Raw genomic sequence first — 57,671 nt, forward strand, 5'->3', positions numbered from 1 at the left:
GGGTAGCCCGGTCGCTATCCAGGATGGTGGTGGCCTCCGTTAACAGATCGGCGCTTGCTTTAAACTGATTCTTTGCATACAGGTTTTGCGCTTCGTATTTCCGGAGCAGGTACTGGTTGTAAGGAACGGCTTCGTCTTTAATAAGTTCTTTATACAAATTGATATAATGTGTGGCACTATCTGCGTTGTAGTGGGAGAGATAGAAGGCTACTTTCCATTCAGTAAGCGATGTATCGATACAATATTTTAGATAACCGGGGGTCCGCGGGTCTTCCCGGAGCGCTATCATATCCCGGAAACACGCTGCCTGCTTCGCCGCATTGTATTGCGCGGTTGCATATCGATAGGAAGCGCGGTTTTTCGAAAATACAATATTGGTCTTTACCACGTCGCTGAGGTCAGCCCGGCTATCTGCTATCCGTTCAATTTTATTGAGCAGGGTCAGGGCCTGGAAACCAGCCAGGATGTCCCTGAGCTCAAAAAGAGCCTGTGCCGATTTTTCCAGGACCATTGTTGCCTGAACAAGGTCGTTGCCTGGGAAGCTCTTTTGCATGGCCAGTTCCGGTACGCCTAACAGATAAGTTTTATTATGTTCATACAGTTCTTTTACCTTATTATAGGAAGCATGTGAAAGGTAGTAACCGGCAATAACTGTCAGGGCTGTAAGTGAGGGGCGCCCGTTCTCCTTTTGTTCCAGCTGGTTGATGCGTTCGGCATAATAAAGCATTTCGCCATATTTCCCATTCATCTGCGCCAGGGTACAAACAATACCATAAAAATTTCTTTTATGGGGTTCACTGGATGGAGTATCCCAGATGGCTGCTCTGTAAGGTCCCAATAGTTTTAATGCTTCATCACCGGTAAATGGAATGTTTGCAGACAGCGCCGAACGCATGACAGCAAATACGTTATCGAAATAACCAGGCCCGTTGAGTTTACCGGTTTTATAGGCATTGTTTAACTGCCGAACGACCTGTATGACAGAATCTTTAGTAGTATTGCTATAGCCGTTAGTGACGGTTAATAGCAGTATTACGATTAAAGCATAAAATATTTTTGATTGCCTATGTATCCGTTTGCTCCAATTCATGTTGTGTTTATTTGAATTTCGGTTATAATAACTAATACCGGAGCAGGGCCGTTCGCATCAGGTTAATAATGCTTGCCGGGTAAACGGTTTGTTCAGATGACTGGTTGTTGCCGAACGTTGATGGGTTTCTGAACATTTTTATATTTTAGAAGAAAGAGGCGGAACCATGGTCAGGAAAAACCCGGAAACGCGCTCTTACCCTTTAGTACTTTTTTAAATTTTATTCAGCTGTATCCGGCTGTACATAAACCTGGCGGAACCCTGCACCTCCTCGTTACCACCAACTGCTGTTCTTTCATCAACTATTTGTTTCCCGTGCGTTCACACTGCTATTGAAGTTGTAAAAGGTTTCTTTGTTTTTATGAAGAAGTCTGCTAATCCGACGGTTCTCCAACTAAAAGCAATGTTGTAAAAGAGCGGGTTGATCGTTAGACCGCCGTAGTGAAAAAGCTATCTGCCGGCCCGGTATATAACTGCTTTTATTTTTTTGCTTTTGTAAAAACGGAGTTAAGATTGCTGAATAGATTATTCAATAACAAAGCTAAACCCCGGCTATCTAAAGCGGGTAAAAAACCGTATTTACTCAATGGATTTATAGTAAAAACTCAATAATAAAAATATGAGGGCCTGAGGGGGGCGGCTGCTTGGAATAGTTTAAAGGTATATGCGAATGTTAACGAACGATTGTTTGTCGATTGTTTACAATGAACTTATGCCTGCGGCGCTGTAACAGACTTCAATAAACGAAGCGCAGAAGCCCGGCGCCTGAAACGTACAGGTTTTATATTCTTTGCCTTGTTAACCAGCTTTAATTATCGGGGCAGAAAAGGAAATGGATGCGGACGCAAAGTGTATAATGTGCTTTAAACAATGATCCGGGAGAAGCTAAGATCTTTGTCCCGGTTTTATATTTTAAAAATCGAATATTGATCAAGCTATATGTAAGAACTATTACCTGTATAAAATACAGGATGTATGGAATATACTTATAGCATCTCTCCAATGTTCCGAATATATAAACCACCAGGGAAATATCACGGCATTGAACGGGTTTTTATGGCAGGCATATGGAAGATCAGAATTGGAGTAGCAAAACCCGGTGGTGGATCCTGTTGCTTCAGGAGTGCTTTTTGAAATACTGGATCTCCCGTTCGTGGTTCTTTGCTGCTTCCAGGGAATCAAAAGTTCCCAGGTTCCTGCGCCGGTTCGTTTTCGGGTCTGGTTTTCTTGAGTAGATGCGGTATTTACCGGATTTAAGTTTGCGTATCATTGCTTGTTGTTTGATGAGCAGGGCCGAATTTAAACGCTTAATGTACCAGCTTGGAGTCCACAGGATTTTTGCCGTCACAGAATTTTTTCTAATTGCGCTACAAAAATAACGGGCTATAACGTCATGTTCTTTTCATGCCTGCCGGTGAGCGTAAGCCCGGGATGATATCTTTAGGACACCCATAAATTTAATGGTCATCCTTTATTGATCAAACTCCTGTAGCAGATCTGACCGCCCTTTTGAAGGCTGCCCAATACGGCCACGTTTTATTGTACAACAGCTGCAAGAAACGGGCCGTTTGCTTTCCTGAAACCGGCATTAACGGGCAGTGCTGTATGCGGCAGCATTTTTGTAGCTGCAATGGTAAATGACACAATCATGAAAAGAGAAACGGGCTCCCAGGAAATGAATACGATTAGCGAATGTATCCAAAATGCGGTTAAAACAGGCTATACCCTCGATTTCTTTATTACAGAAGAGGGGCTTTCCTATAATGGTGCCGGAAGGGTATACGGTCCCGGGGATATTACTATAAAAAACTTTTACCGGTTTGAAGGAGAAAGTGATCCGGCAGATAACGCCATCCTGTACCTGATGCGTACACGCGATGGTGCCAGGGGGACATTACTGGACGCTTATGGCGCGTATTCAGAAGCGCGTATTGCCCGGTTTGTAAAGGAAGTGGAGGATATTCAAAAACGGGCGCCGCATATGAAGATGAAGCTGGGCCGGTATTGGAAGATCGGACTGGGCGCCGTTGTAGCCGCTGGTGCATTGCTGGGACTCCTTTATAAAAAGCGTGCACACCGGGTGCCGGCTTTTATGGCCGGCTGATAAGAGAACGATGCGGATTATTTGATGCTTCATCATGAAAAACAAAACAGCCTTATGACACTCAAGCAATTTCTCCAGGTAAGCGAGGCAGAACAACTCCGCGTTTTATGGAATGCCCGTTTTATTTCTGAAAGATGGGAGGAAGAGGTACTTTGTACCCGCTACCAGGTTTTTGATTTCTACATTGAAGTATATGTAAAAGACAATGCCGTTACGGCGTTTAATTACTTTGATGCGGACCAAAATGCCGGCCAGGCGGCGCTTCAGAGCCGGAAATGTGTGTAGAAAAAAATACCCATATTGTGTATGGAAGTCCACATTTTCCGTTAACTCAGTAAAAAACGAGGCAGGTATTTTTGCAGGAAGTGAAGGGGACCGGGAAGATCGATTGTAACAGATAGGTGACCAGGTGCATAAGGGAGCAGCATTTGATTGTTAAATTAACAAAATACATACATGAAGGAACAACCTTTTGAATCACATGAACATGACCTGGTGGGCTATGCGGCGCTTGATCTTAAAAGCGGACCTGAAGCATTTTTGTCTGCGGTATTTCCCAATTATAACCCCGGACGCTTTGTTCCCGTGGCTATTAAAGTGGCTTTTGGGAAGGATCATTTAACCATTGCTTTATATGCCCACGCAGCCGGTGAAAAACCGGCGACCGGGCAGGAGTTACCAGTTAAGAAATTTAAGGGCGTACTGGATATGGATGTGTTTGCAACCTATGTAAAACATTTTTCTGTTTCTTTTTCAAATGATCAGTTTGATATGGAACAGATGCGTGTGACCAACCGGTAAAGGGTAAATAAAAGATTGCCTGATTGTTTTGAAATATGATGCCGCAATTTAACCCTGGTTCAGGTTTTTCAAATGATGCCGGACGGGGGGCTAACCCACCGTGGAGGACAGGAGGGCAACAGGTATAAGCGGTTTTGACACCGCTTTATCAGGAGCAAACCACTATTCAACCCAGCGGGGGAATCCGCCATTATCGGATACCCCCGCCTTGCAAAGGCCATTCAAATCGCAGCCCTTTCAGGTTACATTCTTATATTGAAAAGGAGGATCAATGAGGATGCGATCTGTACGGTTTGCCCGGAGCAAACTGTAAGAGTGACCGGCGGATAATTTTCGCTAACGATTACTGAGGTGGTTTTTCCTCATGAAGTGTTGCTATATTTTCCGGCCTGAAATAAAAACATCTCACAGAAGTATCCTGAAAGATTTAACAAAAAGATTTTAACGGAGCGGGCTTTCTTAATTCCGGTAGCCGGTGCATTGCTGAGGTCCGCGCCCGCTGTACATTTTACCCGTTCCGGGGCCGGTGACATCACCGGGAAGCAAACTGTATACAGGCATCTTTTCCGGGCTTGACAATAATGGACACGGTATTGGCGCATTGCTTGTTCCGTTTTGTAAAAGCGTTGAAATCTATTGTTAAACCTAAAAAAAATATTATGAAAGCAAAACAGGGAACACGGGGTTCTAAAACACATCACACAGATACCTCCGTTTTTGAAGAGATCTACAAATTAGGCTATAAGCACGGGTTTGAAGATGCAAATGATGAAGATGCGTATGATGACGATTTTTCGGATTATGAGGATGAGTATGATGATTACGAGGTGAGCAGTGAGCATGGAGGGCATGAAGGGCAAGAGGACGACGAAGAGGAAGAAGACAATGAAGACGGGGAAGAGGAAGCACCCGGACAAACCCGGCAACGGCGCAGTTCTCAATCAGGTGGAACTGCCACACGGAGCAGCAGCAGCAGTGCCTCCTCAGGCAACGGAAAAAGCCGTAGCTCCGGCGGAAGCAATGGTGCTTCTTCCGGGGGATCTTCAAAAAGAGGATTTGCCGCAATGAGCAAGCAACAGCGCACCCGTATTGCCAAAAAAGGTGGTCAGGCATCGCATGGTGGCAACAGCGGATCGGGAAGAAGATCCGGCAGCCATCGTTAAACGTCCCGTTCTTAAAAAGGGGCTCGAAGCCAGCTTAGAACATTATCCGGCAACGCGCTATGTGTATGTGATCATATCAGCAGCAGCTGGCGTATTGCGGCCTTTGAGCCCCTTTCTTTAACGGATATATAAAACAATACTATGGAAAAGAAAAAGGAAGAAACATTACGCCCGGAACAGGTACAGGCAAGGCCTGGAATTGAAAATGAAATGCTGCCCCGGCCGGAGAGTGAACCGAAGCAGCATGAAGGCGGAAGACTTGCAGGTAAAATAGCATTAATCACGGGTGGCGACAGTGGCATTGGCCGGGCGGTTGCCTTGTTATTTGCAAAAGAAGGGGCCCGGGTAGTAGTGGTGTACCTGAATGAAGATGAAGACGCCGTTTATACGCAAAATCATATAGTGGCTGCGGGAGGCGTATGCCGGCTTGTTAAAGCCGATCTCAGCCAGGAGGCGCAGTGCAGGTATGCTGTGGAGGAAACGGTGAACCTGTTCGGCGGACTGGATATCCTGGTCAACAATGCCGGAACGCAATGGGAACAGGCTTCTATTGAAGACATCAGCACAGAGCAGCTGCTGCAAACCTTTTATACGAACTTCTTTTCCTGTTTCTGGATGACGAAGTATGCGGTAGGTCATATGAAGCATGGTGCGGCCATTGTAAATACCACCTCTGTTACGGCTTACCGGGGCAGCCCTTCGTTAATGGATTATGCGGCTACCAAGGGTGCCATTGTAGGGTTTACCAGAAGCCTTGCCGGTAACCTGGTAAAAAAGGGCATCCGTGTAAATGCTGTTGCACCCGGGCCGGTATGGACCCCGCTTATTGTGTCTTCATTTGATAAAGAGAAGGTTGCTTCTTTTGGTAATGATGTGCCTATGGAACGGGCCGGCGAACCCAATGAAATAGCACCCTGTTACGTATTCCTGGCCAGTGATGATGCCAGTTTTATGACCGGCCAGGTACTGCATCCCAACGGCGGGGAGATCATCAACGGTTAAAAAAAAGCATATTTTCTAAATTCTATAAAAAGCCCAACATGAGAAAACAGCATTTTTTAAAAGCAGTGGAGATCCGCTCAGGCAATGTGGCCGCACAGGATGTACGCAATACACATAACCATACCGAAATGCCGGCAGATGCAAGGGCTTTAACCGGAAGCGCCCGGTTAAAGCGCATGACCGGACGAATTACGGGATGGTATCGTTCGCTGCTAAGGAGGCGGCCCGACCGGGGCGCCGGTGCGGAGTAGATGCATTCTTTAGGGTTTATAGCTGCGGGTAGGAATGCAGGGAGGGGTGCGCATTATAAAATGTATTAAAATAATTTTTTATGAAACAATATGGCTTTTCATTCCTGGCGGGAATGGTTATGATAACAGGTATGAGCCTGTTGTCCTGTAATACCGGCGCCGATAGTAAAAAAGCTGCCGAAGATTCGAATGCGGTTAAATTTAATAAAAGCGACACGGCCAATCCTTCTTCGGCCACACTTGAAAAAGATGCTGATTTTGCGGTAACGGCCGCAGATGGCGGACTGATGGAAGTAGCGTTGGGGCAATTGGCTCAGCGTAATGGTGCACATGCTGAAGTAAAAGACTTTGGTCTTATGATGGTAAAAGATCATAGTGCGGCCAATAACGAGCTAAAGGCGCTGGCCACGCAAAAAAATATTTCTTTGCCCGATTCGCTGAGTGAAGGACTAAAAAAGAAATATGACCGGCTGCGTAGTTTGAAGGGTGCCGCTTTTGATAAGGAATACATAAAGCTGATGGTGGAAGATCATAAGGAAGATGTAAATGCCTTCCGGAATTATACCAACAAAGGCGCTGATCAGAACCTGGTGCAATGGGCCGCCGGAAAATTGCCGGTACTGGAAGCGCACCTGCAGCATGCGCAGCAGGTCGATAGCCTGTTGGAATAGTTAATGGCGGTAGAGAGCCATTTGCCTTTGAAGGGATTTATGCGGATCAGCAAATACAGACAGTTATTGTATATGGATTGCCCGGCTATGTGGCCGCTGACGGGTTGATGTGGGTTGTATTCAGAGCCGGTTTATAGGGTGTTGTTCTCCGCAATCCTATCATTCCCGGGCCTTCGGTTTGCATTATAAGATCAATGCCGGGGGCATCCCGTTTTTTCATCATCCTGACCGCATCGGAAGAGGTCCCAACGGGAAGTCTGGTATTAGAGGGGGCTTCCCCTGCTATCCGCCGGCGGCAGCTACGCTCAGCACGATCGTATGATTGGCCTTCAATATTGAATATAATCTGTTATGAACAACAGGCAGCAACCTTTGATACAATTGCGAGGATAGAACTTAAGGTAACAGAACCTGCCGTGGTTGAAGATACTACAGCCGCACAGGTTTTCTTTATATGTTTTTTATGCAACGTTTAGCTGTATTTCTTTTAGCAGGCGCATTCCTGATGGCTGTTCCGGCATTTGGAATGCTGGTGGATCAAGACCTGGCAATCGTTTGCAAGGTGCTCTTTTTTGTATTGTTCTTTGGGGTTATCGTAGTATTGTTTATTCCGCCTCAAAAGAATCCCTGAGCATCATTGCAAACCATTCCCGGATTCATGCCGGTTACAGGTATTGACCCGGCGGATCCTGCAGGCGCCGGATGTTTCGTTGATTATCGATAAGTACCTGTTTTTGATGTAACAGGATCTGTCTTAGTTCATGATCGGGAGCAAGATCTGCCAGAACAATTTCATAGGCCCGGATAGTGGCGTCTTCGTTGCATTCGAATGCAGTGAGCAGGCCCGTTGTTTTATGAACCGGGTACAGCGCCCGCAGATCATACCAGGTACGGTAAACGCTGCGGTTGACTGCGTTTAGCCTGGCGGCAGATGTTTTACGAAGATAGGAGCGGATCAGCCAGATAAAATAATGCCCCTGTTGTACCAGGTCTTCTACAAATTCGGCCAGGTAACACCCGGCACAGTATTGTTTGCATTTTTCATAGATTTCAATCTTATCTGAGTGAATCTGTATCAGGTCGTTCAGCGCTTCCATTTCCCGGATTTTGTTTCTTGTATTGTGCATGGCGTTTGTTTAGAAGGTGCAATATGTTTAACTGTTATAGAATTTCAAGTATTGCGCCAAATTTGAACAAAGCCCGTTACTTTTTAGCCCGAAAGCTTTTTGATGCATTGCAGCATATTGATGCCCCTGCCCAGTACCGGCCGGAACAGGTCTCCGGTTTTTTCCAGTCGCTGATGTATGTTTTTTATTGTGAACCGGCGTGGATCCAGGCCTGGTTTTACCTCTTTCCAGTTTAAGGGGGTAGATACTGTAGCACCGGGCCGGGGCCGTACGCTGTATGCACAGGCAATGGTTTGGCCTCTCCGGTTCTGCAGGTAGTCGATGTATATTTTTTTGTCGCCCCTTTTTTTCAGGTTCCGCTCAAGGGTGGTTGTTTCCGGGAGCAGCTGCACTACCTGCATGGCAATAAGGTGTGCAAAATTTTTCACCTGTTCATAACTGTATTTATTGCCCATTGGAATATACACATGCAGCCCCGTGGCGCCGGAGGTTTTACAAAAGGAAACCGCTCCGCAATCGTCCAGCACCTGTTTTACAGCAAGCGTGGCTTCAATGACCTGTTCAAAGTTGTTCTTTTCAGATGGGTCTATGTCCATGATCAGGTAGGTTGGCGCATCGGGCTTTTTAATGGTGCTGTTCCAGGGGTTCAATTCAATACAGCCAAGGTTGGCAAGATAGAGCATGGATGCCCGGTTATTGCATACCACATAGTCGATTTCTTTATGATTGCTTTCCGAATAAATGGGCGCAGTGCTGATCCAGTCCGGAACGGTTGCCCCCGCGTCCTTTTGATAAAAGCTTTCCCCGGAGATGCCGTCCGGGAAACGGTTCAAACTTTCAGGGCGGTCTTTAAGATAGGGAAGGATGAAAGGCGCTACCTGGTTGTAGTAGTCCACCAGGTCGCTCTTGGTATAGCCCTCTTCCGGCCAGTAAACTTTTTGCGGATTGGAAAGCTTTACCGTTTTACCATCGGCTTTTATAATCGTCTCTTTTTGCTGCGGTGCTGCCGCCTTTGCAGCGGTGCGCTTTTCTTTTACTGTTGCCTTATCTGTCATTGCATTTTCGTTTTTGGGGATTACAACTTCTGTTGCTGCTTTATCCTCCCGGAGTCCCTGAAAAACCGGCTGGCGGAAAATGTGCTCCTTCGTCAACTCAGCAAATTTGATCGTACAAACAAGCTTGGGGCGTACCCATATCGCCGGCATATTCGTTTTTGGTGGTACTTCAAAGGGCGATTGCCGTATTACCAGGGGCTGCATCTTTTCGAAAAGCGCATTCAGGGAGCGTTCGTCAAACCCGGTGCCGGTATGCCCGGCATAAACCAGCTTTCCTTCCTGGTATCGTCCGAGGATCAATGCCCCGAATTTTTTTCGCGAGCCTCTTGGTTCCGTATAACCGGCAATCACTACCTCTTCGGTATGATGGTGTTTGATCTTGAGCCAGGCCGTACTTCTTCTTCCCTCACTATAACTGCTGTCTGCCCGTTTGGCTATCATACCTTCCAGGTTTTTTTGCTGAATCACTTTGAAAAACTGTCTGCCCTCTGCTGCCACGTGATCACAATAACGCAGCCAGTCATTTTCCACCAGGGCCTGTTGCAGCAGTTCTTTCCGTTGCAACAGCGGCAGTTCTTCTGTCCGGTGCCCGTTCAGGTAAAGCAGGTCAAATGCATAATAAACGATCGGAACATCGGGATGCTCGCCGTAATGTTGCAGCGTTTGAAAATCGGGTAGCCCCGCATCATTATAGGCTACAACCTCCCCATCGATGATCATATCCTGTTCCTGTTCCTGCAGCGCGGCGGCAATGACCGGGTACCTGCCGGAAAAGTTGAGCCCGTTCCGGGAGTAGAACCGGAAGTTTTTGCCGGTTTCGGCAATGGCCCGGTAACCATCCCATTTTATTTCGAAGATCCAGTCCTTATCCGTAAACGGACGGGGCGACAGGGTAGCCAGCATCGGTTTTATGAAATGGGTATACTTTCTTCCGGTACCGGTTTCCTGTAGTGTTCCGGCAGCTACCGGCCGGAGGGTGGGCGTTGCAGCCTTATTCTTTTGGGCTTTTTTTTCCCGGACTGCGGCGGTTACCTTTGATTTTTTTTTTACATGCTCCTCTGCATTATAAGAAGTGCTAACGGCATAAGAGTCCTTGTGCTTTAATAAAAGCCAGGCATTGTCTTCCTTGCCGGTCTTCATCCGCACCAGGGCAAATGCTCCTTTTAATTTTTTACCATGGAGCATGAATTTTAAGGAGCCGTTTTTTAACTCCTGCAGCAACACTGTTTCTTCTTTCCTGCGGGGCTGTTTTTCAAGTGCTTCATACGTGCCTTTATCCCATATCTCCACTTCCCCGGCGCCATAATTGCCTTTGGGGATGCTGCCTTCAAAGTACTGGTAGTCGTAAGGGTGGTCTTCTACCATCATCGCCAGCCGCTTATCAGCCGGGTTAAGTGAGGGCCCCTTCGGCACCGCCCAGCTCTTCAATACACCGTCCATTTCTAACCGGAAATCATAATGCAGCCGGGTAGCTGCATGACGTTGTATTACAAAATGCAGGGCCCGCTTTCCGGAGCCCGTCTGCTTTCCCTGAGGCTCCGGCGTTTCTTTAAAATCCCGTTTTTGCTTGTATTTTTTTAATGTAGCCACAGCTGTTAAAAAAATGATTAAGGGTGTTGAAGGACGTTAAAACGGTGTTTAAGACACCTTCTTTGTTTTTGATGCCGCAAGGCTGGCTTTTAGCTGTTCCATCAGATCTTTGGACTTGTTATACACCACTTTCATTTTCGGTTGGGTGATCTTCTTTCCTTTTGCCTTGGCCCGGATGATCTTTAACAGCTCATCGGTATAATGGTCCTTGTAGGCACTGATGTCAAAAGATTGCGATAACTGGCTGATCAATGCCGTGGCCATTTTTAATTCAGATGGCTTGATGGTTCTTTTAGGAACATTCAGTTCTTTGACATCTCTTACTTCCTGGGCATACCGGATGCGCTGAAAGAGCAACAGGTCTTCATAAAAACGAAGCACCCCCAATGCCTCCTTATTACGCAGTACAAAAGTACCTACGCCCGCCATTCCTGTTTTTTTTAAGGCTTCGGTTAAAAGTCCGTATGCGGCTTCCCCGCCTTTTTGCGGCTCCAGGTAATACGGCGCTTCATATAAAATACTATCAATTTCGTCCACTTTTACAAACTGGTCAATCGTCAGCAACTTTGTTTTTTCGGGCATTGCCTTTTCAAAATCAGCCTTATCCAAAACAATGTATTTTCCTTCATAGTCATAGGCCTTTACGATGTTTTCCCAGTCTACTTCTTTTCCTGTATGTTCGTTCACTCTTTTAAAGCGGATATTACTGAGGTCTTTTTTATCCAGCATATCCAGGTCCAAACTACTTTCTTCCGTAGCTGTATACATTTTTACGGGGATGTTTACAAGGCCAAAGCCAATAGCGCCGGTCCATATTGCTTTCATATCTGATAAGGTTTTATATTATTAAAAGCTCCGGGAGCATTGCATATAGTTGCATCGCTATAGTATCAAAAATCATGCGCATTCGTCTGCCTGGGAAATTCTTTCTACATCTGTGTGGGTTTTTCCGCACCCGCCGGTGGACATATAAAATAAAGAGGCTGTATCCCGGTGTTTTTTAAACAGGTTTATACAGCCTCTTTTATCCCTGTATGGGAATGCCGCATGCTTACTCCATTACCGCCTGTTCATTTACAAAACTTTCGGCAATTTTTGTGAGGGCTACATCTGTTGCCTTTTCATTGTCAAGGGTTTGTTGCAGCAATTTTGCAGCTTCGGTATGTCCCATTTGTGCTGCAAAAGCGCAGAGGGTGCCATAGGTCGCTATTTCATAGTGTTCTATTTTTTGTGCGGCCAGGATCAGCCCCGCATCCCTCGTAAAACTATCTCTTTCCGTATCGGAAATGATCGTTTCAGCTTCTTCCAAAAGTCCCTGCATGGCCTCACATTTTTGTGCTGCCGCTTTTTCATCCAGGCTTTCAAAAATTTTTTCAAGCGTAGCAACATGGATTTCTGTTTCTTTTGTATGCCGTTCAAATGCTGCAGCCAATTCTTCGCTGTTGCTGGCCTTTTGCATTTTTGGAAGCGATTTTGCTAAATGTTTTTCGGCCCAGTATATATCTTTGAGCTCATCTACAAAAAAACGGTGAAATTCACTGTTTTTCATTTCTGAACTGATCTTTTCAGTTTGTTGCTCCGGATTTGTTCCTGTGCCCATTGTCTTTCCTGATTTTGTTTGTGCCATGATCGTTGTTTTTTGTGGTTCTGAATTGAATAAATGATGCACGCCGGTCCGATACGGGTTTTGTTGTAAAGGACCGTTGCGGCCCATGTAATAAGAAAAAAATCAAGCCAAACCGGGCCTAACGGCCTCTTAATATTTTAAATTTTATCCTATGGTGGAAGCGTATCTTATGGAATGCGGAAAACAATTGAAGGAACGGAAGCTTACTATTGCATTTGCCGAAAGTGCCACGGCCGGGCGGCTCACTGCCGAATTTGCCCTGCTGCCGGGCGCCGGTGATTTTCTAAAAGGAGGTTTTGTGTGCTATGATGCTTCCCTGAAGGAGCGGGTACTGAACGTAGCTGCAGCGCTGGTTGAAAGGTACACACCCGAATCTGAAGCTGTAACGGAGGCCATTACCCGGGGATTGGTACCGCTGATCCCAGCCGATATACATGTGGGCATTACAGGGCTGCCGGCTCCGGGAGGAAGTGAAACGCCGGAAAAGCCCGTTGGAACCATGTTTATTTATGGAATGAAGGCGGGCGTGCAGCTTTTTTCCGACAGGGTGGTATTTGCCGGGTCACCGGAGGCAATCATCCTGCAAACAATTATCTATACCGCAAAACGAATTATAGATACGTTCAACCCGGCGGTTGCTGCATCGCTTTAGCGTAACCGGAATATGGCAGGGTTATCAGGCCTTTTGTGTTTTTTTATGGCTTGCCTTTTTAGGAACCTTGGCGCCTTCCTTCCGGGCTTCTGATAAACCGATGGCCACCGCTTGTTTGCGGCTGGTTACTTTTTTGCCGCTGCCGCTTTTCAGCTCACCTTTTTTCATTTCATGCATGGTTTTCTCAACCTTGTCACCTGCTTTTTTTGAATACTTTGCCATAATCGTATATTTTTTATTAGTTGATAAACAAAAGCCTTGCCAGTTACCGATAAAAGAATCGGCGTAACCTGCGTAGCGATCTGCATAAATCACCGGAACGTTAGCCGCAGATGGCGCAGATATAACGCAGATAAATTGATCGGCGTAATCAGCGTAACAATCCGCGTAAATCAGCGGGACCAGGTGTTTCGCAATTAGCACAGATAAATAACCAGAGCATCGGCCGGAACCCTACCAGACAGATCATTCATACCAAAGACTGATTTGCGCACCGATGGTATTTACCAGTTTCTGTGGTTTTACATCGGTCATCCGCCAGCCATTTTTTGTACAACGGATGATGCCGTAATGTTGATCATTTAAGGTGATATCCAGATCCCGGCATACCCCGTCTGCACAGGTGGTTAGCAAGGGCACGGCTCTTCCTTCATATTTTTTCGACTGAAATACAAAGTCCAGCGGAATTACTTCGGTTTTTTCAGGTTCACTTTCCAAACTGGTGATAAATGCCTTCAGCATTTTTATTAATAACTTCCGTTTGGCTGCTTCCGAAAGATTCCATTTGTCCTTATCTGCACGCTTGTGTGCAATCTTAAATTTAATGCCGGTCATCGCGGTGCTATAGTCATTGGCATTGAGTTTATGCACAAACTGATGCGATAAAATAAACCAGTGATAGCCGGTACCTACCGGCACACCCGAACCTTCGGGAGCCTTGCCTGCGCGCCGTTTTATAACGGAGTAAGTCAGATCCCATTGATCGGGTGTTGCTTTGCGCTCCTGCCATACACCTTTGTCGTAATTCCATTTATGACTCCGGCCTACCTGCATGCCGGTATAGACCTGGCCGCCAAATTCTTTAAGGGCATTGTAATCCTGCCGGCTATTGCGGGCTGTTGCTTTCTTCCGGGTTGTTTTTAATGCTACAGACATAAAAAATATTTATATAGATCCTGCTCAAAAATGCTGCCTTAATACGTGGGTTAACGGCAGCCGGACATGGGTTGGGGTAACCGTTTTTTAAACAATTGTATTTCTTATTGTTCGAGGAAAAAAATGACCATTCGTTTGGGCAGGTGGGCAGAAAAAGCAACATTTAACAGCAGATCCTGCGTTTCTTAAGGCCATAATGAAATGGCTTCATGTTTGAACACTTAAGAGAAAAGTGTTTCCTATGATCGCAAAAGAAGACCGGTTCCGGATTTTTACCTGGCATGTACATGGAAGCTATCTCTTCTACCTCTCCCAAGGTCCGTTTGAAATCTTTATTCCCGTTAAGCCAGATGGTGGTGAAGGATATTATGGCAGGGGCAATACCTTTCCTTTTGGCGCCAATGTAAAAGAGATCCCGACGGAAGACGTAAAAGAACTGGATTTTGACCTGGTACTATACCAGTCTGCCCGTAACTATCAAAAGGACCAGTACGAGATCCTTACCGCAGCCCAGCGAAAGCTGCCCTGCATTTTCCTGGAACATAATACGCCGCATGGATCTGCCGTAAATACCCGGCATTGGGTAGATGATCCGGATGTGTTGCTGGTGCATGTAACGCATTTTAACCGCCTGATGTGGAATAATCATCAAACACCTACCACGGTGATTCCGCATGGTGTTGTTGATTATGGAGTGCCGTATAAAGGAACATTGCAAAAAGGATTGGTCGTGATCAATCACTTGGAGCAGCGCGGGCGTACCCTGGGATGGGATATATACAGGGATGTTAAGAAGACCATCCCGGTTGACCTGGCAGGTATGGGTAACGGGAAAGACGGTATTGGTGAGGTATTGCATCCGCAGCTACCGTTGTTCCGCAGTTATTACCGCTTCCTGTTTCATCCCGTTCGTCATACCAGCCTGGCACTGGCCGTTTGCGAGGCCATGATGCATGGAATACCGGTGGTAGGATTGGCAACAACCGAACTGGTTACCGTTATTGAAAACGGTAAAAATGGTTTTATTCATACAGATCCGGAATACCTGAAAGAAAAAATGATCAGCCTGCTGGAAGATCCTGCACTGGCAAAAACGATCGGAGCTGCCGGGCAGGAGACGGCCCGCCGGTTATTTGATATAGACACATTCATTGGCCGGTGGATGGATGTATTTGAAACAGCACTCTTAAAAAAACGCACATTAAAGTCTTCCTTTTTACAAGGTTAAATGTTGAATTATGGAAAAAAGAATCGCATTCATTAGCGAACATGCATCTCCGTTAGCGATGCCGGGAAGTACGGATTCCGGAGGTCAGAATGTGTATGTAATGGAATTAACCCGTGAACTGGCGAAGGTCGGGTACCAGGTTGATATTTTTACCAGGTGGGAACATGCGTATATGCCCCAGGTTGTTCGTTGTAATGACCGCATACGGGTAGTGCATATTCCTGCCGGCCCAAGGCAGTATGTAGAAAAGGAGCAGCTGCTGCCTTATATGACGGATTTCAGGCGTCATATGGTAGACTTTATCCTGCAACAGGGATTGGAATATGAACTGATCCATGCTAACTTTTTTATGTCGGCCCAGGTAGCAATGGAAATCAAAATCATACTGGGGATTCCCTTTGTGGTTACGTTTCATGCGCTGGGACATATACGCCGGCTGCACCAGGGAAATAACGACCGGTTTCCGGTAGAGCGCATCCGGATTGAGCAGGATGCGATCCGTTTTGCAGACCGGATCATAGCCGAATGTCCGCAGGACCGGGAAGATCTTATCCGCTATTACCATGCCCCGGAGGAAAAGATTGCGGTGGTGCCCTGCGGTGTCAATACTTCCGAATTTTACCGGGTTCCGCGGGAAGTAGCAAAACAGCGTTTGAACCTGCCGGAAGCTGCGTGTACACTTTTGCAACTGGGAAGGATCGTACCCCGCAAGGGTATTGCGAATGTGATCCGGGCCCTTGCCGTACTTCGGCGTCAACACCTGGATGCCCGGCTTTTGATTGTTGGCGGCAACCTGCAGGATATGGAACGGGATACCGAACTGAACCGGTTACAAAATGTTTGCGGGGAACTGGGCGTAACCGCAGCGGTTCGTTTTGAAGGGCAGAAAGAACAACAGGAGCTGAAGTATTATTATTCAGCGGCGGATATTTTTATAACCACGCCCTGGTACGAGCCTTTTGGTATTACGCCACTGGAAGCAATGGCCTGTCAAACACCTGTGATCGGATCGCGGGTGGGGGGCATTGCTTATAGTATAAAAGAGGGTGAAACCGGAGCATTGGTACCGCCGGAGAATCCCCAGGTACTTGCGGATACGGTTTTAGACCTTTGCAAGCAGCCCGGCTGTTTAACGCAATTGGGCGTTAACGGACTGGCAAGGGTACAAACATTATTTACCTGGCAACGGATCGCTCATAAAATGGCTGCCGTTTACCAGGAGATCACCGCAGATGCCAATATGGGAATGGAAAAAGTGGTCTGAGTCAGCAACCGCATCAATATATTTTATGAACCGTGCAATATTTATAGATAAAGATGGGTGCTTTATAAAAAATGTACCGTACAATGTAGATCCGGACCGTATTGAATTAAATAAAGGCGCGGCGTTCTTCTGCAAGCTGATAAGGGCCTGCGGGTTTAAGATGGTACTGGTAACCAACCAGCCCGGTATTGCGCTGGGCTATTTTTCAGAAGCTGATTTTAGGACGGCAGTCACAGCTATTGAAAAAGCTGCCGGTGCGGTTTTCGACAGTGTTTTTTATTGCCCGCATCATCCTGAAGGATCGGTGGCTCCTTTTAACAAAAGCTGTAGTTGCCGCAAACCTTCGCCGGGCATGTTCCTTGAGGCAGCAACTGCAGAACAGATCCGTTTGAAAGATTCCTGGATGATCGGCGACATCCTGGATGATATGGAGGCGGGTAAACGGGCCGGATGCCGCACAATCCTTTTAGACAACGGAGGCGAAACCGAATGGAAAATGGGCCCTTACCGCATGCCGGATTTTGTGGTGCCCGATCTTTTTGAAGCAACTACGATCATTCTTAAAAACATAGCATATGAACTGTTTTCCTAACGAGACGGTGAAACAATTTAATAAATGGAAGATCCTGGTGATCGGTGACCTGATCCTGGATCATTATGTGCAGGGGGAAACACAACGCCTGTGCCCCGAAGGTCCGGTGCCGGTAGTGGAAGTGATGCTGCGTCAGTATGCCCTGGGCGGCAGTGCCAATGCGGCACTTAATTTTTCCAGCCTGTCGGCCCAGGTTACTTACTGCAGTGTAGCGGGGGGCGATCCGGAAGCAGCAATAGCCATACAGATGCTGCGGGATCAGCAGATAGAGGTAAACGTATTAAAAGATCCCGGGCGCAGCACACTTTTAAAAACAAGGGTAATGGCCGGCAGGCAATTGCTGGCCCGGTTTGATTCGGGTACAACGGATCCAATTTCACCGGAAGCAACCGAATGGCTGAAAACAACGCTGATGCGGGAAATTCCCAAACACGATGCCATTGTTATTTCCGATTATGATAAAGGTATTCTTACGGCGGATATCATTGACGTTATACAACAGGCAACCGCAATGCATCACCGGTATATTGCTATTGATTCCAAAAGACTGGACCGGTTCCGGGAATTGCAGCCGGAGTTTGCAAAGCCCAATTATGGGGAAGCCCTTCAATTGCTAAAAGAACCATCCCGGAACGATGGGCGTATGGAGCAGGTACGCGGTTTTGGTGACCGGCTGTATGCATGTGCCAATGCCCGCATCCTGGCGCTGACGGCCGATAAGGATGGCGCTGTTGTTTTTAACGAGGGAAAACTGGCCGGACATTGCCCGCCGTATCAACGGGAACAGGTGAACGTGGTAGGGGCTGGTGATGTGTTCTTCAGCGCCTTTACCCTTGCCCATCTTTCGGGTGCTCCTGAGCCGCAGTCCCTTGATATAGCATCGGCAGCAGCGGCCGTGGGTATGATGCAAACAGACCGTACCTGTTGCTGTACAGCTGCTGAACTGGCTGCCTTTTTTTCAAGGGGCACCAAAGAACTTTCAACAAAGGAGCAGGTATGTTCGCTGGTTGCAGTGTACCGTTCGATGGGGAAGCGAATCGTTTTCACCAATGGTTGTTTTGATATCCTGCACCGGGGACATATCAGTTATCTTTCACAGGCCCGCGCGCTGGGCGATGTTTTGATTGTGGGGATTAATTTTGATGAAAGCGTGCGAAGGCTGAAAGGGGCACAGCGCCCGGTAAATCCGCTTGCAGACCGGAAGGCAGTGCTGGCCGCACTGGCATGTGTTACGCATCTGATTCCCTTTGGCAGCGCCGGTGATGATACAGCCATGGAGCTGATCGACTGGATTCAGCCGGATATCTATGTAAAGGGCGGCGATTATTCCCTGGAAAAATTACCGGAGGCATCGCTGGTAGAAGCCAGGGGCGGCAGGGTAGAAATCCTGCCCCTGATGCCGGGCCGTTCCACCACCGGTATGATTCATAAGATTAACCCAGCCATAGCACTTAAAACCGGTTCCTGATATGAAGGTAGCCCTACCGATCCGGAAAGTGCTTTGTATGCGGCTGGACAATATGGGGGATGTATTGATGAGCACGCCTGCCATGCGGGCGTTAAAGGAAACCTTCAACGCAACAATTACGCTGCTGACTTCTGAACAGGGCGCGGCTATTGCGCCTTATATTCCGGTGATTGATGAAGTGCTGATCTTTAATGCGCCCTGGGTACAACATCGGGGAGCAGAAGGCTCAATAGCCGGTTTAGCAGAATGTTTGAAGGCCGGTAATTTTGACCTGGCTGTTATTTTTACGGTTAGCAGCCAGAACCCGCTTCCTTCGGCCATGCTGGCGTATATGGCCGGCATTCCTGTACGGCTGGCCTATTGCCGCGAAAACCCTTACCGGTTGTTAACACATTGGATGCCGGATCCGGAACCGCTCCGTTGTATGGATAAACACCAGGTACAACGGGACCTGGACCTGGTATTTTCTATAGGTGCCCATACCGCTGACCGGCAACTGCAACTTACAGCCACCGCTGCGCCTTCTTTAACCGGGAAACTGATCGAAGCAGGACTGGATCCTGCCGGTGGCTGGTGTTTGCTGCATGCCGGTACCCGTGATCTTCGCCGGCAACTGCCGGTACCCGCCTGGGTTACTATTGGTGGCGCCCTGCTACGGGAACTGCAGCTGCCGGTGGTGCTTACCGGCAGTGCAGAAGATATGCCGGAGGTGGCAGAGATCCAGCAGCAGATCGGAGCCGGCAGTTATATGTTTGCCGGGAAACTACAGCTGAATGAGTTTATTGATCTCGTAAACAGGAGCGCCCTGTTAATCAGCATCAATTCACTTCCGTTACATATTGCAGCAGCTGTTCAAACACCGGTGATTGCCCTTTATGCCAAAACCAATCCACAGCATTTTCCCTGGATGGTACCTTCCTGTACCTTGTTTTTTGAGGTGGCGGAGGAGCAGCGTAGCAGGAATGAGATCCTGCAATTTATGCATCGCCATTATTTATGGAAAGATATGCCGGTTTCAACCGGAAATATAATGGCGGCTGCTCATGAATTGCTGCGATCCGGAAAGAGCCGCTCTGCTGCTGCAACCACGGCGTTATAATCATGGCAATTCATCCAGTCGATTGTTTGATGCAACTGCTGGTTTAATGGTGCCCAGCGATGCGGTTCTCCATCCATACTAATGACTACACTGCTGCATTTTAATGCGGCGGCGAGGTGCGAGACCCCGGTACAATTGGTAACGATTCCGTTGGCCCGGCTGAGTAGCACGCCCATACTGCCCAATGTGGTGACACCGGCCAGATCAATGGACGGGGCCTGCATCATACCGGCTACGGTTGCGGTAAGTGCCTTTTCCGCCGGCGTACCCGTTAATACAATCGGGTAACCCCTTGCCGCAAAATGATCCGCAAGCTTTGCAAAATACCCCGGCGGCCATTGCCGTTCCGTAACGGATGCACCGGGGTGTATGCATAAAAATCCGGTTGCCGGCAGCTGGTGCTGTATCTGATTAAATTCGGCAACGTCTTTTGGGGTGATGGGGAATTCCAGCGCATCACCGGCTGCAGGTATTGAAAGCTGTTGCAGTAACGCCAGATGGCGGTGAATCTCGTGCAGATGAGAAGGGTACACCAGGAAGGACCTTTTTTTGGCGCGGCGATCTTCCGGAAGGCAGAAGCCGGCCAGGAGTCTTGCTTCAAATTGTTCCAGCAGGTCATTCACAATGGAACCATCGCCCTGGAGTTGTAAGAGCAGATCGATCTTTCTTTTTTTGATGTTTGCCAGGAAAAGCTGAAATGCAAGCGGCGAAGCTTCCTGCTCCGGCAAGCCGGGATAACCGGGAAAATGAAGAAATGCGTCAATATAAGCAGCATATCGTTCTGCAAATGCGGCCGCCCAGGGCATCCCCATTAAGGTGATATGTGCTTTGGGAAAGGCCTGGCGCAACGCGCGAAAGGCGGGAACCGTGCAAAGAAGGTCGCCGAGTTTCAATACTCTGAAAATAACAATATTCATGAAGGCTTTTGCAAAGTATAAACGTTCTTAAATTTCCGGCGTCCCTGCAGGTTCCAGTACACAGAAGAGAAGGGAATGCAAACCGATGTACAGATCATTTCCAGCACATGAGCGGCTGACCGGCTGGTGTGCCGGAGCCGTTTAAAAACAAAGACGCCCAGGCAAACGATCCAGGTAAGTAAACAAGCATAGGCCAGTGCCGGCCTATTCAAAAGTGCGCATAGAAAGGCACCCAGTGCTGCCACAACCGTTACATAATAGAGGGGCGGTATAAACTGGCGGACGTACTTCCTGTAATACAGCGGGTATTTTTTATAAAGCAGGGCATTGTACAGGGCCTTCTTTTGTTCCTTCATGCTAATGCCCCAGCCCGGTGTTCGTACCGGATGTACCACCAGTGCTTCCGGAAGCGATTGAGGGATGATGCCGTTATCCCGAAGAGCAAACTCCAGGTCGCTGTCTTCCCGCCAGGCCATACGGAACCGCTCGTCGAACCCTCCGGTTTTTAAGAGGGCGGCCCTGGTACAGGCAGCATTAGCGGTTATAAAGGGCGCATCTTCCAGTAAGCGGGTGTTCCATTCATGATCTGTGGGGCGGTGCGGAAGGGGCACTTTTACTTTGCCGCGAAAGGCGGCTCCCTGCCCGGTTTCAAAAGCGTTTAAGATCGCTTCCAGCCAATGGGGATCGGGCAGGCAGTCGTCGTCGGTAAAGGCGATGTATTTTCCATGCGCCTGCATCCAGCCGGCATTGCGCGCCGCCGCAGGGCCCTGGTTGCGGGGTAATACCAGGTACCGCGTTTGTATGGCGGCGGTTTTTTGAAAAGCCCTTAATAAAGCGGTGGTATCCGGGTCGGGACCGTCACATACAACAATTACTTCAAACCGGGTATGGGAGAGCGTTTGAGCAGCCAACGCGGAGAGGCAACGTGCCAGGAGCTGTGGCCGGCGGCAGGTGGGGATAATTACTGAAACAGGCATATACATAAGAAAAAAATTTAAGGACGTGTCAACAATGTTTTTCAATAAGAACGGCGGTGTTGGAGCCTGTTAACCGGCGATCCGTTTCGCATACTGTAAAGATCAGGATTTGGAAACATGACAGTTGCCGATAATAAGATCGTCAAAAGGAGTGGTCCAAAAGCATTCAAGGGCGTCTCTTGGACTGCAAACAATAGGTTTGCCCAGGGAGTTAAAAGAGGTATTTACCAGTATGGGTACACCTGTAAGCTTCTGAAAGGCGCGGAGTGTTTCATAATAACGGGGATGTTGCTCCCGGTTGATGGTTTGGATCCTTGCAGTGCCATCTACGTGACAAACCGCGGGTATCCGGTTGCGGACCTCCGGACGTACCTGGTGAGTAAATAACATAAAGGGCGATGTATGCGCGGCTTCAAACCAATCGGCAGCCGCTTCTTCCAGTACCACGGGTGCTACGGGTCTGAAATCTTCCCGGTCCTTCAGTTCGTTTAAACGGTCCTGCATAGACGGTGTAATGGGGGAGGCCAGGATGGAACGGGCGCCCAGGGCTCTTGGGCCAAATTCCATGCGCCCCTGGAACCAGCCAATGATGCGACCCTGCGCCAACAGCGAAGCGGTTTCGGCTGCCACGTCTGCTAATTTTTTATAGGGTGTTTTAGACCATTTTAAAAAATTTTCAACGGCTTCGTCTGAATAACCGGGTCCCCAGAACGCGTGCTCCATTTTAAAATTCCGTTCCGGCTGGCCACCCCGCAATTGCGCATCAGCCCATAAAGCGGCACCCAGGGCCGTGCCGGCATCTCCTGCGGCGGGCTGTATCCAGATGTCTTTAAATAATCCTGCATCCCGCAGGCAGGCGTTGAGTACGCAGTTCAATGCCACTCCACCGGCAAGGCACAGATAGCGTTGCCCGGTTTCTTTTTTAAGCCAGCTGGCTAATTCCAGCGCTGTTTCCTGCAAAACGACCTGTACGGAATGCGCAATGTTGAAATGATGGCTGGTAAAGGGAGCGCCCCTCTTCCGGGCAGGACCTAAGCGCCGGGTAAGGTCTTCCTGGCTGATGGTATAGGTACCATCGTTATTCAGCGTAATCATATCCCGGAATTCGGTTACAAATGTGGGCTTTCCAAAAGAGGCAAGGGCCATTACCCGGTATTCATCGGAGGAATGTAAAAATCCCAGGTGACGGGTTACCTGCTCATAAAGCAATCCCAATGAATGTGGCATATCTACCTGCCGGATGCGTTGTATGTCGGTGCCGGTGCCTACATTAAAGCTGGTAGTGGCCAGCTCACCCCGGCCATCGAGGGTTAATATGGCGGCCTCATTAAACGGCGAAGGCAAAAAAGCGCTTGCCGCATGTGCAAGGTGGTGGTCAATAAAATGCCAGTGTCCCGGCCGTACCCGAGCCTGGTAAAAACGCTCCTGCAGGTGATGCGGGTATCCGTCAACCAGGTGCTCCGGCGCATTGAGAATATAGGACAGGAACAACGGCTCCCAGGGATTGGCTTCATTTTCTGCCTGCTGTTTAACCGGTGACCGCAGAGGGAGCCGGATCTCTTCCTTTGCTGCAGATCCGTTCAATAACAAACGCGGATCAAAGGAGTATGCCATATGGTCTATTTCATTTATATGGATGCCGGCTGCCTGCAGGCAATAATCAATAGCATGATAAGGCAGTTCATAAGTAGAGAAAGGGATGGGCCGTTTACCGTGTTTGATTTGTGTGAACCGTTCCTCTTCTGCAGCTGCGATGAGCTTTCCGTCTTTTACAATGCTGGCTGCAGAGTCGTGAAAGGCAGCGTTGATTCCTAGTGTATACATAATTCAAAAATTTGAAAGGGTTTGCTTATTACTGGTGGTATCAACAAATAACCCGCCATCTGAAAATAAAACGCTCCTGGTATCTGCAGGCGTTTGTTTCTTTTTTAAACCGGCAAGAAATGGCACAGCAAATAACGCAGGATGAGGAATTATTTCCCCGGGGCAAACAAGAAGACGTATACCGGAATCGTTCGCATTGTATGACTACTATGCATCTGGAATACATTGCAACTTTTCGCAGGTTAAAAAGAATACGCGCCTGAAGCAGTTGTTTATGAAGGAGTGCCTGGCTCAACAAGGCCTGCATCGATTGTTAAAAACTCAATGTTGAATCATCATTCTCAAAAACCTGAAACCGGGATAGCTTGCGCAATAAGCCCGGGGCGACATCTTCAGCGGATAGCAGGAGCGGTTGTCATCACCGCACTGGTGTTGCAGTGCAAACAGTATAGCAGTATGGCATTCCTTTTTTTGATTTCATTCATAGCAAAGATTTGAATGACACCCGCATTTACCTGACGGGTTATAATTCAGGAAAATTTTGTATATTTACGAAACCCTATCTCATATCGGCCCATACAGATGGGGTAACACGCACTATGTAAGAACGATAAATAGGATGGGCACTCACTTATTTCCCCTTTGGTCCGGCACCTGCCTCTTATAAAGAATTGTCTGTTGCATTGTAGTCCGGTCTTTATATAACTTTTTCATTATGATATTATCCTTGAATAAAATAAGGTTTGGGTACGCCCTTTCTTCCCTGTTGCTACTGGTGTCGTATATCCTGATCTTTGCAACTAACCGCCGGCTGCAACAGGAAAAGAACTGGATCGTTAGCAACTATACACTGATCAATAAGATGGGTGATATCAAAATGGCCATAAGTGAAGCGGAGTCAAATGTGCGTGGTTATATTATCAATCAGCAACCACAGTTCCTGGATGGTTTTTATGCTGCCCAAACGAACCTTGATCAATTGCATAAAGAAATGCAAAAGCTAACGGAGGCCGATCCGCTTCAATCGGCAAATGAGGACCTGTTACATACGATAACCAACCGAAGGCTATCGGATCTGTCCGGCGCCATTGCACCGCATCAGCAAACATCAGAAGCTTTACAAAACGCTGCAGTTGGGCCGGAGAGGCTGGCTCAGGTGGATCGTATTTATGCGCAGATCGGAACCATGACTGCGATCGAAGAACAGCTCATGAAAAAGCGGATGTCGAAGCTCAATAATTTTTATACCAGTACAGAGGCAGTAACGCTGTTGTCCCTGTTTATGGCGCTGATTGCGGTATTGTATGCGGTCATCACCTTCAATAGTCAGTACCGGCAGAAAAAGAAAGCAAATACGGTTGCTGACCAATACCGGCTGGAGTTGGAGGGAAACATAAAAGAACTGAGCGATAAGAATATTGAGCTGAATGAGCTAAGGGGCATCGAAAAGCTGGCAAGCATCGGCCGTGTATCAAGGGTGGTGGCACATGAAGTGCGCAACCCGCTTACCAATATTACCCTGGCTACAGAACAATTGCGGGATATTTCCTGCATTGAGCAGGATGAGGAGGGGCAGCTGCTGATCAACATCATCCGGCGCAATTCAACCCGCATCAGCCAGATGGTTGCGGATCTGCTGAACGCCACAAAGTTTATGCAGCTGGATCAGCAACGGGAAAACATTAATAATATACTGGATGAAAGTCTGGATATGGCAAAAGACCGGCTATTATTGCGGAAAATACAGGTAATTAAAAATTATTCGCCGGATCTTTGTGATGTGATGGTTGATAAAGAACGGATGAAGCTGGCATTGCTGAATATTATTGTGAATGCCATTGAAGCTATGGAACACGTGGAAGGAGTGCTGGAACTGACCACCCGGAAGGATAATGGCAAATGCATTGTGGAAGTGCGGGACAACGGAAGCGGGATGGATGAGAATACCTTGCAGAACCTTTTTGAACCGTATTTTACATTAAAGAATAAAGGAAACGGGCTGGGCCTCACCAATACGCAGAATATAATCATCAATCACAAGGGAAGTATCCGGGTAGACAGCGCGCAGGGGAAGGGGACCGTTTTTATTGTTGCGCTGAACCTGGTCTAAGGCATCAGGGCTTCAGGTTAAGGTTCGGGTGTTATCTGGTCTACGATAGAAAGAATGGTTTGTTTGGTAAAGGGTTTTCCGATAAAGTCGTCTGCACCATTGTTCTGCGCCATTTTCCGGTCATAACTGGTATCATAGGCGGTCATCATTACAATGATCACATTTGCAATGGCCTTAAACTGCTGGATGTATTGAAACCCCAGGCCGTCGGGCAACCGGTTGTCGAGAAAGATCAAATAGGTATCCGGGTTCTGCTTCAGAACCTTTAACCCTTCCTGGATGGAGCCGGCATATACCGTGTCAATATTGCGTTGTTTCAATATATTCCGGAGAAGATAGTACATATCATCTTCGTCGTCAATGATCAGCGTTTTGAGTAACGGCTTTTTCGGCGGGGGTACGGATTGATATGGGAAAAAGCTATTTTCCACTTCTACTAAACTGGCAATTATTTTGCCAAAATCCGGACGGGGAATTGCTTTTTCAGAATTATGAAAAGTCGGCACGATTTGCGCTGTAAATAGGATGTGTAAAAAAAACCTCAGAATATGCCCACTAAGCTACTTATTATTGATGATGATGTTGATTTGTGCCAGTTGCTGGCACGTTATCTTTTAAAGAATGGTTATGAGGTGGAAACCGCCTATTCCGGCAATAAGGGAATTGCCAAATATAAAGCGGACCATTTTGATGCCGTTATTGCAGATTACCGGTTAGGCGATATGAATGGAGCCCAGCTGGTACGGGAGCTGAAAACGCTCAATAGCAAGGTGGCTGTTTTGATCATTACCGGTTATTCCGATATCCGCCAGGCGATAGAAGTAACCCGGCTGGGTGTATTTGACTATATTCCCAAGCCCCTGGTTCCGGAGGAAGTGCTGGAACTGCTGAAAAAAATGACCACGCTGCAACACCATAAAGAAGTGGAAGCCACCACGGGGAGCGGCGAGCATGCCTTTGTACAGGATTATTATATCGGGAAATCGAAACCGACTGCGGCTTTGTACCAGCAGGTAAACGTGGTGGCACCTACCGATTACAGCGTTATTTTATATGGTGAAAGCGGTACCGGTAAAGAAGTGATTGCCCGTACCATTCACCGTAACAGCAAGCGGGCCGGAAAGCCTTTTGTGGCCCTTGATTGTGGTACGCTTTCGCGGGAGCTGGCCGGCAGTGAGCTTTTTGGCCATGTAAAAGGCGCTTTTACCGGGGCATTGCAGGATAAGGAAGGACATTTTGAAATGGCCAATGGCGGAACGCTTTTCCTGGATGAGATTGCAAATCTTTCCACAGATATCCAGGCCATCCTGCTCCGGATCATCCAGGAACGGAAGTTTAAACGGGTGGGCGGTAACCGTGAAATTGATGCCGATGTACGGATCATTGTGGCGTCTAACGAGGAATTGAAAATGGCCTGCCAGAAGGGGCGGTTCCGGGAGGATCTGTATCACCGGCTGAATGAGTTTGCCATTCATTTACCCGCATTGCGCGACCGGAAGGAGGATATCCGGCCACTGGCGGAATTCTTCCTGAAAAAATCCTGCGAGGAAAGTGAAAAGCAGGTGGAATATTTTTCAGAAAGGGTACTGGCAGCTTTCCAGCGCTACGACTGGCCGGGGAATCTTCGTGAGTTGCGCAATGCCGTACGCCGTGCCGTATTATTAACGGCTTCAGGTAGTCCTATTGGCGAAGAAGTGCTGTTGCCGGAGATCATTTCCTATAATGATATGGAACTGGATAACCGGATAACGGATCCCGTGCCGGTTCAGGAACAGGACCTGCTGAAGGAAGTAGCGGGCCGTGCAGAGTACCAGGCCATTATGTCGGTTTTGCAAAAGGTGAATTTTAATAAGAAAAAAGCTGCGGAACTGCTAAAAATAGACCGGAAGACGCTGTATAATAAATTGAAGCTATTCCAGGGAATGGAATAGTTTACCGGGTTTGTGATCCTTTGGTATCAGGACCATTGCCAGTCTTTTATTTCGGGCATGTCATCCAGGTGCTGCCGGATATACACATGATGTTGTTTCAGCTTTTCTTCAAACAAACGGATCACATACCGGGCGTCGTTACTTTGCAGACCTGATCTTTTTATTGCAGCGATGGCGAGCTGGTACCGGCTGAGCTCATTCAGCACCGTCATATCAAAAGGTGTAGTGGTAGTGCCTTCCTCGTTATACCCCCGCACATGAAAACGGGTGGGGGTGGGGCGGCCATGGATCAGGTCATGGATAATGCGCCGGTAGCCGTGGAAAGCAAAAATGACCGGAACATCTTCGGTAAAGATGGATGAAAACTGCCCGGCAGAAAGGCCATGCGGGTGATAACCGGTAGGCGATAACGCCATAAGGTCGGTTACATTCACTACCCGCAGTTTCAGGCTGGCCAGGTGTTGTTTTAATAACCAGGCAGCGGCAACGGTTTCCGTGGTGGGCACATCACCTGCACAGGCAAGAACGATATCGGGCTTTTCATCGCCGCCGGTACCCGCCCATTTCCATACAGACAGGCCTGCCTCACAATGTGCGGCGGCATCTTCCAGGTTTAGCCATTGTAATGCCGGCTGCTTCCCGGCAATGATCAGGTTGATCTTGTCTTTGGAACGGAAGCAATGGTCCATCACGCATAAAAGACTATTGGCATCGGGCGGCAGATAAATACGGATGATATCGCTTTTTTTGTTGATAACGGTTTCAATAAATCCGGGTCCCTGGTGGCTGTACCCATTGTGATCCTGGCGCCAGGTATGCGAAGTAAGCAGGTAATTAAATGAAGGCAGCGATCGCCGCCAGGGAACTTCTTTACGCTGTTTCAGCCATTTGGCATATTGGCTGAACATGGAATCGACCACAGTGATAAAGGCTTCATAACAGGCAAACAAACCATGCCGGCCGGTTAGGGTATAGCCTTCCATCCATCCCTGGCAAAGGTGTTCGCTTAATACTTCCATTACCCTTCCTTCATCGGAAAGATATTGATCACCGGGAAGCTGGCTGCCCTGGTAAAAGCGGCCGGTGGCTTCGAACACAGCGCCCAGTTTGTTGGACAAGGTTTCATCCGGACAGAAAAGCCTGAAATTTTGATTTGCTGCATTCATCCGGAACAGATCGCGGATATAATTACCCAATCTTTTGGTTGCCTGGTCTTTCTGCAGGCCGGGGCCGGAGATGGCAATGGCGTAAGCGTGTTTATCGGACAACACCAGGTCTTCCTGCTGCGGGCCGCCATTGGCATAAGGCGTCATGCCCATCCGTTGATTGCCTTGTGGCGGCAATGCGGCGAGCTCGGCTGTTAAGGCTCCGTCTTTGCTAAACAGGGATTCTGGCTGATAACTACGCAGCCAGCTTTCGAGTAGCTGCAACTGTTCCGTATTTTCCCGCACTTCCGCCAGCGGCACCTGGTGTGCGTGAAAAGTGCCTTCAATCTTTTCACCGTTCCAGGCCGCAGGACCGGTCCAGCCCTTGGGCGTACGCAAAATGATCAGCGGATAGCTGGCGATGAGATAGGGGGCTTTTTGCAATGCCCGTTGTTTAATGTGGCTGATCTGCTCAAATGTTTCATCGAGTACCTGCGCAAGGGACCGATGTACCTGCATGGGATCCGTGCCTTCCACTACCCGCACCGTATATCCCCGGGCTTCAAACAGTTTTACAAGGTCGGCCGTAGGCATACGCGCCATTACGGAAGGACTGGAGATCTTATAGCCGTTAAGATGTAAAATGGGCAGTACAATGCCGTCCCTGGCCGGGTTCAGAAAACGGGTTAGTTTCCAGCTGCCTTCCGCCGGGCCGGTTTCGGCCTCGCCGTCGCCCACAACACAGGCAGCAATCAGCTCCGGATGATCGAAAACGGCGCCTGTGGCATGGGCCAGGCAGTATCCCAGTTCCCCGCCCTCATGCAGGGCACCGGGGGTAACGGCGCTTACATGGCTGGGCACCCCGCCCGGAGTGGAAAACTGGTGTACCAGTTTGGCCATACCGCTTGCATCCTGTGTGATCTGCGGGTATATAGCGGTGTAACTTCCCTCCAGGTAGGTGTTGGCATAAATGGCCGGTGCTCCGTGCCCGGGACCGGCAATAAACAACACTGCGGCTCCGGTTCTTTTTATAAGCCGGTTGAGATGGGTATAAATGAGGTTGAGGCCCGGGCAGGTACCCCAATGGCCCAGCAGCCGGGGTTTGATGTGCCGGGGCTGAAGCGGTTCCTTAAGCAGCACATTATCTTTCAGGTAAATTTGCGCTGCCGATAAATAATTGGCTGCCAGCCAATACCGGTGCATATTTTCCAGCTCTTTTTCTGTGGTCATTTTTAACTATTTTTAAACCGGTGCTGCCGGGCCAGGCAGCCGGCTGTTTGGCGGGCAATAACGCCCTCTTCATCGGATGGAATCACATAAACACCTTTGACGGCTGTACCGGAGGCACCGGGCACATGCGGTTGCAGCGGATCTGTTTGAATACCCAGGAACGTTAATCCTTCGCAAACCCGCTCCCGGATAACGGGAAGGTTTTCACCAATGCCGCCGGTAAATACCAGGATGTCTGCACCGCCCAATACCGCCGCCATGGCCCCGATCTGTTTTTTAACCTGGTAGCAATACATCCGGATGGCCTGTGCAGCAAGAGCGTCGGATGATTCCCGCTCCAGTAACCCAGACAGGCTATGCTTGCTTTGGGAAACGGCCTGTAAACCGGAGTTCTTGTTAAAAAGCAGGTCCAGCCCTTTGGAAGTAAGCTTCTTTTGGGTAAGCAGGTACACGGCCAGGCCGGGATCGATATCGCCGCAGCGGGTATTCATCATCAGTCCCCCGGCCGGGGTAAAGCCCATTGTGGTATCAATGCTTTTTCCATGCAGTACCGCTGTAATACTGGATCCGCTGCCCAGGTGTGCAATGATGATGCGGTATTTGCCGGGATCTATTCCAATATCCTGTAAATATTGTAATGCTGAGATACAGGAAAGTCCGTGAAACCCATATCTTACCAGCCCTTCTTTCCACAGGTAGCGCGGAAGCGCATAATGTCTTGCTTCAAATGGCATATGACGGTGAAAACCAGTGTCGAAGCAGGCCACCTGCAACACCGCCGGAAAAATACGTTGAAAAGCCGCAATGGTTGTCAGCGCCTCCGGCAGGTGCAGCGGTGCCAGGGCTTTAATGCTTTCCAGTTTTTTTAAAAAGAAATCATCAATAATTTCGGTAATGCTGCTATGAGAACCGCCATGTACCACGCGGTGTCCGATGGCCCGGATAGGGCGTTGCCTGCAACAAACTGCTAATATACGCGCTGTATATACGGTTAGCTTTTCAAAAGTATCAAAGGGCATGGTTTTTTCCGTTGTTCTCTGGTGCACCCGGTCGTTTAGTTTTAACATGGCTGTTCCGGAGCCGATACCGGTGATGGAACCTTTTAATAACAGGTGCAGATCGTCATCTGCCGAAAAAACAGCGAACTTGATGGAAGATGAACCGGGATTTACAGAAATCAGCAGTCCATGCTCTTCCGGCAGATTTCCTGTTATAGAAGCACTCATATAATTGAAGGGGCAAAAAGCCCGCCATGCGTTTTCACAATTCATAAAATGCAGGAGGTGACAACCCGTAATCATTGTGTGGATTTTTTTGCCCGTATGCAGAATAATATCTACACCCGATACCCCGGTTAGCTGGTAAAAGGAGGTGGTTCAGGTTCCGATTTTGGGCTTGCTTCTTGGAACGGATACATGTATACGTCATTAAAAATAAAACATTATGAAAACCATTTCTTATAAAGACCCGGTGCAGCAGGAAGTGATCGACATTGCCTATTGCGATTATGGGGCCGGCAGGCCGGTATTGCTGATCCACGGCTGGCCGCTGAGTATGGAAATGTGGGAGTATCAGTTGTCGGACCTGGTAGATAACGGAAACCGGGTGATCCAGTATGACCGGCGGGGTTTTGGACATAGCAGCAAGCCCTGGCTGGGATATGATTACGATTCCCTTGCTGCCGACCTGGATGCGCTGATGGTAGCGCTGGATCTGCAGGATGTAACACTGGTGGGTTTTTCTATGGGCAGCGGTGAAGTAGCCCGGTACCTGAAAAAATACGGGCACAGCCGGGTAAGCAGGGTGGTGCTGATTAGCCCGGTACTGCCATTTCTGATGAAGACCGCCGGAAACCCTGATGGTGTGGATGCTGCTGTTTTTTCAGCCATGATCTCCGGTGTTAAAACTGACCGCATCGGGTTCCTGGAAACCTTTATGAATGATTTTTTTGGTACTTCGCTGTTGAATAAACCGGTAGGCAAGCCGTTGCAGGAATATTACCGGGGGCTGGCATCCTGTGCCGCTCCACATGCCACGGTACATTGTGTTACCAGTTTTTCAGCTACGGATTTCGGACCCGACCTGGATGCCATGGATCTTCCGGTATTGCTGGTACATGGCGATGATGATGCCATTGTGCCCCGGGAGGTTAGTTCAGACCGGCTGGCCGCACTGCTGCCACAGGTACAGTATGCGGTGTATGCAGGCGCCCCGCATGGTTTGTTTTATACCCACCGCGGACGGCTGAATAAAGACCTTGTAAACTTTTTGAATGGCGTGCCATACCAGGAGGATACGGGTGAATCCCTGCCTCCGGTTATTCCGCCGATCCTTTTTTAAAAAATAAAGACCATGAAAACAAATAAGAAAGACCAGTCAAAACTGGAAGCCGTACCTACCCGCAAGACGGCCCATCGTCAAAACAAAGATGCGCTGGATAGCCGCGAGGGAGAGGAACAATTGTTTAAGGGCGATGATGTAACGCATAACCATAAGGAAAAACAACATGCGCGGAAAAACCTGAAAGAATGACCCGGTGATGGTTTGCAAAAAAAGAACGGGGCAACAGGTGATCATATCTCCTGCTGCCCCGTTTCCTGATAGCTTAACAAATAAAAGCGGTTTTATTATAGACGCGCTATTTCCAGTATTTTGCTTTTATACTTTTTGCTGAATCCAGGTGCTTCTGAAGCTGGGGAAGGGTTTGATCTGCAAAGGCCTTAATGTCCGGGTCCTGTGCGTATTTAACCGCATCCTCAAATTGGGATACAGCATTTTTATGTTCATCAATGACCTCATTGATATAAGCGCGGTCAAAGCCGCTGCCTGCAAGATCCGATAACCGGCTTATGGTTCGTTCATCACCCGCTGCTGGCGGAATGGTAATATTCTTCCGGGCTGCCAGGTCCTTGATGGTTTCGCTTAACTTTTTATGCTCCCGCGATAACATCCCCGAAAAATCCTTTACAGTGGGAATGGTGGCTTTTTGTTCGGCGAGTGTGGCCAGGTCCCCTTCTTTAAGCGTGTTGTCTGCTGCTCTTACAAGAAATGCCGCACTGGTACTATCGGCGGTAACAGCAAGGCCACCTGCAGAACTATCTTGCTTTACCTCATTGGTTGAATCTGCCCGGGCAATGGGGGTTTTGGGGTTTTGACCGCAGGATAAAAAAAATACTGCAGCAACGAATACGGTACTTATAGTTTTCATTTTTTTTGTTTTTTAATGATCAATAAATGAATGGTCCGGTCCGTATTAAGACAAAGCAGGAACTTCGCCAACGATAACAGTAAAAAAATGATGCCGGTTTATTTTCTGCCCTCTGAAAAATAATCCCATCATCATATACGGCAATATTTTAAATAAATAACCGGTTGATTGTGCGCAGCGCCGGCGAAAAAACTGTGCCCCGGATCCTGTATGCAGGCCATTTCTTTATTAAAGGATCCCGTAAAGATTTCTACAGATCCGGGAACCTGTTCCCCCTTAAATATTAAAATCTGCTTTGAGCCGCTGATATCCGGAATGGCCGGGCGGGAACCAGCCCATCGTCCAACGGAAACAGCTGTGATTTGTGACACATAAAAATATTGGGGCAGCGCTCTCTTGTAAGAAGAATATTCCTGAAATACCGCTGTAGGTGTTCCGTGCATATCCTGTTTATGCCTTTTGCATATTTCTTAACACTTTTATCTGGTTATGCGCTTCCTGTAAGGAAGCTTTTTGCGAAGAAAGCAATGCATGGATCTCTTCAGGCAATCCCGGTTCGTTCAATGCATCATCATAAGCGCTTTGTACAGCATCTTCAATTTGTTCACAATCTTCGAGCGCTGTTTTTCGATCAGAGGTTACTGTAAATACTGCTTTTACATCCAGCCAGAGCCGGTACAGTTTGCCGGATCCGGTTGTACCTGTTGCCGGTTCACCTCCCAGGAAACTTACCATTTTTGAGAGATCCGTATTGTAGTCGTAGCTATTGGTAATCATTTTACCAAAAAGAATTTTGAGATCCGTATCATATCCTTCTCTTAATTCATTGCTTACTTTTTCATATCCCGCTATACGGTCGTTGTTGATGCGGATAAGGTCATTTAACAACATACTGTGGTCCTGGTAATTCATAACATATATTTTTATCGGTTTACAAAAAGGTGTTTTATTAAATGGGGATCGAAGCCCTTTTCTGATGTCTTTCCCGGTACAGGTAGTTAGTTGAGCTCAACTATTACGCCAAACACCGAAGGATGGGGAATGGTTTTTTGAAGGTGCTGCTGGTATAGTCTTTGTGATTTTTGGGTAAGGTCATACTTGGAGGTTTCAGCGGTGCGTATTGCCGTACCGCTGAACAGGGACCTAAAACAAAATGTATTGACAGACGTACATCAAACAATTGAAGTATTGAAACGAAGACCACTGGTTTTTGATCTTTTTATAAACCGGCTCTACAGCTGGTGGCCCCGGGCCTATACCTGGGCAGGGGATACACTGGTAAATATCGAAATTGATGCGGTTGCTGATGGCTGGTGTACAGAAACGGGTCCGCTTGGATTCCGGTGCAACTGGGGGCGCTTGGTCCAGGTAGTACCGGGTGAAAAACTGGTATTGCTCTGGCAGATCAGTCCATCAAGGGCGCCTGAACCGGATCCTGATAAAGCAAGCCTGGTGCAGGTACAATTCGATGATGCCTCACATGGCGCTACACGCGTAACGATAAGGCATATGGGTTTTGAAAACCATGGAGATGGAGCTGCTGGTTATGCAAAGGCCATGGATTCAGATAAGGGCTGGAAATACATCCTGGAAACATTTGCAGATTTTGTACGGGATTATGCAGCGCCGGTTTGATCGATCGTGTAGAAATAACGCCCGAAAATGTGATCTTGTACACAAACTGAGGAAGAAAACGGGAACCGGATCTTCGGAAAAAAGCTGTTTGGAGCGGGCTACTCAGCTATTGAAAAAATAACTGTGCATAAGAAAAGGCTCTTATTGGTTGTTCCTCAATGCTTGTTTTCACAAAATTAAAGATAACCTTTTCTTAGCCCCTGGCTTTAAGCCGGTTTGGCAAACCTTTTGATTCTCTTTTATAAGTCACTTTCCTTAATTGAAAAACAGCAGTGCTTGCTATCCTGTGAAAATACCTGGTAAGCCCGATCATGAATCTAATAAAAGAAAAATATGAGACCACCTGCAAAAAAACATGATGATGGAATCTTTAGCCCGGATTTTCGTCATAAATTCCCGGTAAGTTTTACCGCGGATGCCATCAACCAGCTAACTTCGGCTGAACCCGCGCGGTTTGATATTAAAGAGTGGGTATGGCATATTGAAGTAGTTAACGGCGTGCAATATTGTATTGTTACGGACCGGTTACCGCATCCGGAAACAGCAGAACAGTGTGTGATGCCGGATCCCGTTGATCCTCCGGGCGTTTCATGGGGTATTTAATTTTTTTCTTTTTTCAGAATGCGCAGCAATACGGACTCCGTACGGGAATTGCCCTGTGCAGACCTGCCGGCTGCATACCGGGATAATCTTCCTGTTTCATATACGGTTAGTACAAGCGGATGTACATAATGTTTTTTGCAGACCGATCTCGTATTGCCCAGTGTAGCGGCTACTTTATCGAGTGCTTGCAGAATATGATCATTTTTTTGTTTTTCGGTTTCAAAAGCGCCGGCCTTTAACAATGCTTCCACGCAGGTAACGGTTCCTACCCAGGTGCGAAAGTCCTTGCTGGAAAAAAGATCGCCGGATACCTCCTGGATATAGGTGTTGATATCTTCACTATGAATGGCTTGGTGCTGGCCGGATTCATCTATATATTGAAACAATTCTTTACCCGGAATTTCCCTGCATTTGGCAATAATGCGGGCCAGCCGGGCGCTCCGGAGGGTGAGTTTTTGTTCAACCCCTTTTTTGCCTTTAAAGCTGAACAGAAGCTGATCACCCCGGATCCGGAGGTGGCGGTTTTGAAGGGTAGACAGGCCAAAGGATCCATACAGTTTTTCATAAAAATGATTACCTACCCGCAAGCCGGTTTTATCCATGATGCTGACTGCGGCGGCCAGCACTTTTTGCTTTGACCAGCCTTTTTCCTGTAAGTGCTTCCGGATGGTTTTTCTTAATTGCGGAAGTGCTTTTCCGAATAATAAAAGACGATGAAATTTTGTTTCGTTTCGCAAGGCATTCCAAGATGGATGATACCGGTATTGCCTGCGCCCCTTTACATCAATTCCGGTACATTGGAGATGCCCGTTTGGGTTTTCACAGATCCATACATCCCGCCACGCGGGAGGAATGACCAGGCTTTTGATCCGCAACAGGGTATCTGGATCCTTTAGCGGCTGTGCATTTTTCAGATAGGCGAATCCTTTTCCTTTTTTAATTCTCCGGATCCCGGATCCATTAACAGTGATATACGTTAAAGAGGCGGCAGCGGCGCTTTTAACCGGATCCCCGGAGAGGATCCCGGATATATGGTTTGACATGGGCAGAGGGGTATGTATGGTTGCTAAATGCAATGGATGGTTGTTTAATCTTTTGAATGGTTGCGGATAAACCGGATTTTCTGCTGTACAAATCCAAAACCGGGCCGGTGTAAACAAGGCCCATATAACGATTGATATGATCATAGTGGATGACTGGCGGGAACAAGGCACTACATAAAATGTGGAAACTTTTACTCAAAACAATCTAAGCCGGCGGTTTATAAACCGGGTTATGGATGGTAATGCCGGGATGTAGGGGGGAAAAGACTTTGGCCCGCTGCTTGCGATTTAGGTGATGAAGAAGCAGTTTCCGGTAATTCGGGGGTTTTGGTATCCGGAATCGGGGGAGTGCCGGGGTACTCCCCGTTTTTGTTTTAAGATAAAACAGGAGCGTCATTTTTAAACCGTTTTCCATGCGTATATATTTATTTTTTATTGGGATGATATGCAGTGCTGCAGGAATATTTTCCTGTAATCAGCATCCTGCCAACCAGAAAGATGCTGCCAATGACAGTAACGCGGCGCGGTTTAAACAGCATAGCCGGAATGCCGTTTCCGCAACATTGGAAGGGGATGCCCGTTTTGCGGTGGATGCCGCCGGATCGGGTATGGCGGCGGTTGAACTGGGAACGACGGCCAGTGACCGGGCGTTAGAAAAACCGGTGCGGCAATTGGGTGATAGTATGGCGCATAACTATTCAAATGCAACGGCAGCCCTGAAGCGTATCGCCGAAACAAAAAAAATCAGCCTCCCGGCAGCGCCGGCGGATGGAAACAGGTTACGCGAGATGCGCGCTTTAAAGGGCAGGGCCTTTGATGACCGGTACCTGAAGCAGGTAAAACAGATGCATAGTGACGATATTGAACTATTTAAAAGATATATCAGCGCCGGAAAGGATTCGGATCTTCTTCATTGGGCCATTCTTCGGCTGCCGGTTTTAGAACAGGGCCTGGAGTACGTAAAACAGGTAGACAGTCTGGTGGCGCAACAACGCCGGACCTATTAAGCGGAGGGTTGGGATTTTCAACTGCTTCCGGCTGGTTTAAGACATTTTTTTATAAGGACCAGGGGTATGAAAAAAGGAAAGATCTATATCGGAACTTCGGGCTGGCACTATAAACACTGGAAGCAGGTGTTTTATCCGGATACAGTGCGGGAGCAGGATCAGCTGAAATATTACCAGGAGCAGTTTAAAACAGTAGAACTTAATAATAGTTTTTATCAGCTGCCCGCTCCGGAAACTTTTAAAGCCTGGGCTTCCATGGTTGCAAGCGATTTTATTTTTTCGGTTAAGGCCAGCCGCTTTTTCACACATATGAAGAAGCTGCTGGTAACTAAAAAAGACCTGCAACCTTTTTTTCATAATGTGCAGCAGCTAAAGAAAAAGCTGGGACCGGTGTTGTTTCAATTACCCCCGTTGTGGAATGTAAACCCCGGCCGGCTGGAGCAGTTTCTGCAATTGCTTCCAAAAAAGCACCGTTATGCTTTTGAATTCCGGAATATGAGCTGGTACGATGAGCGGATCTATATGTTATTGAAAAAGTATCATGGTGCTTTCTGCATTTATCACCTCGATAAACACCGGTCGCCCCTGGTTGTAACCGCAGATTTTGTTTATGTCCGCTTACATGGTCCGGGAGGTAAATACCAGGGGAAGTACAGCAGGCCGGTATTAAAAACCTGGATGAAACGGTGTAAAGAATGGCAGGCAGCAGGGAAAGATGTATATATTTATTTTGATAACGACCAGGCGGGGTATGCCGCAGCTAATGCACAAAGCCTGTCCCGGATGCTTGAATAATGCGGGCACTGTGCTGTACTGCCGGAAAGGTTTCTTACTTGTAGCCGGTCGCTTTAGAATGACCGGCAACATACAGATCATTTAAAACAACCTATCAAAAAATAATAATGGAAAAAGAAACATCATCGGAGAAAATGAATACTATTTCAGAATGTCTTCGCAAGGCTGTAGCTTCGGGGTATGTGAACGATTTTTTTGTGTTGGATAACGGACTTTCTTATAAGGACGCGTTACAGATCTATCCCCCGGAAGCAGTCAGCATCCGGAATTTTTACCGGTTCGAAGGGGAAAGTGATCCTGCTGATAGTGCGATCCTTTATCTTATACAGACAAGAGATGGCGTTAAAGGAACCTTATTGGATGCCTATGGGATCTATTCGGATAAAGGCATCAGTAATTTTGTAAGAGGCATCAGGCGCATGCGCAAACAGCAGCCGCGGCCTCAGATGCATAGGGGCGTGCGTATGGTAATGGTGGTAATCGCCGCTTATACCTTGTGGAGGATCAGCAAACGGCTGCTTCGTTAACTACCTTGGAAAGGAAGGAAAAAAAATGAGGCTGTATCAAAAGTCGCTTTATGGCCTGTTGTCATGCTACCCGTCGCGCTCGCCGAGACAATGAAAGGTGATCCTGAACCTTCGTATGTGTGTAAAGTTAATTTCAAGGGCTTAGATCAAAGCTGCAGCGCAGCGTTGCTATTATTAGCAACGAACACAGGAAGGAATGGAGGTGCAGCGCACCGGTAATATAAACCGTCTTACAAATGATTCCCGCCGCGCTGCGGTTAACAGCAAGTACCTGGGCGAGACGCACGACCTTCAGGTATACCGATTTTCCGAAGTGTTTGTCATGGCTGCATCCGAATGTTCAGATGATCGGTTCTGCCTGCCGAAAACCAGGCCTGACAATAAAGACTTTCGACAGTACCGGAAGATGCCGCATGATCTGCGGATAATGTTACACAGAATAGGAAAAAAAATATGGGGAAACGGGATCAGATGCCACGGTTTCCTGGGCCTGAATTGTGGCGTTTTAAGGGAAGGATCCGGTATACAAATAGAGTGGGACCGTAAACTATTAGCACTGAAACCGTTGACCGGTGCGGGTCCGGCGATTTCTCCATCCCCGGAATCGAAACAGCAGAACGGAAAGGTTTGGCATTGTTTTTTTACTTTCATTAGAAAGTTTTCTTCCGGGGTGTGTCCTTATCGAAAGATATGCACTGAGAATAAACCCGTAGAACCTGAAACGGATCATGCCGGCGAAGGAAGAAAGAAAATTTTTGTCCCCCGCTTTATGCGGGGGGCTTTTTTATAATGGTTATAGAACTCAATATTGTTTCCTTAAAGCTGCGGATCACGCCCGGGGCGCGACAAGTTGCGCAGGTTTGGTGCCGGCTTTAACCACATCAATGTTGCAGAAAAGCGCCGCAGGAGCAATCAGTGTATCTGCGGTAACCATAAATTGCTTAAAGAAATGGCATTGATATGTAACTTATTATGATCGGGGATGCACTCCTTTGTCCGGTAATTGAAGTAAGCCCATATACAGACTGTTTGTTCAGATGGCACAGGATTACCAGCCGGCGTTCGAATAAAATGCCGGGAACGGATGTCTGCCTGAACATTACTTCCTGGGTTTAGGAAGCATAAATGTCAACAGCAGTATAACAACGATTGCCAGGATGGCTGTAGAAAATACAATTGGAAACATCTTTTTTTATAAGTATGCCCAAATTTTTTGCCAGCAAGGGCTGGTGCCATAAATAAAGTACCAGCCGGGGATCCACATCTCCGGAAAAAGACGTGGATGACTGGCTAATTGAACAACAGCTCGTCTAAAAATACCCAGCCTTTTTCACCCTTGCCGCGGTGCCAGGAGGGCAGCGGGTTTACCGGTTTGGCGACTACTTTAATGATCTGAACCGGTTGTGCGGAAAATTTACAGGTATAGCCGGTAATATAAATGGGTGCAGCGGAAGCCGGTTGCGGAGGCGTGGAACGGCCCAATAATTTCAGCGACCGGGCGGAGGAGCCTCCCCATACCTGCAGTTCACGGGCCGGCATGATGTAACTATCAATAGCAACCAGGGTGCTGAAGGTAACGGAGCTTACCGTTACCGGTTGTTTAAAAAACAGGAAGGCTTCAAACGGCGCCTCTTTATATCCGACCCATTCCTTTGTGCCGAAATTTTCTCTCCCCAGTTGCCCGTCAATAAATGCTTTTCCTCCTTTTATTCTTGCCTGGTATTCTTTTTCTGGTAATGTAGTCAGGTGAATACTGTCTGGCTGAATGCTGCTTTTATAAAAACTTTCTTTTGCCAGGTCGCTGGTGGTCCATCCGGGAAGATAGGAGCGCGCCTTAACGGTAACTGTTTTGTCAATGGTAACGGGGGCGGTATAGGCAGGAGAGGTAAGACTGTCCGGCTCGCTGCCATCCAGCGTGTAACGGGTTAGGGCCCCTCTTACCGGGTTTTTTAGTGCTAATGTAAGCGTGTTTTTAAAGATCCGTTGATCCGTTTTAAATACGGGGGTACTCAGTTTGGCTACCACGGTATCGCCCTTATAACCGATATCAAACGTTGTTTTGGGAAACCGGCTCTTTAGCGGCCCCAGATCGTTCCCCGTGAACGCCGTATTCCAGATCTGTACGGAGCGGAGGTCTTTTAGAGGAGTCAAAACGGAAAGCTGTTCCGGCCGTACACCGGTTCCCGACAGCGACAACTGCTTCAGGTGCGACAAACCGGTAAGGTACCGGAGACCTTCTCCTTTAATGGCCGTAAATGCCAGGTTAAGCGTGCGTAGATTGGAGAAGGTGCCAATCGTTTTAAGATCCGGATCTGTTACCGGCATTTTATCCAGCTGCAGGGAAATGATATTGTCTTTGATCTGCTCCAGTTCTTTTAGTTGTTCGGAACTGAACCGGGCGCTGCCATAAAAATTTACAGAAAGGGCCGGGGAGCCTTGTGCCAGGGGCGTAACCACCCGGTATGCGGTATTAAGACCTGCAACCAGTTTTTCATCGGCAGCTTTAAAATTGTATTCCTCTGTTTCGCTGCTTTTAAAGAAGGAGGCGGCAATCGTCCCCAGGGAATCGTTGCCGGGCAGTTCGGTTACCTTCTTCGTAAAACTGGCACCATCCTTTATCCAGAAGTAAAGGAGCCGGGTTTCTTCATCGCTGAGTTGGGGTTTGCCTTTGGGGGGCATATGTTCCTTGCTTTCCAGGGGCAGATGGAGCCGTTGCATCATTAAACCGAGGTCTGCGGCTGCAGTATCCCATAATTTTCCGTTCTTTCCGCCTTTAAGCAATAGCCGGGTTGTTTCCATGACCAGCTCTCCTTTGGCCTTGCTGCTGTTGTGGCAGCCCATACACTTGTTTTCGAAGATGGGCTGGATCAAATGGGTATACACTACAGCTTCTTCCAGGGCTACCTGCGGGCCTTTATTTACAGTCGTTACGGGTGACAAAAGAAAATTATCCCCGTGTGTGATGGTGGCTCCTTTATGCCCGGTAACCAGCAATACTACCGCAGATAAAAGACCCGTACCAATAACCGTGGAGCGTTGCGCACGTATGCGATTACGAAAGACATACCACAAAAAACTGATAAAGGAACAAAGGATGCCCATCCATTTATGGGTGCTGATGGCTGCGGCGTCGTAGCCCTCTTCTTTTGATAAGAGCAACCCCATGAGGGCCGCGATGACCGTGGTAAAGGAAGCCGCCAGCAACAGGTTGTCGGCTATTTCCTTCAGCGCGGCCTGCCTGGGCGAACGAAGCATTATTTCGAACAGCACGGCGATGAGCAATAATACAATCGGGAAATGCAGCGCCAGCGGATGTGCGCGGCCAAAGACCTGCAGAAAAACCGGTATCTTCAGGTAGCGATCAAACAATACCAGGAACAGCAACAGGCCATTCAATGCAATACATGCATTAAAAATCATTTCCCTCCACTTCAATTGCTTCATGATCGGTTTATTTGCTTGCTCCAATAGTTAAGGTAGGGGTGTTCTAAACCACCGGTTCCAGCTTATAAGGATATACTTTCCCGGAATTCCACTGTGCCACATACAGGTTTTCTTCATCATCGATGCATACATCATGCGGGTACTGGAAAACCGGGTCGGTCTGGTACATTTCCTGCAGGTTGCCCTCTGCATACAGGGGCGCACAACCGGCGAGGTTGGAGATGACCTGGTTGTTTTTATCGAGTATGGTTACAAAACCGGATCGCTGATCCTGTTTGCTGTTGGTTTGCAATACCGCCGCATACAGATGATCGCCTTTGATCACGGGGCGGCATACCCAGGCGCCCGGCATCGCGATCGTGTCGATATAGGCACCTTCCATGGAATACCGTTTAAATGCATTTTCCCTCCGGGAGGTTACGATCAGTACCGGCTTTTTATGGCGCCGGTCGATGCAGATGCCATGTGCGTTGAGCAGGTGTTTGGGTTCATTGCCCCGGCCGCCGAAATGCCGGATATAACGCCCTTTATGATCATATTGTATGACAAAGTCTTTTCCATAGCCATCCACCACATAGATATCTCCATTCGGCGCTATGGCTGTTTCTGTAGGAACGTATTCTTCTGCCCTGGTATACGCCCCGGTTTCTTTGGGATAATCCAGTACCAGTAATACCCGGCCGTCGATCGTGGTTTTAATGACCTGGTGCCGTTTATTATCGCAGATGAACAGTGTGTCTGTTCCGTTTTCATGAAACAGGGTGAGCCCGTGCGCCCCGGGATAGTCGGTGCCCCAGGTGTTTAGTAACTTACCGTTCTTATCATAAATGATCACGTTGTTCTTTGTTTCATTGGTCAGCAACAGGATGCGTCCTTTGTGATCCTGTACCATTTCGTGGCAGTCGTTAACCGGGTATCGGGCCACATCGGCCTGGCTCCATTGGGTATTTAAACGGTACCGTTTGTTACCCTGACCCAGTACTACCTCGTTTTTTATCAGCCATTCAGGAAGATAAAACGCACCGGCCATACCCAATGCCGCATGTTGAATAAAATGTTTTCTGTTCATCATTTATTGATTGGTTTTGGAATGGTTGCTTAAATTTCCACATTTCCACATTTTCACATTCAATAGGGCGACCGGGGCGACACAGCACAATTGCGATGTTTTGAAACCGGCGCTTATTTTTTGCAATTTGGTTCTTGTTTTTTGTAATTTGTTTTTTGTCTTTTGGTTCCACATTTTCACATTCCCACATTTTCAAATTTCCAAATTACCCTACGCCATCAAACCCGTTACAATTTTACCCGCCACATCGGTAAGCCGGTAACGGCGTCCCAGGTGTTTGTACACCAGGCGCTCATGATCCAGTCCCATCAGGTGCAGGGCCGTTGCGTGAAAGTCGTGTACATGCACCGGGTCGGAGATGATATTATAACCGAATTCATCGGTTTCGCCATATACACCGGGCTTTACGCCGCCGCCGGCCATCCACATCGTAAAGCAGCGGGGATGATGATCGCGGCCGTAATTGTCCTTTGAAAGGGCTCCCTGGCAGTAATTGGTGCGACCGAATTCTCCGCCCCAGATGACCAGGGTTTCATCCAGCATTCCCCGTTGCTTCAGGTCAGTGACGAGCGCTGCGGATGCCTGGTCTGTATCCTTACACTGACCGGCAAGCTCGTTGGGAAGATTGCCATGGCTATCCCATCCCTGGTGATACAGCTGTACAAAGCGCACACCGTTCTCTGATAATTTGCGGGCTAAAAGACAGTTGGCTGCATAAGTGCCGGGCACCAGGCAATCGGGCCCGTAAAGCTTAATGATGGACTCGGGTTCCTTACTAAGATCGGTTACTTCGGGCACGGCGGTCTGCATCCGGTAGGCCATTTCATATTGCTGTACCTTGGCTTTTATTTCCGGGTCGCCTACAACGCCGTAGCTTTCATTGTTCAGTTCGGAAAGATGATCCAGCATTTTCCTGCGTTCGGTCTTGTCCATACCATCAGGATCATTCAGATAAAGCACCGGGTTTTCGCCGTTACTGAATTGTACTCCCTGGTGTACCGAGTCTAAAAAACCATTGGTCCAGAGCTTGGAATATACACCCTGCCCATTGCCCTTTCCTTTGGAGAGCAGTACGCAAAATGCCGGCAGGTTTTTATTTTCGCTGCCCAGGCCATAGCTCAGCCAGGCGCCCATACTGGGACGGTTGCCGACCTGTGCCCCGGTTTGAAAAAAAGTAAGTGCCGGGTCGTGGTTAATGGCTTCGGTATAAAGACTCTTTACAATGCAAAGGTCGTCTGCAATACGTGCCGTATACGGCAGGAGATCGCTGATCCAGGCGCGATGCGCGCCATACTGGTTGAATTTAAACACCGTGCCGGCCAGGGGAAACTTTGCCTGGTTGGCCGTCATGCCGGTGAGCCGTTGACCCTGCCGTATGGATTCGGGAAGATCCTGGCCCTGCATCTCGTTCAGTTTGGGTTTATAGTCGAACAGGTCCAGCTGGGAAGGCGCTCCGTTCTGGAAAAGATAGATGATCCGTTTGGCCCGTGGTGCAAAATGCGGAAGTCCCGAAACAACGGCTTCTTCCAGGTCCTTGCCACTAAAAAATTCAGGGATCAGCAACGTGCCCAGCGCCGCACCGCCAATACCCATTCCAAGCTTCGTAAGAAAGCGGCGGCGGTTGTGGTTGAGGCCATGCTCCAGTACTTCTTTTTCCATATCATCCGTTTTAAACTTTTACAATCGTTTCTTCCATATTGTAGATCATATTGATCACCCGCATCAATGCCGCTGTTTTTGCAATACCGGCCGGGTTGCCGTGATGGGGATATTCGCCGGTAGCGATCGTTTGCTCTGCAATGGCCCGGTTTGCTCCAAACAACTTCAGCTGATCATCGTAATAACTGTTTAATACATCCATTTCCCGGCTGCCGGGTTTACGGCAAAGAATGCTTTTAAATGCCGTGGTAATGGCGGCCTGGGCATCCTTTTCCGAAAGGCTTTCTGCAAACACCCGCGATGCTTCCAGCACCGTGGGGTCATTCATCATAATCAGCGCCTGCAGCGGCGTATTGGTCGTAAGCCGGCTTACCTCGCATTGATCCCGGTTGCTGGCATCAAAAATGATCATGGAGGGTGGGGGAACGGTCAGTTTTATAAACGTATAAATCCCCCTGCGGTAAAGATCGCTGTCGCTATCCTGGCTGTAAGAAGTAAGGGCTCCCCGTCCGGAGGTAGCCGCTTCCCACAGGCCTTTGGGCTGATACGGTTTTACGCTGGGGCCGCCGATGGTTTTATTCAGCAAACCGCAGCTGCCCAGCACTACATCCCGGATGCCTTCTGCCGGTAAACGGATACGGGAAGTGCGCGCATAGTATACATTGTCCGGATCTTTTTCCAGGGCTTTGGGATCGATCTTTGAAGATTGCCGGTAGGTAGCAGATAATACCATCTTACGGACCAGCTGTTTCATATCCCATCCGTGCTCCATAAAATCTACAGCCAGCCAGTCAAGCAGTTCCGGGTGCGTAGGCAAATTACCCTGCATGCCAAAATCGCCCACTGTTTTTACGATGCCTTTGCCAAAAAGCTGTTCCCAGAGCTGGTTTACAAATACCCTTGCGGTAAGCGGATTTTGTTTGTTTACCGTCCATTGTGCCAGTCCCAGTCTGTTTTTGGAATAGCGGGTAGTGTCGAAACGCATTACGTTCTGTAACGCCCCGGCGGTTACCGGCTCACCATGCTGATCATAAACACCGCGGTTTAAAACATAAGTGGTCCGAAGGGTATCCAGTTCGCCCATTACCGATACATTGATGCGGGCGGTGTCTTTCCGGTTGATAAAACGGAGCAGGTTTTGGGTATCATCAGTGGTTAAGGTAAGGATGGGTGTTTTTGCCGGTCCTGAATTTACCAATCCTTCCAAACCCTGTTCTTTGCTGTTATTAAAGAAGGCAAAGAGCTTGTAATAGTCTTTCTGTGATATGGGGTCGTATTTGTGATCATGACACTGGGCACATTCTGCAGTCATAGCCAGGATGCCCTTGGAGAAGGTCTTTACTTTATCAATAGCATATTCCACACGGTATTCCTCCGGTATCACACCGCCCTCTTCGGTTATTTTATGGTTGCGCAGAAAGGCCGTGGCCAGTAATTGTTCTTTCCCCGCATCCGGAAGCAGGTCACCGGCCAGCTGCCAGGTAATAAACTGATCATAGGGCATATTGCTGTTGAACGCATGAATAACCCAGTCGCGGTAAGGCCATTGTGTACGGATATCGTCATCCTGGTAGCCGTAGCTGTCGGCATAGCGTGAAATATCGAGCCAGTGCCGTGCCATTTTTTCCCCAAACTGGGGGCTTGTCAGGAGCCGGTCCACCGCTTTTTCATAAGCCGTATTACTGTTGTCGGTTTCAAAAGCCTGCTGCATTTGCAGATCCGGAAGCAGGCCGGTAAGATCCAGCGATACCCGTTTCAACAGCATGTCTTTGTCTGCTGCGGCATTGGGCTGAAGCTGGTGTGCTTCCATCTTTTCCGCTACAAAGTAGTCGATCTCGTTCCGGGCCCATTCCTTGTTGCCGATATCGGGCAGGGCTGCCTTTTTGGGTGCGATAAAGGCCCAGTGCTTTTCATAAGGGGCGCCCTGTGCGATCCAGCGGGTAAGGATGCCGATTTCTTTTTCATTGAGCACACCCAGGTGCGATTCCGGTGTGGGCATCTGGTAGGCGGGATCGGCTGATGTTATTCTTTTGATCAGTTCCGATGCTTCCGGTTTTCCCGGAACGATTGCATAGGCCCCCTTTGTTTCACGCAGCGGGGCTTTGGCATTGGCCTCGATGTCGAGGCGCAACCCCGCTTCCTGTTTGTTTTTATCGGGGCCGTGGCAGGCAAAACATTTGTCCGAAAGAATGGGACGGACATCATAGTTATAGCTGATCCTGTTTTTGGAATTGCGCTTTTTTGCCTGGCTCCGGCAACCCGCAGCAAGTGCAGCAAAGATGAATACCATGAATGTGATGGCGGCAAACGTCGTAAGTTTCATTTCTATACGTATAAAAAAGAAATGGTGCTGAAAACGCGCTCTCAGCAGGATAAATTTAAGCATAAAGTATCGTTTGGAACGGGGTTTTGGTGGCTGTAGCATAAAAAAACATCGGAGCGCATACATGATGTTCAGACATATGGATCGTATGTATGATGCCGGTTGTTTAATCATGGGTGCTGCCGGCGGTGATGGCTGACCATTGGTTCTGACAATCTGCACGCTGTGGCCGGAGGTACCGCTTAAAACAACAGGGGTTATGGTTTTCATACCATTGCATTTTTTTGAAACGTTGAGTAATGAATACGCATATGAAGCTGGCACTTTTAAGTGCAGGTTTCTTTTTCTGACCGGTAATGAACGGCTTCTATATCTTTTGTACACCGCTTCTATATTGTTTCTGTATCGTTTGTTCGGTGCCCATATAGCTGTTGGTTGCGCTTCAACGGGTTATCCCCGTTTCTTGAAACACAGTTCCGGGGCATTGCGTGTTTTGCTATGAACCTTGCTTCCTGTACCCATTCATTTTTCAAATGCCTTATTTTGTTACCTTTATGAGCTATACAGACAGCATAGCGTTTTTTACGGATGGTGGATTCTGAACATAAAAACATGAACAGTTACCGGTATGAGGCCCTTTTTAACCAGGCTTCGATGGGTATTATAGTGGTAGACAATACGGCCGAAATACAATCGGCGAACCCGTTTGCACTGGCCCTGTTTGGTTATTCGCTGGAAGAGTTGCTGCATAAACCCATTGAGTTACTAATCCCCGGCCGGTATCACAACCGGCATGTGACACATAGGGACGGCTATACACATCATCCCAAAGCCCGGCCGATGGGCGTGGGCATGGATCTGTTTGCGGTCAAAAAGGATGGAAGTGAATTTCCGGTAGAAGTGAGTCTGAGCAATTACCAGGATGAAGGAAAGCAATTCATTATTGCCTTTATCAGTGATATTTCCATCCGGAAAAAGGCAGAGGCAGAAATTGAAGAATTGAACAACAAGCTGGAGTCTACCGTAGAACAGCGTACCCGTGAGCTTACGGCTGCCATGCAGGACCTGGAGCAGTCGAAGGATGATCTGTCAAAGCTGCTGGAGCGGGAGAAAGAACTGGGGGAGCTGAAGTCGCGGTTTGTTACCACTGCTTCTCATGAATTCCGTACCCCGCTGAGTACGATTCTTTCGTCTACTTACCTGATCGAACGGTATACAACCACGGAAGAGCAGCCCCGGCGGGAAAAGCACCTGCAGCGCATCGTATCTTCCGTACAGTTGCTCACCGATATCCTGAATGATTTCCTGAGCGTGGGCAAAATTGAGGAAGGAAAGATCCAGGTGCGGTTTACGCGGTTCGACATCGGGGAACTGGTATCCGGTGTGGTACGGGAAATGGAAGTGACCTTAAAAAAGAACCAGCAGCTGGTGTATCATCATAAAGGTGATCCGGTGGTCGAATTGGATGCTTCGTTACTGAAACATATTGTGATGAACCTGGTGTCCAATGCCAGTAAATTTTCCCCGGAAGACGGTCATATTATCATTGAAACATCCTGTGATGCGAAAACGATGTCGCTTTCGGTAAAGGATAATGGCATCGGCATTTCAAAAGAAGATCAAAAACATCTAATGGAGCGTTTTTTCAGGGCGGCCAATGCGGGTAATATACAAGGTACCGGCCTGGGATTGCATATTATTTCAAAGTATACGGAATTGATGAACGGTTCGATAAAATGTACCAGCGAACTCGACCAGGGAACGGAGTTTATTATTACATTTAACAACCATATTGTGGCAGCATAAAAGGCGATAACAGAAAGAGGTAGATCTGATGAAAAAAATATTACTGATTGAAGATAATGATGATATCCGGAACAATACTGCGGAGATACTGGAGCTGTCGAACTATACCGTCATTACAGCCGAAAACGGCAAGGTTGGAGTGGAGCAGGCCATTGCGCATGTTCCCGATCTGATCATCTGTGATATTATGATGCCGGTGCTGGATGGGTATGGCGTATTGCATGCCATTCAAAAGAATGAATCGATCCGGAATGTGCCCTTTATTTTCCTGACGGCTAAAACAGAACGCAGTGATTTCCGGAAGGGGATGGAGCTGGGGGCCGATGACTATATTACCAAGCCATTCAGCGGTACGGAATTGCTGAGTGCAGTGGATGGGCGGCTTAAGAAAACGGACCTGTTGAAACAGGAGTTTTCGCCAGACCTGAACGGATTGGAGCAGTTGCTGAAGCTTTCCGATAATAAGGCTGCACTGACGGCGCTGACGGAGAACCGGAACACGAACCGGTATAAGAAAAAGCAGGTTATTTATACCGAAGGCAATCATCCGGCCCGTTTGTATTATGTACTGAAAGGAAAGGTAAAGACGTATCGTACGAATGACGATGGCAAGGAGTTGACCACCGCGCTTTACAGTGCCGGTGATTTTTTAGGGTATATTGCACTGCTGGAAGGAACGGCCTATAAGGATACGGCAGCGGCATTGGACGAATCGGAGCTGGCCATTATTCCCAAAGAAGAGTTTACCGAGTTGATCGATCATAACCGGATCGTTGCGCAAAAGTTTATCCGGCTGCTGGCAAAGAATATTTCTGCCAAAGAGGAACAGTTACTGGGGCTGGCCTATAATTCGCTACGGAAAAAAGTAGCGGATGCATTGCTGTTACTCGAAAAAAAATACCGGGAGGAGGAAGAGGATGCCTTTGCCATTACGATCAGCCGGGAGGGATTAGCGGCGATCGCGGGCACAGCTACGGAATCGCTGATCCGTACGCTGAGTGACTTCAGGAGTGAAAAATTGATCGATATCCGGGAGGGACATATCATTATTTTAAACCGTAAAAAGCTGGAGAACCTGCTCAACTGATGGCGCACTTCCTGCCAGCTGCGGGTACCCCTTTTTAGCATTGGCGTTTCAATGTCGTTTTCTTAGCCGCAGATCACGCCCGGGGCGTGACAAACTGCGCAGATTTGGTATCGGTTTTAACAGCAGTAACGTCTGATAAAAGCGTCGCAGGTGCAATCAGCGTATCTGCGGCAACCATAAAATTGCTTAAGGAAACGGCATTGATTGCTGTTTAACGCAAAGATGATTCCTGGCGGCCTTACGGCCGGTGAGATGACAGGGGTTTGTCTCCTGATAAATTCTTTTTCAGCAGCAGGACCCTGTAACGGATATCACTGTAAATAATACCGGTAAACAGGATGGCCACAGCTAGGAAAAGGACCCGGGTATGGAACCAGGTAAACCCGATGCCGCCGGTTACACATCCCAGGAAGAAAAAGCTGATGATGGCAAAACGCAGTTTTACCGATGCTTTTAATTTATGCTGTTGATCGGGTTTCCGGTAAAAGAACAGTTGTGAAAGCTCAATGCCCAGGTCGGTGAATAACCCTGTAAGGTGCGTGGTGCGTACCACGGCATTAGAGATACGGGTAACCATGGCATTTTGAAGGCCCATGGTAAATAAGAGAATGCCGGCAACAAGTTGCGCAAAGTGGTGAATGGTGTTGGGGGGCAACAGCGCAATACCGGTTAGCAAGATGATTTCTGTAAATACGGGAATGGCGTCGGTATAACGCGGGTTGATTTTTTGAGTAGCTTCCACAAGGGTATTGGATACAAACGCTCCGGAAAGATAGGCCAATATATAGAGTAGGAAGACGCCTGCGTTTTCAAAATCCCGCTTTATTATGTTGTCGGAAAAATAAGCAAAATGCCCGGTTACGTTGGTGGTAAGTACATTCACCGCAAAAAAGCCCGTCACATTTACAATGCCTGCTACGAATGACAACAACGAGGCCAGTTTGAGGTTATGAACGGGCCGGCGTGCCTTTCCTTTGTGTCTGAACATAACAGGTATGCGATAACAGTTATAAAATAAAAGCCCAATGTAACAAATAACAGGTGCTCCGGCAATTTTTGAGTCTATTTCTTCTAACTTGCCGAACGCTTCATCTGGTCCAGTAAATACTGGTTGAATTCGGATTTAAGTTTGGCGAATTGTTTTTCCATCTGAAGCAGATCGTTGTGCAATACACGGATCCGGGTTTCAAATAGCTTTTCATCCTGTTCCGCGAGGTAGCCGGTACCGGATTCGTTCAACAGGACCAGGTCGCTTCGGAAGATACCGATCCGCTCGTCATTCCGGATAAGCTTGTTGAGCAGGAGTTCGATGCCTTCGAGGAGGTTCCGGTTAAAATGTGTTCTTAACACTTCAGACAACCGGTTTTTCATAATGACGGATTCTTCCATCATGAACGTTACCGCCCTTTTCCAGGTATCGCATTCATATTGTATCTGTTGAAATTTCGGGTCGTCCATATTATTAAAAAAACGTTTTTAGTAGTAAAAGCCATGTTCAATAGAACACGGCTGGTTGAAGCGGGCAGCGGCCTGCTTACATAGCAGCAATTGGTTTGGCTGTACGCTCCCGCAACGCTTTTGGAACGGGGGAACAGGATTGATATTTCATTACGAAGGTATATTGTATAGGAGTTATGAACGAGCTGCCTGTGATCCCGGGCGATAAAAGACATCAGCTGCCGGCCGCTGATCTTGTTATATAACCGCGGTTCAGTCCGGTAATGTTTACTCCTGGAATTAACGCATCAGCGGACCGCATCATTTCGGTGATGCTGCCGGCGTAGGTGGCGGAGACAAACCCTCCGGGATAGGCCGTGTGGTCTCCGTTCCGCAAATGATCTGTTTTCATTGCTGTTCGTTTTATATAAAATGCTAAAATAGATTTACCGGGGCGCCAGGGCAATGAGGAGGATTAGGGCTCCCGCTGATCGTTGTCATGGATGCGGCTCCCGGTACAGGGTTGCGAGGCATTCCCGGACCGGCCGTTGCCGGTTAATGTGCCATAAAAACAGGGGCCACATGATCGGCAATAATTTTTGTAACAAAGCTTTCTTTAAAAGCCGTAGACAGGGCCGATCGTCCGAATGCACCGCTGATGAGCAGCGGGTTGCGGAAGCATCCCACCCAGGTGCTGAAATGCTTATCGGAGTCCCAGTGCAGTTTCTGGATCTTCACGTTTGTAAAATGCGCTTCGGCATATTCGGTTAATAACTGAACCCCGGGGATATTGTTACTGTCTTCTTCCTTTACATAAGCGATCCGCACCGGCAGTTCCCGGTAATGGGGAAACAATAAGCAACATTGTTTTAAGGCCTGCATACTTTGCGCACTGCCATCATAGGCCACCAGCAGGTGTTCCGGAGGAACAGCGTTATCCGGTACGGAGATCACCGGACAAACTGCCCAGCGCAGGAGTTGTTGCATGTAGCTGTTGGGCTGACTGCCGTTTGTGCCGGCATACAATAAATCCTGGCTAAAGATCAGCAGATCCGCATACCGGGTTTCCTCCTCCCAGAAGGCTTTTTGCCAATCGATTTTGTTTTTTTCAACCGCATAAAAGGAAATGCCGTGCTTCTGGCACTGGTCTATAAAATGCTCCGGATCCCTGCTGCTGAAGCCGAGGGTATTTTCTGCATCGCCGGCAGCCGGATGCATGGACCCTGGTACATTGCCTGTTTTAAAAAACAGACCTTTTACGAGCAAGGGCTCCTGCTTGCGCAGCGCTTTGATCCATTCAAATGCTGCAGGTGAGTAGTGATTTTCGTCGCATACAAAAAGTATCTTTTTCATAAAATGCCGTTTGTGTTCCGCCGGAGACCGGTGTCGTTTCTATTTTCTGCAAACTACGGTTTAAAAAATGTCCACCGCAATGACGGTTATTGGCTCGTGGGATGATTGCGGTCAAAACCTCCGGAATGGAAAGCTGCAGAAAGCAGGACCGGGGGTGCCTGAGATCCCTCTCGCACTGCGACAATATTTTTTTAAAAAAAGTGGTTCATTTAGTTATTGGATCTTGAATTTTACCTATATTTGCAACCCCTGCCGAGGCAGTGATCCGGAAACGGCACTTTAAAGCAAGTAAGTTCTTAAATTTGATCCACATGATCGTTGTGTTTGATACCCGGAAATATCCCGGAATTCAATAACCGTATGAACGATCTGCAGATAAATGCCCGGGTGGCGAAATTGGTAGACGCACTGTCTTCAGGTGGCAGCGTTCGCAAGGATGTGCTGGTTCGAATCCAGTCCCGGGCACCCGAAAAAGGGTTGTAAGTAGTAACTTGCAGCCCTTTTTTATGCCCCTGAGTATCCCCTTTAAGATTAAATACAGGGTCTGATTACCGGACAGTGATAGTTGTTTATATTTTTCTCCTTTTGCTCGCGGTCTGTAGAGGAATGATCCTGGAAAAATAAGCCGACACATCATCCGGAAGCTGCTTTCTGAACCTGGTATAAACCTCACGGGCCTGCGATGCAAACCTGTTGTCCATTTATCCGGAAAGGAACGGGTTACAAAATCATAAGAACGGGACCGGTCACCGGCAAAAAGAATGGTTTTGCGATTCTTGTATGGTCTGTTCTATTTCAGCAGGGATAAAGGGATTATTAATGTTTCCGGTGTTTCAGTATTCCCCCATCCGCTTCTTTTATAGCAGACGTAAAAATAAAGGCCTGCGGATCTATCGCATAAACCAGGTTCTTCAGTTTCCGGAATTCGAGACGGGTGATGATGGTAAATACGATATCGCAATCTGTGCTGATATTGTAACTTCCGGGTAAGAAGCCTCTTTCGCCTTTGTACACGGTAACGCCTTTGCCCATTTGATTGACCAGTTGAAACTTAATGGCTTCATTTTTTCCGGACACAATGGTTACGCCGGTATAGGCCTGTATACCTTCCACCACATAGTCGATGCAACGGGCCGCGGTAAAATAAGTGAGGATGGAATATAGGGCCGTTTCAATTCCAAATTTGAAGGCGGCAATAGTGAATATGAGGATGTTGATACCGAGAATAATTTCAGTAATGGTGAACGATGTCCTGCGTAGCGCATATAGCGCCAGCACTTCTATGCCATCGAGCGCGGCGCCAACGCGCATAATAAGCCCAATGCCTATGCCTAAAAAGGACCCGCCAAAAATGGAAATGAGCAGTTTATCTGCCGTAACAGGATGATTGGGAATCAGGAGCAGGAAGACGCCCAGCAGTACAACGCAACATAATGTGCGGATCGCGAACTTTTTCCCTACCATAAAATAACTAACTCCTATAAGTGGCAGATTGAGCAGCAAAATCAGCAATCCGAGATTGAAATGCGTGGCTTCGTGTGCCAGCAGGGATATACCTGTAATGCCGCCATCAAAAAAATGATTGGGCACGAGGAACAGTTTCAACGCCGTTGCCGCGATGGCGGCGCCCAATATGGCCAGTAAAAGATCTTTGGCTTGTTGCCTTCCTGATTCGGGATGATGGTTGTTTTTTTGCTGCAACTGTTTTTGCAGGTTCTCCAGTGTTTGTTCTTTTTGTTTCTGGAGTTTCTTTTTTGCGGATCCGCTAAAAAAGCGATGTGCGGACAAAAAACTGATTTGCTGTAATAGCCAGTCCTCATCGCTTTCAGGCGTTTGTGTGGATGTGAGCTCCTGGCGGAGTTTTGCGGCATTATGATAATAACTTTCGGTGCCTATGTAATAGAGGTCTGCATCGCAGAGAATTTCTGACAAGTGATTAATGGGTGTTTGAGGCAAACGGGTGGCCATAATCATATCGCAGATCTGTTCTATCTGGTCCGCGGTATAGCCATAACCGGGAAGATGCTGGCGGGCTATTTTACAGGAGCGTTCTTCGTGATGGTGGTAGTGATCTAAAAAGCCGGTATCGTGAAATAATGCTGCTGTTTTAACAAGGATCAGGTTATCGCCGGTAATCTTTTCTTCCAACGCCAGTTCGGCTGCTGCCGTTATTACCTGCTGTGTATGTTCCGCAGTATGGTAGGTAATATAATCAGGAAGATCCGCCTTTAGTTTTTTGATGATAAAGTCGTGTGCGTTTTGATATAGCATGCCTGTGTTTTTGTTGATGATGATTGCATTCTCCATAGGAAAGCGTCGTATGTGCCGGAATCGTTTTGTACAAAGAAAGGGATAGCGTCGCTTTTGTGTTGACTCCATTAATCAAGCACTTCATAAAGCATCATTGCTTCCGATTTGTTTTTTAAGGCCACGGCCCCGATGGGGGCACAATTAAATGATTGTTTTATTTTGTGGTAACAGTACTCGTTGATCACTACCTGGCCGCGGCTTGCGACGCTCTGAATGCGCTGGGCGGTATTAACGGCATCGCCGATAACGGTATAGTCCAACCGTCGTAATGTTGCAGAGCCTATATTGCCGGAGATCATTTCTCCGCTGTTAATGCCAATGGAAACTTTTGGCGAAAAATCGTGCTCCTCCGGAAGTGTATTAATACGATCTCTTATCGACAGGCAGGCGTCTACGGCACGATCCAGGTGATATTCGCCTTTGAATACGGCCATTACACAATCGCCTATAAATTTGTCGATGATACCGTTTTGCGCAATGATTTCTTTAGAAATCATGTCAAAATAGCGGTTGAGCATTTTTACTACAGTGTCGGGTGGTTCTTTTTCGCTGATGGATGTGAAGCTGCAAATGTCAACAAATGCTACGGAGGCTTCTACATTTTCATTATCTGTTAACGAGTGCTCATATTCCCGGGTGCCCATGAAGTTGAGCACGCTGGCATCCACATACATTTTGAGAATATTGTTTTCTTTGATCGCCTGCAGGGTTTCTTTTAGCTGGAACACATGCCGGATCGTTTTTTCCATGGTTAGCTCCAGGTCGTCGAAGTTCACCGGCTTGGTTACAAAATCAAAGGCGCCCCTGTTCATAGCGGTTCGTATATTATCCATATCACCATAAGCGGAAACCATGATTGTTTTGGTGAGGGGATTGGATTCTCCGATTTTGCCAAGCAGGGTTAGTCCATCCATTTCCGGCATGTTAATATCGCTGAGTACAATAGCGGTATCGGGATGCGCTTTCAATTGACGCAGCGCTTCATTCCCATTGGCCGCAAACACAAAATTGTAGCGTTGTTCACGTATATGCCTGCGGAATTTTTGCCGGATCAATGTCTCCAGATCCGCTTCATCATCGGCTACCAGTATTTTTATCATGATGCAAGGAATTTTAGTTTTTCTTTTAATACCGTAAAGTCTACGGGCTTGGTTAAAAAGTCATCAGCCCCCAGTTTCTTTGCCCGGTTATAATTATCCGGATCTCCATAGGCTGTAATCATCATTACTACGGGTGGCGGCTTATGATATTGTTGTTTGATATACTCCAGCAGTTGCAGGCCGCTCATGCCGGGCATATTGATATCGGACAGAATTAGTAGGGCCTCCTGTACATTGCTATTGAGATAGCCCAGGGCGTCTTCGCCCGAATGCGCAAAGGCAAAGTGCATTGTTCCGGAGCGGATTTCTTTTCGGAACCGCTGTTCAAAAAGCGTACGTATGTCTGTTTCATCATCTACTACAAGAATCTTCATAACTCAGTTGTTATAATGGTAAGTATATGGTAAACGTGGTTCCTTCGCCCTCTTTTGATTGTACGTTCAGTTCTCCGCCGGCTGTTTTAATGATATCGTAACTCATGCTCAGACCCAGCCCTGTTCCCTGGCCGGAGGGTTTTGTAGTGAAGAATGGCTGAAAGATTTTTTCAATAACCGGCTGCGGTATGCCACTGCCATTATCCGAGATATTAATTTCTATTCCCGGGATTCCGGAAAAATTGACAGCGACGGTTTTTATGGTTACTTCAGAATCGTAGGGCATTTCACCGGCTTTGCCCGCCAGGTGTTGTTTTTTTTCGTTTACAGCATAGAAAGCATTGGTAAGCAGGTTCAATATCACCCTTCCGATGTCCTGGGGAACGACATTTATTTTACGGATGGCCGGGCTAAAATCGGTTGTGAATTTTGAATTGAAGGATTTGTCCCTGGCACGTAAACCGTGATAGGCCAGGCGCAGGTATTCGTCACACAGGGCGTTAATGTCTGTAGGTTCTTTTTGCCCGGTCGACGACCGGGAATGCTGTAGCATTCCTTTTACAATGGCATCTGCCCGTTTCCCATGATCGTTTATTTTTCCGGAATTATCTTTTACATCATCAGCAATCTCGTTTGCCAGGTCCGTATTACCAGCTGCCAGTTCTGCTTTCATTTCATCGATCAGTTCCACATTCAATTCTGAAAAATTATTGACAAAATTCAATGGGTTCTGAATTTCGTGTGCAATACCAGCGGTCAGTTCACCCAGCGAGGCCATTTTCTCGGAATGGATCAACTGCTGTTGCGTGGCTTTCAGG

At 47.8% G+C, this 57,671-nt stretch carries 54 protein-coding genes, 1 tRNA gene and 1 riboswitch (2 of these 56 running past the window's edge); of the genes, 26 read left to right on the plus strand and 29 right to left on the minus strand.

The genetic code is table 11. From position 1 onward, the window contains the following. Both Q1V85_RS14795 and Q1V85_RS14800 read right to left on the minus strand, forming a co-directional pair. Positions 1 to 1,090, minus strand: the 5' portion of a protein-coding gene (locus Q1V85_RS14795; protein ID WP_300601221.1) for a hypothetical protein. It extends 779 nt beyond the left edge of the window; the window shows 1,090 of its 1,869 coding nt (coding positions 1-1,090); its start codon is at positions 1,088 to 1,090; the stop codon falls past the left edge of the window. Positions 1,091 to 2,207: 1,117 nt separating this feature from the next. Further along, the gene (locus Q1V85_RS14800) at positions 2,208 to 2,360 is read right to left on the minus strand and encodes a hypothetical protein (RefSeq protein WP_300601222.1); all 153 of its coding nucleotides are present in this window, start codon (positions 2,358 to 2,360) and stop codon (positions 2,208 to 2,210) included. Positions 2,361 to 2,738: 378 nt separating this feature from the next. Between Q1V85_RS14800 and Q1V85_RS14805 the strand changes: the two genes are divergently transcribed. From Q1V85_RS14805 to Q1V85_RS14840, 8 genes are all read left to right on the plus strand, one after another. Then, entirely contained in the window at positions 2,739 to 3,194 is a 456-nt protein-coding gene (locus Q1V85_RS14805) for a hypothetical protein (protein WP_300601223.1), read from the plus strand. Between the two features lie 54 nt (positions 3,195 to 3,248). Next, positions 3,249 to 3,479, plus strand: coding sequence for a hypothetical protein (locus Q1V85_RS14810; protein ID WP_300601224.1), 231 nt, complete (start codon positions 3,249 to 3,251; stop codon positions 3,477 to 3,479). 171 nt (positions 3,480 to 3,650) lie between these two features. Further along, a complete protein-coding gene (locus Q1V85_RS14815) occupies positions 3,651 to 3,995 on the plus strand; it encodes a hypothetical protein (RefSeq protein WP_300601225.1) in 345 nt (114 codons plus the stop codon). 659 nt (positions 3,996 to 4,654) lie between these two features. Beyond that, a complete protein-coding gene (locus tag Q1V85_RS14820) occupies positions 4,655 to 5,158 on the plus strand; it encodes a KGG domain-containing protein (protein ID WP_300601226.1) in 504 nt (167 codons plus the stop codon). Positions 5,159 to 5,299: 141 nt separating this feature from the next. Next, entirely contained in the window at positions 5,300 to 6,160 is an 861-nt protein-coding gene (locus Q1V85_RS14825; RefSeq protein ID WP_300601227.1) for a glucose 1-dehydrogenase, read from the plus strand. 38 nt (positions 6,161 to 6,198) lie between these two features. Continuing rightward, positions 6,199 to 6,411, plus strand: a complete 213-nt coding sequence (locus tag Q1V85_RS14830; protein ID WP_300601228.1) for a hypothetical protein — start codon at positions 6,199 to 6,201, stop codon at positions 6,409 to 6,411. An 80-nt stretch (positions 6,412 to 6,491) separates the two neighbouring features. Beyond that, positions 6,492 to 7,082 (plus strand): DUF4142 domain-containing protein, encoded by a 591-nt coding sequence (locus tag Q1V85_RS14835; RefSeq protein ID WP_300601229.1) that lies wholly within the window; start codon positions 6,492 to 6,494, stop codon positions 7,080 to 7,082. 463 nt (positions 7,083 to 7,545) lie between these two features. Next, a complete protein-coding gene (locus tag Q1V85_RS14840; RefSeq protein ID WP_300601230.1) occupies positions 7,546 to 7,713 on the plus strand; it encodes a hypothetical protein in 168 nt (55 codons plus the stop codon). Between the two features lie 34 nt (positions 7,714 to 7,747). Here Q1V85_RS14840 and Q1V85_RS14845 read toward each other — a convergent pair whose 3' ends face one another. From Q1V85_RS14845 to Q1V85_RS14860, 4 genes are all read right to left on the minus strand, one after another. Continuing rightward, positions 7,748 to 8,209, minus strand: a complete 462-nt coding sequence (locus tag Q1V85_RS14845; RefSeq protein ID WP_300601231.1) for a DUF2383 domain-containing protein — start codon at positions 8,207 to 8,209, stop codon at positions 7,748 to 7,750. A gap of 83 nt (positions 8,210 to 8,292) precedes the next feature. Beyond that, complete coding sequence (ligD, locus tag Q1V85_RS14850; RefSeq protein WP_300601232.1) at positions 8,293 to 10,854, minus strand: DNA ligase D; 2,562 nt, start codon at positions 10,852 to 10,854, stop codon at positions 8,293 to 8,295. A 48-nt stretch (positions 10,855 to 10,902) separates the two neighbouring features. After that, a complete protein-coding gene (locus Q1V85_RS14855; protein ID WP_300601233.1) occupies positions 10,903 to 11,679 on the minus strand; it encodes a Ku protein in 777 nt (258 codons plus the stop codon). A gap of 226 nt (positions 11,680 to 11,905) precedes the next feature. Next, the gene (locus tag Q1V85_RS14860) at positions 11,906 to 12,481 is read right to left on the minus strand and encodes a ferritin-like domain-containing protein (RefSeq protein ID WP_300601234.1); all 576 of its coding nucleotides are present in this window, start codon (positions 12,479 to 12,481) and stop codon (positions 11,906 to 11,908) included. Between the two features lie 151 nt (positions 12,482 to 12,632). On the opposite strand from Q1V85_RS14860, the gene Q1V85_RS14865 reads away from it, so the two are divergent. Further along, a complete protein-coding gene (locus Q1V85_RS14865; RefSeq protein ID WP_300601235.1) occupies positions 12,633 to 13,133 on the plus strand; it encodes a CinA family protein in 501 nt (166 codons plus the stop codon). Between the two features lie 24 nt (positions 13,134 to 13,157). On the opposite strand, the gene Q1V85_RS14870 is transcribed toward Q1V85_RS14865, so the two are convergent. Beyond that, entirely contained in the window at positions 13,158 to 13,355 is a 198-nt protein-coding gene (locus tag Q1V85_RS14870; protein WP_300601236.1) for a DUF6496 domain-containing protein, read from the minus strand. A 243-nt stretch (positions 13,356 to 13,598) separates the two neighbouring features. Continuing rightward, positions 13,599 to 14,288, minus strand: a complete 690-nt coding sequence (locus Q1V85_RS14875; protein WP_300601237.1) for a hypothetical protein — start codon at positions 14,286 to 14,288, stop codon at positions 13,599 to 13,601. Between the two features lie 241 nt (positions 14,289 to 14,529). On the opposite strand from Q1V85_RS14875, the gene Q1V85_RS14880 reads away from it, so the two are divergent. The 5 genes from Q1V85_RS14880 to Q1V85_RS14900 are packed head-to-tail and all read left to right on the plus strand — an operon-like array spanning position 14,530 to position 19,939. Then, a complete protein-coding gene (locus Q1V85_RS14880; protein ID WP_300601238.1) occupies positions 14,530 to 15,516 on the plus strand; it encodes a glycosyltransferase family 4 protein in 987 nt (328 codons plus the stop codon). Positions 15,517 to 15,526: 10 nt separating this feature from the next. Further along, positions 15,527 to 16,780, plus strand: a complete 1,254-nt coding sequence (locus Q1V85_RS14885; RefSeq protein WP_300601239.1) for a glycosyltransferase — start codon at positions 15,527 to 15,529, stop codon at positions 16,778 to 16,780. 25 nt (positions 16,781 to 16,805) lie between these two features. Continuing rightward, positions 16,806 to 17,372 (plus strand): HAD family hydrolase, encoded by a 567-nt coding sequence (locus Q1V85_RS14890; protein WP_300601240.1) that lies wholly within the window; start codon positions 16,806 to 16,808, stop codon positions 17,370 to 17,372. Next, positions 17,356 to 18,840 (plus strand): D-glycero-beta-D-manno-heptose 1-phosphate adenylyltransferase, encoded by a 1,485-nt coding sequence (rfaE2, locus tag Q1V85_RS14895; RefSeq protein WP_300601241.1) that lies wholly within the window; start codon positions 17,356 to 17,358, stop codon positions 18,838 to 18,840. Before Q1V85_RS14890 ends, rfaE2 begins: the two co-directional genes overlap by 17 nt. Before the next feature lies 1 nt (position 18,841). Further along, entirely contained in the window at positions 18,842 to 19,939 is a 1,098-nt protein-coding gene (locus Q1V85_RS14900) for a glycosyltransferase family 9 protein (RefSeq protein ID WP_300601242.1), read from the plus strand. Here Q1V85_RS14900 and Q1V85_RS14905 read toward each other — a convergent pair. From Q1V85_RS14905 to Q1V85_RS14915, 3 genes are all read right to left on the minus strand, one after another. Then, positions 19,882 to 20,856 carry a glycosyltransferase family 9 protein gene (locus Q1V85_RS14905; RefSeq protein WP_300601243.1) on the minus strand — a complete coding sequence of 325 codons (975 nt, stop codon included), beginning with the start codon at positions 20,854 to 20,856 and terminating at the stop codon, positions 19,882 to 19,884. The two genes, Q1V85_RS14900 and Q1V85_RS14905, sit on opposite strands and share 58 nt — an antisense overlap. After that, positions 20,853 to 21,833, minus strand: coding sequence for a glycosyltransferase family A protein (locus Q1V85_RS14910; protein WP_300601244.1), 981 nt, complete (start codon positions 21,831 to 21,833; stop codon positions 20,853 to 20,855). Before Q1V85_RS14910 ends, Q1V85_RS14905 begins: the two co-directional genes overlap by 4 nt. Positions 21,834 to 21,935: 102 nt before the next feature. Continuing rightward, entirely contained in the window at positions 21,936 to 23,657 is a 1,722-nt protein-coding gene (locus Q1V85_RS14915; RefSeq protein ID WP_300601245.1) for a carbamoyltransferase C-terminal domain-containing protein, read from the minus strand. Positions 23,658 to 24,372: 715 nt separating this feature from the next. Here Q1V85_RS14915 and Q1V85_RS14920 point away from each other — a divergent pair. After that, complete coding sequence (locus Q1V85_RS14920) at positions 24,373 to 25,767, plus strand: ATP-binding protein (protein WP_300601246.1); 1,395 nt, start codon at positions 24,373 to 24,375, stop codon at positions 25,765 to 25,767. Positions 25,768 to 25,784: 17 nt separating this feature from the next. Here the strand turns inward: Q1V85_RS14920 and Q1V85_RS14925 are convergent, their stop codons facing one another. Next, entirely contained in the window at positions 25,785 to 26,273 is a 489-nt protein-coding gene (locus tag Q1V85_RS14925; RefSeq protein ID WP_300601247.1) for a response regulator, read from the minus strand. A gap of 42 nt (positions 26,274 to 26,315) precedes the next feature. On the opposite strand from Q1V85_RS14925, the gene Q1V85_RS14930 reads away from it, so the two are divergent. After that, a complete protein-coding gene (locus Q1V85_RS14930) occupies positions 26,316 to 27,698 on the plus strand; it encodes a sigma-54 dependent transcriptional regulator (protein ID WP_300601248.1) in 1,383 nt (460 codons plus the stop codon). A gap of 26 nt (positions 27,699 to 27,724) precedes the next feature. Here the strand turns inward: Q1V85_RS14930 and Q1V85_RS14935 are convergent, their stop codons facing one another. Further along, complete coding sequence (locus Q1V85_RS14935) at positions 27,725 to 30,073, minus strand: phosphoketolase (RefSeq protein WP_300601249.1); 2,349 nt, start codon at positions 30,071 to 30,073, stop codon at positions 27,725 to 27,727. Positions 30,074 to 30,075: 2 nt separating this feature from the next. Continuing rightward, the gene (locus Q1V85_RS14940) at positions 30,076 to 31,374 is read right to left on the minus strand and encodes an acetate/propionate family kinase (RefSeq protein WP_300601250.1); all 1,299 of its coding nucleotides are present in this window, start codon (positions 31,372 to 31,374) and stop codon (positions 30,076 to 30,078) included. A 142-nt stretch (positions 31,375 to 31,516) separates the two neighbouring features. Between Q1V85_RS14940 and Q1V85_RS14945 the strand changes: the two genes are divergently transcribed. Together Q1V85_RS14945 and Q1V85_RS14950 are read left to right on the plus strand one after the other, a co-directional pair. Continuing rightward, positions 31,517 to 32,413 carry an alpha/beta hydrolase gene (locus tag Q1V85_RS14945; protein WP_300601251.1) on the plus strand — a complete coding sequence of 299 codons (897 nt, stop codon included), beginning with the start codon at positions 31,517 to 31,519 and terminating at the stop codon, positions 32,411 to 32,413. Between the two features lie 12 nt (positions 32,414 to 32,425). Continuing rightward, a complete protein-coding gene (locus Q1V85_RS14950) occupies positions 32,426 to 32,605 on the plus strand; it encodes a hypothetical protein (RefSeq protein ID WP_300601252.1) in 180 nt (59 codons plus the stop codon). A gap of 106 nt (positions 32,606 to 32,711) precedes the next feature. Here the strand turns inward: Q1V85_RS14950 and Q1V85_RS14955 are convergent, their stop codons facing one another. Next, complete coding sequence (locus Q1V85_RS14955) at positions 32,712 to 33,281, minus strand: DUF4142 domain-containing protein (protein ID WP_300601253.1); 570 nt, start codon at positions 33,279 to 33,281, stop codon at positions 32,712 to 32,714. Between the two features lie 450 nt (positions 33,282 to 33,731). Continuing rightward, positions 33,732 to 34,193 (minus strand): PA2169 family four-helix-bundle protein, encoded by a 462-nt coding sequence (locus tag Q1V85_RS14960; protein ID WP_300601254.1) that lies wholly within the window; start codon positions 34,191 to 34,193, stop codon positions 33,732 to 33,734. 246 nt (positions 34,194 to 34,439) lie between these two features. Here Q1V85_RS14960 and Q1V85_RS14965 point away from each other — a divergent pair, with 246 nt between their 5' ends. Next, a complete protein-coding gene (locus Q1V85_RS14965) occupies positions 34,440 to 34,916 on the plus strand; it encodes an SRPBCC domain-containing protein (protein ID WP_300601255.1) in 477 nt (158 codons plus the stop codon). A gap of 333 nt (positions 34,917 to 35,249) precedes the next feature. Then, on the plus strand, positions 35,250 to 35,519 hold the full coding sequence (locus Q1V85_RS14970) for a hypothetical protein (protein ID WP_300601256.1): 270 nt from the start codon (positions 35,250 to 35,252) through the stop codon (positions 35,517 to 35,519). Here the strand turns inward: Q1V85_RS14970 and Q1V85_RS14975 are convergent. Continuing rightward, positions 35,516 to 36,562, minus strand: a complete 1,047-nt coding sequence (locus Q1V85_RS14975) for a DNA topoisomerase IB (protein WP_300601257.1) — start codon at positions 36,560 to 36,562, stop codon at positions 35,516 to 35,518. The two genes, Q1V85_RS14970 and Q1V85_RS14975, sit on opposite strands and share 4 nt — an antisense overlap. A gap of 413 nt (positions 36,563 to 36,975) precedes the next feature. On the opposite strand from Q1V85_RS14975, the gene Q1V85_RS14980 reads away from it, so the two are divergent. From Q1V85_RS14980 to Q1V85_RS14990, 3 genes are all read left to right on the plus strand, one after another. Next, complete coding sequence (locus Q1V85_RS14980) at positions 36,976 to 37,569, plus strand: DUF4142 domain-containing protein (RefSeq protein WP_300601258.1); 594 nt, start codon at positions 36,976 to 36,978, stop codon at positions 37,567 to 37,569. A gap of 66 nt (positions 37,570 to 37,635) precedes the next feature. Continuing rightward, the gene (locus Q1V85_RS14985) at positions 37,636 to 38,364 is read left to right on the plus strand and encodes a DUF72 domain-containing protein (protein ID WP_300601259.1); all 729 of its coding nucleotides are present in this window, start codon (positions 37,636 to 37,638) and stop codon (positions 38,362 to 38,364) included. Between the two features lie 107 nt (positions 38,365 to 38,471). Next, positions 38,472 to 38,891, plus strand: a complete 420-nt coding sequence (locus Q1V85_RS14990) for a hypothetical protein (RefSeq protein WP_300601260.1) — start codon at positions 38,472 to 38,474, stop codon at positions 38,889 to 38,891. A 656-nt stretch (positions 38,892 to 39,547) separates the two neighbouring features. Then, a riboswitch (TPP riboswitch) is annotated at positions 39,548 to 39,652 on the plus strand. 529 nt (positions 39,653 to 40,181) lie between these two features. Here the strand turns inward: Q1V85_RS14990 and Q1V85_RS14995 are convergent. From Q1V85_RS14995 to Q1V85_RS15010, 4 genes are all read right to left on the minus strand, one after another. Beyond that, positions 40,182 to 42,335, minus strand: a complete 2,154-nt coding sequence (locus tag Q1V85_RS14995; RefSeq protein WP_300601261.1) for a DUF2231 domain-containing protein — start codon at positions 42,333 to 42,335, stop codon at positions 40,182 to 40,184. Positions 42,336 to 42,378: 43 nt separating this feature from the next. After that, positions 42,379 to 43,407 (minus strand): 6-bladed beta-propeller, encoded by a 1,029-nt coding sequence (locus Q1V85_RS15000; RefSeq protein ID WP_300601262.1) that lies wholly within the window; start codon positions 43,405 to 43,407, stop codon positions 42,379 to 42,381. 207 nt (positions 43,408 to 43,614) lie between these two features. Further along, positions 43,615 to 45,063, minus strand: coding sequence for a DUF1501 domain-containing protein (locus Q1V85_RS15005; protein WP_300601263.1), 1,449 nt, complete (start codon positions 45,061 to 45,063; stop codon positions 43,615 to 43,617). A 10-nt stretch (positions 45,064 to 45,073) separates the two neighbouring features. Continuing rightward, positions 45,074 to 47,449 (minus strand): PSD1 and planctomycete cytochrome C domain-containing protein, encoded by a 2,376-nt coding sequence (locus Q1V85_RS15010; RefSeq protein WP_300601265.1) that lies wholly within the window; start codon positions 47,447 to 47,449, stop codon positions 45,074 to 45,076. Positions 47,450 to 47,998: 549 nt separating this feature from the next. On the opposite strand from Q1V85_RS15010, the gene Q1V85_RS15015 reads away from it, so the two are divergent. Both Q1V85_RS15015 and Q1V85_RS15020 read left to right on the plus strand, forming a co-directional pair. Beyond that, positions 47,999 to 49,192 carry a PAS domain-containing sensor histidine kinase gene (locus Q1V85_RS15015; RefSeq protein ID WP_300601266.1) on the plus strand — a complete coding sequence of 398 codons (1,194 nt, stop codon included), beginning with the start codon at positions 47,999 to 48,001 and terminating at the stop codon, positions 49,190 to 49,192. 28 nt (positions 49,193 to 49,220) lie between these two features. Further along, complete coding sequence (locus Q1V85_RS15020; protein WP_300601267.1) at positions 49,221 to 50,279, plus strand: response regulator; 1,059 nt, start codon at positions 49,221 to 49,223, stop codon at positions 50,277 to 50,279. A 238-nt stretch (positions 50,280 to 50,517) separates the two neighbouring features. Here Q1V85_RS15020 and Q1V85_RS15025 read toward each other — a convergent pair whose 3' ends face one another. From Q1V85_RS15025 to Q1V85_RS15040, 4 genes are all read right to left on the minus strand, one after another. Beyond that, positions 50,518 to 51,267 carry a YoaK family protein gene (locus tag Q1V85_RS15025; RefSeq protein WP_300601268.1) on the minus strand — a complete coding sequence of 250 codons (750 nt, stop codon included), beginning with the start codon at positions 51,265 to 51,267 and terminating at the stop codon, positions 50,518 to 50,520. Between the two features lie 83 nt (positions 51,268 to 51,350). Beyond that, positions 51,351 to 51,737 (minus strand): hypothetical protein, encoded by a 387-nt coding sequence (locus tag Q1V85_RS15030; protein WP_300601269.1) that lies wholly within the window; start codon positions 51,735 to 51,737, stop codon positions 51,351 to 51,353. Between the two features lie 214 nt (positions 51,738 to 51,951). Continuing rightward, entirely contained in the window at positions 51,952 to 52,128 is a 177-nt protein-coding gene (locus tag Q1V85_RS15035; protein ID WP_300601270.1) for a hypothetical protein, read from the minus strand. A 143-nt stretch (positions 52,129 to 52,271) separates the two neighbouring features. Continuing rightward, positions 52,272 to 53,069, minus strand: a complete 798-nt coding sequence (locus Q1V85_RS15040) for a universal stress protein (protein WP_300601272.1) — start codon at positions 53,067 to 53,069, stop codon at positions 52,272 to 52,274. Between the two features lie 381 nt (positions 53,070 to 53,450). On the opposite strand from Q1V85_RS15040, the gene Q1V85_RS15045 reads away from it, so the two are divergent. Further along, a tRNA-Leu gene (locus Q1V85_RS15045) sits at positions 53,451 to 53,534 on the plus strand. 351 nt (positions 53,535 to 53,885) lie between these two features. Here the strand turns inward: Q1V85_RS15045 and Q1V85_RS15050 are convergent. The 4 genes from Q1V85_RS15050 to Q1V85_RS15065 form a co-directional block, all read right to left on the minus strand. Next, on the minus strand, positions 53,886 to 55,340 hold the full coding sequence (locus tag Q1V85_RS15050; RefSeq protein WP_300601273.1) for a YitT family protein: 1,455 nt from the start codon (positions 55,338 to 55,340) through the stop codon (positions 53,886 to 53,888). A gap of 107 nt (positions 55,341 to 55,447) precedes the next feature. Then, entirely contained in the window at positions 55,448 to 56,479 is a 1,032-nt protein-coding gene (locus tag Q1V85_RS15055) for an adenylate/guanylate cyclase domain-containing protein (protein WP_300601274.1), read from the minus strand. Next, positions 56,476 to 56,853, minus strand: coding sequence for a response regulator (locus tag Q1V85_RS15060; protein ID WP_300601275.1), 378 nt, complete (start codon positions 56,851 to 56,853; stop codon positions 56,476 to 56,478). Before Q1V85_RS15060 ends, Q1V85_RS15055 begins: the two co-directional genes overlap by 4 nt. Before the next feature lie 10 nt (positions 56,854 to 56,863). Next, a protein-coding gene (locus Q1V85_RS15065) for an ATP-binding protein (RefSeq protein ID WP_300601276.1) crosses the window boundary here: on the minus strand, positions 56,864 to 57,671 show its end. Its footprint extends 1,439 nt past the window's final position; 808 of the gene's 2,247 nt are visible here — the last part of the coding sequence; its start codon lies off the right edge, out of view — the gene reads right to left on this strand; the stop codon is at positions 56,864 to 56,866.

It is taken from the genome of Niabella sp. (genome assembly GCF_030150205.1).
In the GTDB taxonomy this organism is placed as follows: Bacteria; Bacteroidota; Bacteroidia; order Chitinophagales; family Chitinophagaceae; genus Niabella.

Bases quoted from the DNA above. Each gene is read 5' to 3' on its own strand.
- Q1V85_RS14800 (WP_300601222.1), bottom strand. From the start codon at position 2,360: ATGATACGCAAACTTAAATCCGGTAAATACCGCATCTACTCAAGAAAA.
- Q1V85_RS14805 (WP_300601223.1), top strand. From the start codon at position 2,739: ATGAAAAGAGAAACGGGCTCCCAGGAAATGAATACGATTAGCGAATGT.
- Q1V85_RS14810 (WP_300601224.1), top strand. From the start codon at position 3,249: ATGACACTCAAGCAATTTCTCCAGGTAAGCGAGGCAGAACAACTCCGC.
- Q1V85_RS14815 (WP_300601225.1), top strand. From the start codon at position 3,651: ATGAAGGAACAACCTTTTGAATCACATGAACATGACCTGGTGGGCTAT.
- Q1V85_RS14820 (WP_300601226.1), top strand. From the start codon at position 4,655: ATGAAAGCAAAACAGGGAACACGGGGTTCTAAAACACATCACACAGAT.
- Q1V85_RS14825 (WP_300601227.1), top strand. From the start codon at position 5,300: ATGGAAAAGAAAAAGGAAGAAACATTACGCCCGGAACAGGTACAGGCA.
- Q1V85_RS14830 (WP_300601228.1), top strand. From the start codon at position 6,199: ATGAGAAAACAGCATTTTTTAAAAGCAGTGGAGATCCGCTCAGGCAAT.
- Q1V85_RS14835 (WP_300601229.1), top strand. From the start codon at position 6,492: ATGAAACAATATGGCTTTTCATTCCTGGCGGGAATGGTTATGATAACA.
- Q1V85_RS14840 (WP_300601230.1), top strand. From the start codon at position 7,546: ATGCAACGTTTAGCTGTATTTCTTTTAGCAGGCGCATTCCTGATGGCT.
- Q1V85_RS14845 (WP_300601231.1), bottom strand. From the start codon at position 8,209: ATGCACAATACAAGAAACAAAATCCGGGAAATGGAAGCGCTGAACGAC.
- Q1V85_RS14855 (WP_300601233.1), bottom strand. From the start codon at position 11,679: ATGAAAGCAATATGGACCGGCGCTATTGGCTTTGGCCTTGTAAACATC.
- Q1V85_RS14860 (WP_300601234.1), bottom strand. From the start codon at position 12,481: ATGGCACAAACAAAATCAGGAAAGACAATGGGCACAGGAACAAATCCG.
- Q1V85_RS14865 (WP_300601235.1), top strand. From the start codon at position 12,633: ATGGTGGAAGCGTATCTTATGGAATGCGGAAAACAATTGAAGGAACGG.
- Q1V85_RS14870 (WP_300601236.1), bottom strand. From the start codon at position 13,355: ATGGCAAAGTATTCAAAAAAAGCAGGTGACAAGGTTGAGAAAACCATG.
- Q1V85_RS14875 (WP_300601237.1), bottom strand. From the start codon at position 14,288: ATGTCTGTAGCATTAAAAACAACCCGGAAGAAAGCAACAGCCCGCAAT.
- Q1V85_RS14880 (WP_300601238.1), top strand. From the start codon at position 14,530: ATGATCGCAAAAGAAGACCGGTTCCGGATTTTTACCTGGCATGTACAT.
- Q1V85_RS14885 (WP_300601239.1), top strand. From the start codon at position 15,527: ATGGAAAAAAGAATCGCATTCATTAGCGAACATGCATCTCCGTTAGCG.
- Q1V85_RS14890 (WP_300601240.1), top strand. From the start codon at position 16,806: ATGAACCGTGCAATATTTATAGATAAAGATGGGTGCTTTATAAAAAAT.
- rfaE2 (WP_300601241.1), top strand. From the start codon at position 17,356: ATGAACTGTTTTCCTAACGAGACGGTGAAACAATTTAATAAATGGAAG.
- Q1V85_RS14900 (WP_300601242.1), top strand. From the start codon at position 18,842: ATGAAGGTAGCCCTACCGATCCGGAAAGTGCTTTGTATGCGGCTGGAC.
- Q1V85_RS14905 (WP_300601243.1), bottom strand. From the start codon at position 20,856: ATGAATATTGTTATTTTCAGAGTATTGAAACTCGGCGACCTTCTTTGC.
- Q1V85_RS14910 (WP_300601244.1), bottom strand. From the start codon at position 21,833: ATGCCTGTTTCAGTAATTATCCCCACCTGCCGCCGGCCACAGCTCCTG.
- Q1V85_RS14915 (WP_300601245.1), bottom strand. From the start codon at position 23,657: ATGTATACACTAGGAATCAACGCTGCCTTTCACGACTCTGCAGCCAGC.
- Q1V85_RS14920 (WP_300601246.1), top strand. From the start codon at position 24,373: ATGATATTATCCTTGAATAAAATAAGGTTTGGGTACGCCCTTTCTTCC.
- Q1V85_RS14930 (WP_300601248.1), top strand. From the start codon at position 26,316: ATGCCCACTAAGCTACTTATTATTGATGATGATGTTGATTTGTGCCAG.
- Q1V85_RS14935 (WP_300601249.1), bottom strand. From the start codon at position 30,073: ATGACCACAGAAAAAGAGCTGGAAAATATGCACCGGTATTGGCTGGCA.
- Q1V85_RS14940 (WP_300601250.1), bottom strand. From the start codon at position 31,374: ATGATTACGGGTTGTCACCTCCTGCATTTTATGAATTGTGAAAACGCA.
- Q1V85_RS14945 (WP_300601251.1), top strand. From the start codon at position 31,517: ATGAAAACCATTTCTTATAAAGACCCGGTGCAGCAGGAAGTGATCGAC.
- Q1V85_RS14950 (WP_300601252.1), top strand. From the start codon at position 32,426: ATGAAAACAAATAAGAAAGACCAGTCAAAACTGGAAGCCGTACCTACC.
- Q1V85_RS14955 (WP_300601253.1), bottom strand. From the start codon at position 33,281: ATGAAAACTATAAGTACCGTATTCGTTGCTGCAGTATTTTTTTTATCC.
- Q1V85_RS14960 (WP_300601254.1), bottom strand. From the start codon at position 34,193: ATGAATTACCAGGACCACAGTATGTTGTTAAATGACCTTATCCGCATC.
- Q1V85_RS14970 (WP_300601256.1), top strand. From the start codon at position 35,250: ATGAGACCACCTGCAAAAAAACATGATGATGGAATCTTTAGCCCGGAT.
- Q1V85_RS14975 (WP_300601257.1), bottom strand. From the start codon at position 36,562: ATGTCAAACCATATATCCGGGATCCTCTCCGGGGATCCGGTTAAAAGC.
- Q1V85_RS14980 (WP_300601258.1), top strand. From the start codon at position 36,976: ATGCGTATATATTTATTTTTTATTGGGATGATATGCAGTGCTGCAGGA.
- Q1V85_RS14985 (WP_300601259.1), top strand. From the start codon at position 37,636: ATGAAAAAAGGAAAGATCTATATCGGAACTTCGGGCTGGCACTATAAA.
- Q1V85_RS14990 (WP_300601260.1), top strand. From the start codon at position 38,472: ATGGAAAAAGAAACATCATCGGAGAAAATGAATACTATTTCAGAATGT.
- Q1V85_RS14995 (WP_300601261.1), bottom strand. From the start codon at position 42,335: ATGAAGCAATTGAAGTGGAGGGAAATGATTTTTAATGCATGTATTGCA.
- Q1V85_RS15000 (WP_300601262.1), bottom strand. From the start codon at position 43,407: ATGATGAACAGAAAACATTTTATTCAACATGCGGCATTGGGTATGGCC.
- Q1V85_RS15005 (WP_300601263.1), bottom strand. From the start codon at position 45,063: ATGGAAAAAGAAGTACTGGAGCATGGCCTCAACCACAACCGCCGCCGC.
- Q1V85_RS15010 (WP_300601265.1), bottom strand. From the start codon at position 47,449: ATGCTTAAATTTATCCTGCTGAGAGCGCGTTTTCAGCACCATTTCTTT.
- Q1V85_RS15015 (WP_300601266.1), top strand. From the start codon at position 47,999: ATGAACAGTTACCGGTATGAGGCCCTTTTTAACCAGGCTTCGATGGGT.
- Q1V85_RS15020 (WP_300601267.1), top strand. From the start codon at position 49,221: ATGAAAAAAATATTACTGATTGAAGATAATGATGATATCCGGAACAAT.
- Q1V85_RS15025 (WP_300601268.1), bottom strand. From the start codon at position 51,267: ATGTTCAGACACAAAGGAAAGGCACGCCGGCCCGTTCATAACCTCAAA.
- Q1V85_RS15030 (WP_300601269.1), bottom strand. From the start codon at position 51,737: ATGGACGACCCGAAATTTCAACAGATACAATATGAATGCGATACCTGG.
- Q1V85_RS15035 (WP_300601270.1), bottom strand. From the start codon at position 52,128: ATGAAAACAGATCATTTGCGGAACGGAGACCACACGGCCTATCCCGGA.
- Q1V85_RS15040 (WP_300601272.1), bottom strand. From the start codon at position 53,069: ATGAAAAAGATACTTTTTGTATGCGACGAAAATCACTACTCACCTGCA.
- Q1V85_RS15050 (WP_300601273.1), bottom strand. From the start codon at position 55,340: ATGCTATATCAAAACGCACACGACTTTATCATCAAAAAACTAAAGGCG.
- Q1V85_RS15055 (WP_300601274.1), bottom strand. From the start codon at position 56,479: ATGATAAAAATACTGGTAGCCGATGATGAAGCGGATCTGGAGACATTG.
- Q1V85_RS15060 (WP_300601275.1), bottom strand. From the start codon at position 56,853: ATGAAGATTCTTGTAGTAGATGATGAAACAGACATACGTACGCTTTTT.